Below are 57,671 nucleotides of genomic sequence, written 5' to 3'. Positions count from 1 at the left end.
TTAAGTCGGTGAGTGGAACGTGGAAAGCGTCAGCCGCCGCAATCGTATTAGGATTGGGCGACATAACGTTGCCGGCCTTCCCGCCGCCAATCATCGCCAGCAGTATAGCCATTTTCGAAATATCGGCCCGGTGGGCAATCGCCAGGGCAATAGGAGAGACCGTGATAACGGCAACATCAATAAATACGCCGACGGCAGTCAGCAACATGGTCGCCACTGCCAAAGCGAACAGCGCCCTTTTCTCACCCACCTTACGAACAATGGTTTCGGCAATTGTGTTGGCTGCCCCGGACTCAATCAGCACGCCCGCCAGTATGCCTGCCCCGAGAATGCGCAGTACCGCATTGGTAATCCCCTGCGCCCCGGTAATCATAAGCGAAAGCGTCTGCACTAAATCAGCCCCGCCAACTAACCCGCCAGCCAGAGCGCCAGCAATCATGCCGTAGGCCGGAGGAACCTTGCGTAAAATAAGGACAATAGAAACAACCAGCGCCACCAGGGCGCCCAGAGCCGAAACCGTGGTCATGAATCACTCCTGTTTTGATTTTTTTAGGGAGATCGAAAGGTACGGCGGGACATTACCCTGAGCGGGCTGCGAATAGCTTGAGAGAAAACGCCAGAAAATAGGCGGTGAAAGAAACGTTTTCTTGTAGATTACTACAAATCAGTCGCTGAGCTGCATACCAATAAATAGCTGAAGAATCGAATCTAACTTATTAATATCTAAAGCCGTTATCGACTCAATTTTACTTAGCCGATAGCGCAATGTATTGACGTGAATATGCAGCAATTTTGTCGTTTGAGACAGATCACAATTCTGTTCAAAATAGCAGCGCAGCGTGCGGCGAAGCACGCCTTTCGGATCGGCTTCACAAAGCGTTTTCCATGCTCGCCCCATTTCCTCGGCCTGCCAGCTGCCGGAAAGCCCGTTGAGCAGCACAGGCAATAAAAGATCCTGATAGTACAAAATCGACCGGCTAATTTTTTGCCGCGAAGCCATCTCATGCAGCGCCACGGCACTAAGCCAGGAGCGTCGTAACGCGTCGTCGCCGTCGAAGCACCCCCCAACTGAAAGGGTTACCTCAAAATGCGCCAGTAGCTGAGAATGAAGTTTGCGCAGCGTTTTTTTCAGCAATGCCTGCCACTCCTCAGGCCGGCCACCGCCCAGGGGTAGTAGCATTGCGATTTGTTCAAAACCGAATGGCGTGACTAATGCCTGGCTGTCGTAGCCGCCCAGTCGCTCGAGCAGCTCCCGCTGACGCAAAACATCCCGAGAGGGAAAATGAATCATCAGCGCAACCCGTGGCAATTCAAGGTCTACGCCAAGGCCGCTGGCCATAGGGCGCAGTTCCGCCAGACTTTGCTGGCCTGAAATAATCTGCGCGGCGAGCTGCTCCCGGTAGCGCTTTTCCCACTGATTTTGCTCAAGCATTTCCGCCTGCTCAAGGATCAGCTCGGCCGCCATTTTGACCAGTTCGGCATAAGCCTGCACTTTCTCTGGCTCACCAGAAATCCCCACCACGCCAACGATTTTCTGGCGAAAGACGATGGGCAAATTAATACCGGGTTTAACCCCTTTCAGCCGCCGGGCAGAAGCTTCATCAATAATCACGGTCCGGTTTTCCGTCAGCGCCAGGACAGCACCTTCATGACGCTGATACAGACGGCGTGGATCGCCAGAGGCAATAATCACACCCTGCTCGCTCATCACATTCACCGAGTGATCGATGATGTTCATGGTGCGCTGGACAATTTGCCGGGCGGTATCTTCTTTCAGGCAAGAGGTCATCATAGCGTTTACCTTGTCGTGGAGAGCGCGCGAGTGCGTTGGATGCGGCTTATTTTAAATTGTGCTGCTCAAGGAACGACTCTCCGCCCAGCTGGCGCATCTGTCGCAAAATCCACTGCTGGCGCTGGCGAATATAGCCTGAAGGCGCATTAGCCTTAAAACGAATTGGGTTAGGCAGGACAGCGGCGAGCAGCGCTGCTTCGGCAGGTGTCAGGCGGCTGGCTGGCTTGTTGAAGTAACGACGGGAGGCTTCTTCCACGCCGAAAACGCCTTCACCAAATTCGGCAATATTGAGATACACCGTCAGAATACGTCGCTTGCTCCACGCGGTTTCGAGCCCCACAGTGAGGCCGGCTTCCAGCCCTTTACGTAGCCAGCTCCGTCCATCCCACAGGAACAAATTTTTTGCGGTTTGCTGGGAAAGCGTCGACGCGCCTCGTACCCTATTTTCGTTGCGTTCATTATGGGCCAGCGCCTTTTCGATGGCATCAGTATCAAAGCCCCAGTGCTCGGGAAACTTTTGATCCTCAGAGGCGATCACTGCCAGCCCCATCCACGGCGAAATATCATCCATGGAAACCCAGTCAGAATGGGCAACGTAACCGAAGTTACCGCTGAACCACGCGCTGAACTGCCGCTCCACCATCACGGCGGAAAACGGCACCGGGAGGAAGCGGAAGACCAGGATACCCATGAACCAAACCGCCAAAACCGCCAGAACAGCTTTTAGCAGCCAGCGTTTAACCCACTGCCACGGCGCGAAACGCCCTTTACTCATGCGCTAAGTTCCAGCACGCGGGCAACCAACTTGTCGATCCCGGCAGCGGCCTCAGCGATATTTTGCGCGAGCATGTAAGCAGGAGTGGTGACAACCTTCTGTTCTTCGTCCACCACGATATCATCCACCGGGCAAGGGATGTGTTCTGCCCCCATGGCTTCCAGTAACTCTGCGGTATCGATGTCGGTGCCGATGGTCAGACGCACAGGCATATCCAGAATCTTTGGCAACATCGCCGGGGCAATGCACATAAAACCAAGCGGCTTACCCTGCTCGTGGCATTCCCGTGCAACGCGACGGAGATCGGCATCAACCTCACAATCTGCCCCCTTTGAAGCAAAAGTGCTTAGATTTTTCGCCGCGCCAAAACCGCCGGGCACAATCAATGCGTCAAGGTTTTCAGACAAAGCTTCACGCAACGGCTGAATATTGCCACGAGTAATACGCGCAGCCTCCACCAGCACGTCGCGAGTTTCTGCTGCAGCTTCGCCGGTTAAATGATCGATCACGTCAGACTGAGGTTTATCCGGCGCGAAGCAAACGGCTTCCGCACCAGCGCGAGAAATGGCCAACAGCGTTAATACGGCCTCATGAATCTCACTGCCGTCATAAACCCCACAGCCGCTCAGCACTACGCCTATTTTTTTCATCCGTCAGTTCCTTTTCGTTCCGGGTGAATCAGTATCAGCCACGTTAATTTGATCGCTATGCTTCACATATTTTACTGATTCACGTAACAAATATTTTAAGGTTTGCTATCTTATATGGCTGACAGCCCGCGAATTGCTGGTTGTGCCGTTCAATAATTCAACGCTAAAAAAGGCGCAACCCTGTTTTCCCTGGTGTTGGCGCAGTATTCGCGCACCCCGGCCTGGCCGGGGTCATTTTTTTCCAGCTTCCGCAACCCACGCTTTTAATACGCTAACGTCATGTTGCCACTCTTGTTTCAGCTCTTCGATCCATTCACCGACATTATCAGACCACGCAGGCAAGTCCGGGGACTGAATTTGCTGGGCAACCTGCTGTAAATGCCGCAAACCAACGGAGCCTGCCGCACCTTTAATTTTATGCCCCTCTTCCACCACGCCTTTGTTATCCCGCGCGGTCATATTGGAATCGAGCACCTCTAAATAACCCGGCATCATTTTTTCAAACATCGCCAGGCCATCGGTAATGAGTTTTGGGCCCACCAGCTCGATATATTGTTCGAGCATCGGAATATCGAGTAATGCTTGCTGTTTTTCACTATCGACTTTTGTCACCACAGGCTCCTTATCCGTTATCTGCTTATCCCAGAATTTTTGGATCATCGACATCAAGGCCGGCACGGCGAGCGGCTTACTCAGCACGTCATCCATCCCGGCCTCAAGATACTCAGTCTTGTTTTTCAGCACGTTGGCCGTTAGCGCCACCAGCGGCGGCAGTTCCTCTTTGCTAAAGCGTTTATTCAGCTCGCGAGAAATATCAAGCCCGGTCATATCCGGCAACTGGATATCCAGCAGCACAAGGTCATATTCGCCCGGTATAAACATCTCCAGCGCGTCTTTCCCGGTCATTGCTACGTCAACGCTATTGCCAAGCTTCTCGAGTACAGAACGCGCCACGATGACGTTAAGCTCAATATCCTCCACCAGCAGCACATGCAGGGCAGGCAGCGGCATATCGTCATCTTCCAGCGTGTCTTCCACTTCCTCGGCCACGCTCGGCGCCTGAACGGTCAGCGTGAACAGCGAACCTTCGCCCGGCTTGCTGGTCACGGTAATATCCCCGCCCATGCTTTTTGCCAGACGGCGAGAAACCGCCAGCCCAATCCCCGTTCCTGTCGCGGGCTTGCCGCCGTGACTGTCTTTAACCTGATAGTACATAGCAAAGATTTTGTCCTGCTCGTCCACCGGAATGCCAATCCCGGAGTCCTGAACCTCAAAGCGCAGGCAGCTCTCTTCTTCGTAACGAACGCGTACCGTGACTAATCCCCCTTTCGGCGTGAACTTCACGGCATTGCTGATCAGGTTCCAGAGGATCTGGCGCAGACGCGTCCCGTCCGTCACCACCTTGTGCGGCAGCGGCAGCGCTGGGTCCATCACAAATGACAGCCCTTTCTGCTGAGCCTGCAGGCCTGAGAGGTTTTCCAGATCGGCAAGGAAGCTGGTGAAATCCACCGGCTGGTTATCAAGCTGCACTTTGCGGCGCTCGAGCTTATCCATATCGATGATATCGTTGAAAATATTTCCCAGCGTGATGGCCGACACGTGGATCGTTTTCAGGTAATTGGTCTGCTCGGCGGTGAGATCGGTGTCCAGCAGAATACGGCTCAGGCCGACAATGCCATTCAGCGGCGTACGCAGCTCGTGGCTAATGGTGGAGATGAAGGTGGTTTTATCCCGGCTCGCACGTTCCAGCGCATCCTGATAGCGTTTACGCTCGGTAATATCGCGGCCAAAGCCCATCAGCCCGTGGCGTTTACCGACGCGGTCGTAATAAGGCACTTTACGAATTTCAAAGCAGGCTTTGCGGCCATCCGGGTAATCCAGCCACTGCTCATAGGTCAGAGAGACATTATGACGAAACACTTTTTCGTCTGTTTCCAGCACTTTCTCAGCGGCTTCGGCAGAGTACACATCCTGCGGCTTGAGATGGATAAGCTGTTTCTCGCTCTTGCCGGTCAGCAGCTCCATCGCCCGGTTGCAGCCTGAAAACTCCCGGTCTTCGTTGCGATAGAAGACCAGATCGGGCGAAGCATCAAGGAAAGAGCGCAGGAAAGAGGATTGTTGCTCAAGCCGGATTTGCGTCTCTTCACGCTCCTGCATCTCAACTTTGAGCTGCTCCAGCATGGTCTGGCGCTCGGCCTCCGCTTTGACACGGTCGGCGATTTCCTGGTTTAGCTGGGCGATATTGTCCTTAAGCTGCACGTTCAGAATGAGATCACGCTCGCGCATCTCCTCCAGCTTTTCCACCAGCTTCGACAGCCGCTGCCTGGACTCCTCAAGCTGTTCAACCACAACCGACAGGAAGTAAACCGCCCAGGGCGTAATCAATAAACCAAAGAAGATAGAGCGGACAACGTCGATACTTTCAACCTGGCCGCTCAGCAGCATGGTGACGGCCATTTGCACCACCATCGCCAGCACGACCAGCGCGGAGGCCAGCAGCAGGGAGAAGCGCACCAGCCCCAGCTTCACCATAAGATCAACGTAATACTGCGCCAATAACCGAATTTGCTTCATGGAACGATTCCTTCGCCTTGGATGCGCTAAATATACCGCAAAAAGGAACCGGGCTCAGGATTTACGAAAGAACTGAGAGATCCCACGGCGTACCCAGCGCTGATCCCTGCGCCCCGTGCGTCAGCAAATACCTGTTGATATCCACCATCGCGGCCCAGCGGTTCTCACACCATAAAGGCGCAAGCAAGGTTGGGCGCCGGGCATTAGCCGAAATACGATGGAACACGACATCAAGCGGTGTATGGCGAATCATTTCTCCCGCGGTGACGACATACTCAGCCAGCGCGATCCCCTCAAGGCGACCAGCCCGCCAGCTTTTGGCCATTATGCTGCCGTCAACGATATGCAAAGGATGCAGCTTCAGGCCGTCCACACCGGTTTCAACCACTTTCTCCAGCGTGTCCATACATTGCTGCTGGCCTTCACCCGGTAAACCGACAATCAGATGGCTGCAAACTTTTAAACCTCTCGCTCGGGCCCGGCGGGTAGTTTCCTGATAACAGGCAAAATCGTGCCCCCGGTTGATACGGCGCAGCGTTTTGTCATTCGCCGTCTGTAACCCCAGCTCCAGCCATACCTCATAGCCCTGTGCATGATAATCGCTTAGCAAATCCAGCACGCTGTCGGGCACGCAGTCAGGCCGGGTACCGACGCACAGCCCCACGATGCTGGTCTGGCTCACCGCCTGCTGGTACATCGACCGCAACACCTGCACTTCAGCCCAGGTGCTGGTATAGGCCTGGAAATAGGCCAGATAACGCTGAGCGCGGTTCACACGGCTGGCCTGGTGTGCGAGCTGCTCAGCGATGGAATTGTGCTGCTGCGCTTCGTCAGCGAAAGAGGCCACGTTGCAAAAAGTACAGCCGCCTCGCCCGATAGTCCCATCGCGATTGGGGCAACTGAAACCACCATGCAGCGTGAGTTTATGGACTTTTTGCCCATAGCGACGAGAGAGATCGCCGCCAAACATATTGACTAATTTCTGTAACTGCATAATCTGATGGGCCGTCCCGAAAAAGGGACCTAGCCTGCCATTTTCTTCTCGCACCGGCGATGACCTGGATCAATCGCTTCGGCGCAGCCTTATCCATTGCATATAAACTCAAAATAAGTGCAACTCTATTCACATAGTACTTAATTACTTTTCCTTATGACGCCGCCCTTTATTTAAAGAATATGACGAACGGTGAAAAACAGTGTCATGCTGCACTCCGCGGGGGTTAAGCAGCATATCATGCTGGCAATATCATTCATGCCAGCATGGTCTGGAGTTTCACGGCCTTTCGGATAGTGAGGACGATCACATAACACTCGGCGTTCACCGCCGTCCCCCCAGAGCAAAAAAAGCAAAAAAAACCATTAAATTCATTTGATTAAGCCATTCTTAGTACGATTCCGTATAAATAAGAATGCCATTTGACCTGTGTGCTCTTTCCCGATAAGTTGGAAATCCGCTGGAAGCTTTCTGGATGGGTTCTGTGCCCATCATATTTATGCAGTAATTGAGATTCCCTCTAAAGCAAGTCCTCAACACTTGTGACACCGGATGCGTTGGACATTAAGAGGGCGACACGCGAGGCAAGCGTATGATGCGCAAACCCCGTCGCCATGCCCTTGCTGCGTCCACGCGCAAACGGTTGGGAGTAACGTAGAGCCTGGGGAGGTTCACTGATATGTTGTACGATAAATCCCTTGAGAAGGATAACTGTGGTTTCGGCCTGATCGCCCACATAGAAGGCGAACCTAGCCACAAGGTAGTGCGTACCGCTATTCACGCGCTAGCCCGTATGCAGCACCGTGGTGCCATCCTTGCCGACGGTAAAACCGGCGACGGTTGTGGCCTGCTGCTGCAAAAACCCGATCGTTTCTTCCGCATTGTTGCAGAAGAGCGCCAATGGCGTTTGGCCAAGAACTATGCCGTTGGCATGATTTTCTTGAACCAGGATGACGCGCTTGCCCGCGCCAGCCGCCGCATTGTTGAAGAAGAGCTGCAAAACGAAACCCTGTCTATTGTTGGCTGGCGTGAAGTGCCGGTGAACAAAGACGTGCTCGGTGAAATCGCCCTCTCCTCTCTGCCACGTATTGAACAAATTTTCGTTAACGCCCCGGCGGGCTGGCGCCCTCGTGATATGGAACGCCGCCTGTTTATCGCCCGTCGCCGTATCGAAAAACGCATCCAGGAAGATAAAGACTTCTATATCTGCAGCCTGTCTAACCTGGTGAACATTTATAAAGGTCTGTGTATGCCGGCTGACCTGCCGCGCTTCTACCTGGACCTGGCGGACCTGCGTCTGGAATCGGCCATTTGCCTGTTCCACCAGCGCTTCTCCACCAACACCGTGCCTCGCTGGCCGCTGGCTCAGCCATTCCGCTATCTGGCGCACAATGGTGAAATCAACACCATTACCGGTAACCGCCAGTGGGCGCGCGCCCGTACCTATAAATTCCAGACGCCGCTGATCCCCGATCTGCACGACGCTGCGCCGTTCGTGAACGAAACCGGCTCCGACTCCAGCTCCATGGATAACATGCTTGAGCTGCTGCTGGCCGGCGGGATGGATATCGTGCGCGCCATGCGTCTGCTGGTTCCGCCTGCATGGCAGAACAACCCTAACATGGATCCTGAGCTGCGAGCCTTCTTCGACTTTAACTCCATGCATATGGAGCCGTGGGATGGCCCGGCCGGGATCGTGATGTCTGACGGACGTTTCGCCGCCTGTAACCTGGACCGTAACGGCCTGCGTCCGGCGCGCTACGTGATCACCAAAGACAAGCTCATCACCTGCGCCTCTGAAGTCGGGATCTGGGACTACCAGCCGGATGAAGTGGTTGAGAAAGGCCGCGTTGGCCCGGGTGAGCTGATGGTTATCGACACCCGTGTCGGGCGCATTCTGCATTCCGCTGAAACCGATGCCGAGCTGAAAAGCCGCCATCCGTATAAAGAGTGGATGGAGAACAACGTTCGCCGCCTGGTGCCGTTTGAAGATCTGCCGGACGAAAAAGTGGGTGCGCGTGAGCTGGACGACGACACGCTTGCCAGCTACCAGAAACAGTTTAACTACAGCAGCGAAGAGCTGGATTCAGTGATCCGCGTGCTGGGCGAGAATGGCCAGGAAGCCGTGGGTTCAATGGGCGATGACACCCCATTTGCCGTGCTTTCCAGTCAGCCACGCATTATTTACGACTATTTCCGTCAGCAGTTTGCGCAGGTGACCAACCCGCCAATCGATCCGCTGCGTGAAGCTCACGTCATGTCCCTGGCCACCAGCATTGGCCGTGAAATGAACGTCTTCTGCGAGGCAGAAGGCCAGGCGCACCGCCTGAGCTTCAAATCACCAATTCTGCTGTGGTCTGATTTCCAGCAGCTCACCACGCTGGAAGAGGAACACTATCGCGCCGATACGCTCGACATCACCTATGACGTGACCGAGAAGTCGCTGCACGAAACGGTGATGGCGCTGTGCGACGAAGCTGAACGCATGGTTCGCAATGGCACCGTCTTGCTGGTGTTGTCCGACCGTAATATTGCGAAAAATCGCCTGCCGGTTCCGGCCCCGATGGCCGTGGGCGCCATCCAGACTCGCCTCGTTGAGAAGAGCCTGCGCTGCGATGCCAACATCATTGTTGAAACCGCCAGCGCCCGCGATCCGCATCACTTCGCCGTGCTGCTGGGCTTCGGTGCGACCGCTATCTACCCGTATCTCGCCTATGAAACCCTGGCGAAGCTGGTCGACAACGGCGCCATCGATAAAAACTACCGCACCGTGATGCAAAACTACCGTAACGGCATCAACAAAGGGCTGTACAAGATCATGTCCAAAATGGGCATCTCGACTATCGCCTCTTACCGGTGCTCTAAGCTGTTCGAAGCGGTGGGTCTGCATAAAGAAGTGTCCGAACTTTGCTTCCAGGGTGCGGTCAGCCGCATCGGCGGAGCAGGCTTCGGCGACTTCCAGCAGGATCTGCTGAACCTGTCCAAACGCGCCTGGCTGGTACGTAAGCCGTTGGATCAGGGCGGCCAGCTGAAATTCGTTCACGGCGGGGAATACCACGCCTATAACCCGGACGTGGTACAAACGCTGCAAAAAGCGGTGCAGAGCGGCGAGTACAGCGACTATCAGCAATACGCGAAAATGGTTAACGAGCGCCCGGTCGCCACGCTGCGCGATATGCTTGCGCTGAATCCGCAGGACGAGTCCGTCAAAATTGAAGACGTTGAGCCAGCGACCGAGCTGTTCAAACGCTTCGATACCGCGGCAATGTCCATCGGCGCTCTGAGCCCGGAAGCACACGAATCCCTGGCTGAAGCGATGAACAGCATCGGCGGGAACTCTAACTCCGGCGAAGGCGGCGAAGATCCGGCGCGCTACGGCACCAATAAAGTGTCCCGTATCAAGCAGGTTGCTTCCGGCCGCTTCGGGGTGACGCCTGCCTACCTGGTCAACGCCGACGTTATCCAGATTAAAGTTGCGCAAGGCGCGAAGCCGGGCGAAGGCGGTCAGCTACCGGGCGATAAAGTGACGCCTTATATCGCCAAGCTGCGCTACTCCGTGCCGGGCGTGACGCTGATTTCACCTCCGCCTCACCACGATATTTACTCTATCGAGGATCTGGCGCAGCTGATTTTCGACCTGAAGCAGGTTAACCCGAAGGCGATGATTTCCGTGAAGCTGGTTTCCGAACCGGGCGTCGGCACCATCGCAACGGGCGTAGCCAAAGCCTATGCAGACCTGATTACTATTGCCGGCTACGACGGCGGCACTGGGGCAAGTCCACTGTCATCCGTGAAATACGCGGGCTGCCCATGGGAACTTGGTCTGGTGGAAACCCAGCAGGCACTGGTGGCTAACGGCCTGCGCCATAAGATTCGTCTGCAGGTGGACGGTGGCCTGAAAACCGGCCTCGACATCATCAAGGCAGCAATTCTTGGGGCAGAAAGCTTCGGCTTCGGTACCGGGCCAATGGTTGCGCTGGGCTGTAAATACCTACGAATTTGTCACCTGAACAACTGCGCTACCGGCGTGGCAACTCAGGATGACAAACTGCGTAAAAATCATTACCACGGCCTGCCGTTCAAAGTGACCAACTACTTTGAATTTATCGCCCGTGAAACCCGAGAACTGATGGCGCTGCTGGGCGTGAAACGTCTGGTTGATTTGATTGGCCGTACCGACCTGCTGAAAGAGCTGGACGGGTTTACGGCGAAGCAGCAGAAGCTGGATCTCTCCGCCCTGCTGAAAACGGCTGAACCGATGCCGGGCAAAGCGGTGTACTGCACCGAGCATAACCCGCCGTTCGATAAGGGCGACCTTAACGCACAGCTGCTGAATCAGGCACAGGCGTATGTGGACGACAAGCAGAGTAAAACGTTCTGGTTTGATATTCGCAACACCGACCGTTCGATTGGAGCTTCGCTCTCCGGCTACATTGCCCAGCAACATGGCGATCAAGGCCTGGCGTCTGACCCAATCAAGGCGCACTTTAACGGCACCGCAGGCCAGAGCTTCGGCGTCTGGAACGCGGGCGGCGTTGAGCTGCACCTGACCGGCGATGCCAACGACTATGTCGGCAAAGGTATGGCGGGCGGGCTGATTTCTCTGCGTCCACCGGTAGGCTCAGCCTTCCGCAGCCACGAAGCGACCATTATCGGCAACACCTGCCTGTATGGCGCCACCGGCGGGAAGATGTATGCCGCAGGCCGTGCAGGCGAGCGTTTCGCGGTGCGTAACTCCGGGGCGATTACCGTGGTTGAAGGCATCGGCGATAACGGCTGTGAATACATGACCGGCGGTATCGTCTGTATTCTGGGCAAAACGGGGGTTAACTTCGGGGCTGGTATGACGGGCGGTTTCGCCTACGTACTGGACGAAGACGGTGAATTCCGCAAACGCGTGAACCCGGAACTGGTTGAATTACTGAATGTGGAAGAGCTGGCGATTCATGAAGAGCACCTGCGAGGCATGATCACCGAACACGTTCAGCTGACCGGCTCCCAGCGCGGCGAAGAAATCCTGGCCAACTGGCCGGCATTCGCCTCGAAATTCACCCTGGTTAAACCGAAGTCCAGTGATGTTAAAGCATTGTTGGGTCACCGCAGTCGTTCCGCAGCTGAGCTGCGGGTGCAGGCGCAGTAAGAGGTCACGATGAGTCAAAACGTTTATCAATTTATCGACTTGCAGCGCGTTGATCCGCCGAAGAAGCCGCTGAAGATCCGCAAAATTGAATTTGTGGAAATCTACGAGCCGTTCTCTGAGGGGCAGGCCAAGGCTCAGGCCGACCGCTGCCTCTCCTGCGGCAACCCGTACTGCGAGTGGAAGTGCCCGGTTCATAACTATATTCCAAACTGGCTGAAACTGGCCAATGAGGGGCGCATTATTGAGGCAGCCGAGCTGTCTCACCAGACCAACAGCCTGCCGGAAGTCTGCGGCCGCGTTTGCCCGCAGGATCGTCTTTGCGAAGGCTCCTGTACGCTGAACGACGAGTTCGGGGCGGTAACCATCGGCAACATCGAGCGCTATATCAACGATAAAGCGATTGAGATGGGCTGGAAGCCGGATCTGACCGGCGTCAAGCAAACCGGTAAGCGCGTGGCTATCATCGGGGCAGGCCCTGCCGGGCTTGCCTGCGCTGACGTTCTGGCACGTAACGGCGTGAAGGCGGTGGTTTACGACCGACACCCAGAAATCGGCGGTCTGCTGACCTTCGGTATTCCAGCCTTTAAGCTGGAAAAAGAGGTGATGACCAAGCGTCGCGAAATCTTCAGCGGGATGGGGATTGAATTCAAACTCAATACCGAAGTGGGACGCGATGTGCAGATGGACGAGCTGCTGAGCGAATACGATTCCGTGTTCCTGGGCGTCGGCACCTATCAGTCGATGCGCGGTGGTCTCGAAAATGAAGACGCGCCTGGCGTGTATGACGCCCTGCCGTTCCTCATCGCCAATACCAAGCAGATCATGGGCTTCGGCGAAACAGCTGAAGAGCCGTATGTCAGCATGGAAGGTAAACGCGTTGTTGTGCTGGGCGGCGGGGACACCGCTATGGACTGCGTGCGTACTTCAGTGCGCCAGGGTGCAACCCACGTGACCTGTGCCTACCGCCGTGACGAAGAAAATATGCCGGGCTCTAAACGCGAAGTGAAAAACGCGCGCGAAGAAGGCGTGGAGTTCCAGTTCAATCTGCAGCCACTGGGCGTGGAAATTAACGCAAATGGCCGGGTGTGCGGTGTGAAAGTGGCTCGTACCGAGCTGGGTGCGCCGGATGCGAATGGCCGTCGTCGCCCGGAGATCGTCGCCGGCTCCGAGCACGTATTGCCTGCAGATGCGGTGGTAATGGCCTTTGGTTTCCGTCCTCACAGCATGGCGTGGCTGGAGCAGCACAGCGTTGAGCTGGACAGCCAGGGGCGCATTCTCGCTCCAGAAGCTAGCGAGAACGCTTTCCAGACCAGCAACCCGAAAATCTTCGCCGGTGGCGATGCGGTTCGCGGTTCCGATCTGGTGGTCACCGCAATTGCTGAAGGGCGTAAAGCCGCAGACGGGATCCTGAACTTCCTCGAAGTATAAGCGTTAAAATCTGGCAGCTCAGGCTGCCAGATTGCGCCGAATCCTCCATAAAAAAAGCCAGTCTTTCGACTGGCTTTTTGTTATTTCACCACGCGCAGTGCGGGGCGACCACCGCGAGGCGGCGGAGGATCGTCATCCGGGTTATTGTCATCATCGCCGTGATCCGGGCGATCGCCGTCAATAACCTGCATAACTGTTTCAGTCTCACCGATAACGGGCTGGTCATCGTTGTGGCTTTCAGCGTCTTCATCATAGCCCGCTTCCGGCTCAAACATGGTGCCCGCGCCATTTTCACGTGCATAGATAGCCAGCACGGCAGCCATAGGTACGTTAACCTGGCGAGGTACGCCGCCGAAACGCGCGTTAAAGCGCACTTCGTCATTGGCCAGCTCCAGATTCCCTACGGCTCGTGGGGCGATGTTCAGCACAATTTGCCCGTCACGCGCATACTCCATCGGAACCTGTACGCCCGGTAGTGTGATATCTACCACCAGATGCGGCGTGAGCTGGTTATCCAGCAGCCACTCATAAAAGGCCCGCAGCAGATAAGGACGGCGCGGCGACAGCTGCGACATATCCATCAATTAGCCTCGGGTCTGCAGACGCATTTCGCGCTCAGGTTCGGTCAAAGAGGCCAGGAAGGAGTCACGCTCGAAGACGCGGGTCATGTACCCTTTCATCTCTTTGGAGCCCGCACCTGTCAGCTCAATGCCCATCTGCGGCAAGCGCCACAGCAGCGGAGCCAGATAGCAGTCGACCAGGCTGAACTCGTCGCTCAGGAAGAAAGGCTTCTGGGTAAAGACCGGGGCGATACTCAACAGCTCTTCACGCAGCTGCTTACGAGCGGCTTCCGCTTCCTGCGCTGAGCCGTTCATCACCACGTTCATCAACGAATACCAGTCTTTCTCAATGCGGTGCATGTACAGACGGCTTTCACCACGCGCAACCGGATAAACCGGCATCAAAGGTGGGTGCGGGAAACGCTCATCAAGGTATTCCATGATGATGCGGGATTCCCACAGCGTCAGCTCGCGGTCAACCAGGGTCGGTACGCTGTGATTGGGGTTGAGGTCAATCAGATCCTGAGGCAGGTTATCCGTTTCCACATGCTCAATTTCAACGCTAACACCTTTCTCAGCCAGGACGATACGGACCTGGTGGCTGTAGATGTCAGTAGGACCGGAAAACAGCGTCATCACCGAACGTTTGTTGGCAGCGACAGCCATGAAAACCTCCAAGTTTATCCAGAAAATTACTGCTAATAGCCGCAAGCGGCGACTAACCTGACCGTTATTACCCAATGCTTCGCCGAAACATCGCTGACGCCTTATCAGGGGCGAAAACAACTGGATGCCGACATTTGGGCAGAAAATTGGATGATAGTTTACCAGATTTTACTGGTTTTGTGGTGGTCGTATATCGAATTTGCCTGAAAGGCAAATAATTTCAAAATGTTAGAAGCAATAATATAAATTACAGGCATAAAAAAACCCGGTACCAGGACCGGGCTTTTTGCCAACTGTCTTGCTGCCTGAACAGGCAGAGAACAATTAACGTTTGGAGAACTGAGGACGACGACGTGCTTTACGCAGACCGACTTTCTTACGTTCAACCTGACGAGCATCACGGGTAACGAAGCCAGCTTTACGCAGCTCGGAACGCAGGGACTCATCGTACTCCATCAGAGCGCGGGTGATACCGTGACGGATCGCACCAGCCTGACCAGAGATACCACCACCTTTAACGGTGATGTACAGATCCAGTTTCTCAACCATGTCGACCAGTTCCAGCGGCTGACGAACTACCATGCGGGCAGTTTCACGACCGAAGTACTGTTCCAGAGAACGTTGGTTGATAACGATTTTGCCGTTGCCCGGTTTGATAAACACGCGAGCTGCGGAACTTTTGCGGCGACCAGTGCCGTAGTATTGATTTTCAGCCATTGCCTATAATCCCGATTAAATGTCCAGAACTTGCGGTTGCTGTGCCGCGTGGTTGTGCTCGGTGCCCGCGTAAACTTTCAGTTTACGGAACATTGCACGACCCAGCGGGCCCTTTGGCAGCATGCCTTTAACCGCGATTTCAATCACACGCTCAGGACGGCGGGCAATCATCTCTTCAAAGGTCGCTTGTTTGATACCACCGATGTGGCCGGTGTGGTGGTAGTACACTTTGTCAGTACGCTTGTTGCCGGTTACAGCAACTTTGTCAGCGTTCAGAACGATGATGTAATCACCAGTATCAACGTGCGGAGTGTATTCCGCTTTGTGCTTACCGCGCAGACGGCGAGCCAGTTCAGTAGCCAGACGACCTAAGGTCTTACCTTCAGCATCAACGACATACCAGTCGCGCTGTACAGTTTCTGGTTTAGCTGTAAAAGTTTTCATTAAAAGCTTACCCAATATATAGTTACACGTTGGTGAACACCCAAACGTTTAAAATCAGTCGAGGTTCACGCGACATTGTCCAGCAAACCTACCCCTTCGAATAGCCTATGCCGGCACGACAAAAGTTTTGGGAAAAAAACTTTGGTTGTAACGTGGGGTCGCAAGATTATAGAGAAGTCGACCTCAAAGATCGACCACAATTTGTCGTTGATATCACATATTCATCGTCACGGCAGATGAGGCCGGCGTAAATACTCTTCACTTTGCATTTCCTGCAGCCTGGAAAGACAACGCTGGAACTCAAACTTAAGCCTTTCCCCTTGATAAATATTGAATAGCTCGGTCTCAGCAGACACCACCAGCTTGACGTGGCGCTCATAGAATTCGTCCACCATAGCGATGAAACGGCGTGCCTCACTCTCCATCAACGTTGTCATCACCGTTACATTAAACAGCAGGACAGTGTGGAACTGGCGCGAAAGCGCGATGTAATCATGTTGGCTGCGCGCGTCCACGCATAGCGTACTGAAATCGATAGCCAGCGTCTGGTTTGCGGCCCCCATCGTCACCATTGGCCGATGGTTGATTTCCAGTACCGGCGCCCCTTCGCGCTTTGCCCCTGCCAGAGCGACATAAAGCTTTTCCATTTGCAGCGAGGAGTCTGCATCCAGCGGTGACAGCCAGAGGTGCGCCTGAGTCAGCGTTCTCAGGCGGTAATCAATCCCGGCATCCACGTTCATCACGTCGCAATAGCGTTTGATTGCTTCGATGGCGGGTAAGAACCGCGCGCGCTGCAGCCCATTGCGGTACAAATCATCCGGCGGGATGTTCGAGGTGGCCACCAGCGTGATGCCTCGCGCAAAAAGCGCTTTCATTAATGTACCCAGCAGCATGGCATCGGTGATATCAGAGACAAAAAATTCGTCGAAGCACAGCACATCCGTTTCGGCCTTAAAGCCGTCAGCAATAATTTCCAGCGGATCCGTGTGGCCCTGCTGCTGCGCCAGCTCTTCGTGAACCCGAAGCATAAAGCGGTGAAAGTGCAGCCTGAGTTTGCGCTCTCCCGGCAAACTCTGAAAAAACATATCCATCAGCCAGGTTTTACCTCGCCCCACGCCTCCCCACATATACAAACCCCGGGCGGGCTCCTGACCGGCCTGAACCTCTTTTTTACCGAACAGCTTGCCGAACTTAGTCAGCAACCCACCGGCAGGCGCAGGCGTAGGTGCAACGGACAATGCTTGCCAGATAGCGTCCAGGCGCATAATCGCTTCGCGCTGCACATCATCAGGTTGAAAACTGCCTTCTGCCAGGACCTGCTGGTAGCGCGATGCAGGAGAGAGATTTTGCATGGTATTATTATCTTCCCTTTATAATCGGATAGCCGTTCACTGCCTTTTTCGAACCGGTTGTCCAAAAAAAGGCCGTTCTACCCTAAGCGATGCAGCGTCAGGATTCCACTTCTCTTAGGTTAACGGTTATAGTGGCTACATTACCCTACGGAATCACAAGATAACGGGAGAAGTTCATGACTTGGGAATATGCGCTTATTGGGTTAGTAGTGGGCCTTATTATCGGTGCCGTAGCCATGCGTTTCGGCAATCGTAAGCTGCGCCAACAGCAAGCTCTGCAGTATGAGCTGGAAAAAAACAAAGCGGAGCTTGAAGAGTACCGCGAAGAGTTAGTCAGCCATTTTGCCCGCAGCGCCGAGCTGCTGGATAACATGGCGCACGATTATCGCCAGCTGTATCAGCACATGGCAAAAAGCTCCAGCAGCCTGCTGCCGGAGATGACAGCGGAAGCCAATCCGTTCCGTAACCGTCTTGCCGAGTCTGAAGCCGGGAACGATCAGGCACCGGTTCAGATGCCGCGTGATTATTCAGACGGTGCTTCCGGCCTGCTTCGCGCCGGTGCAAAACGCGATTAATCCCTGTTTTAGCTTTTCCGGGGCACAGTTCAGGTGCCCCATCCTTTCCTGACCCAGCTATCATTTAATTATCTTGTGCTTTCTTATTACGCCATTGTGAGTCGATTGATCTTTCAATAACATCAATTGCGTGAGTGGGCATTCCTTTTTCCAGGTGACGAGAGCCAGCATCCAATGAAGAAACAAACACGGCTGTTGAATGCATTAGCGTTAAGCGTCGCTCTGACGCTCGGCGTATCCCCTCTGGCAAGCGCGTCACTGCCTTCCCAGGTTCCAGGACAGCCGGCTTTGCCAAGCCTTGCGCCGATGCTGGAAAAAGTCTTGCCGGCGGTCGTCAGCGTACAGGTTGAAGGCACCGCCTCAGCGTCCAGCCAGAAAGTGCCGGAAGAGTTCAAAAAATTCTACGGCGATGAAGCCCCCTCCGACACACCTCAGCAGTTTGAAGGCTTGGGTTCCGGCGTCATCATCAACGCCGCAAAAGGCTATGTCCTGACCAACAATCATGTGATTAATCAGGCACAGAAAATCAGCGTGCAGCTGAATGACGGGCGCGAATTTGATGCCAAACTGATTGGCGGGGACGATCAGAGCGACATCGCGCTACTTCAGTTGCAAAACGCGACCGGGCTTACCGAAATCAAAGTGGCCGACTCTGACAAGCTCAAAGTGGGTGATTTTGCGGTTGCGGTGGGTAACCCATTTGGCCTCGGTCAAACAGCGACTTCCGGCATCGTTTCCGCTCTGGGCCGCAGCGGCCTGAACCTTGAAGGTCTGGAAAACTTTATTCAAACAGATGCTTCAATCAACCGTGGTAACTCCGGCGGCGCGCTGCTCAACCTGAACGGCGAACTGATTGGCATCAACACTGCGATTCTTGCTCCCGCAGGCGGCAGCGTAGGAATTGGTTTTGCTATCCCGAGCAATATGGCCCAAACCCTCGCCAAACAGCTGATGGAATTTGGTGAAATCAAACGTGGCCTGCTGGGAATCAAAGGCATGGAGATGAACGCCGACATCGCCAAAGCGTTTAACCTTTCCACCCAGCGCGGTGCCTTTGTCAGTGAAGTTCTGCCTCAGTCAGGGTCGGCAAAAGCGGGCGTTAAAGCCGGGGATATCATCACCAGCCTGAACGGTAACCCGCTGAGCAGTTTCGCCGAATTACGAGCGAAAATTGCCACAACCGAGCCCGGCACCGTGGTGAAACTGGGCTTGCTGCGCGACGGCAAACCACTGGAAGTGAGCGTGACGCTGGACAAGAGCACCGCCTCTTCCGCAAGCGCAGAAATGATCCTGCCAGCGCTGCAGGGCGCCACGCTAAGCGATGGGCAACTGAAGGACGGTGGCAAGGGCATTCGTCTGGATAACGTGGATAAAGGCACGCCTGCGGCTCAGGTTGGTCTGCACAAAGACGATATCATCGTCGGCATTAACCGTGAGCGAATTCATACCATCGCCGAAATGCGCAAAGTGCTGGAAACCAAGCCTGCGGTCATTGCGCTGCATGTTGTTCGCGGCGAACAGAGCCTCTATTTGCTGTTGCGTTAACGGAAGCAGAGAAACGGACATCGTCTGTACGATGTCCGTCCAACTCATGCTATTCTGCGGTCGATCTCTCACTTATTAACTCAAACTCATGTTTCTAAAGATCTTACGTTCGGTGATCATTGGGCTGATTGTTGCGGGGCTGCTGCTGCTCGCGATGCCGTCGTTACGCAAAGCCGTTGGCCCACTTGCGCCTGCACAATATGACAGCACCGACGAAACGCCGATGAGCTTTAATCCGGCCGTGCGCCGCGCTGCCCCGGCGGTAGTGAACGTATACAATCGCAGCGTCGGCAATAACGGCCAAAACCAGCTTCAAATCAAGACGCTCGGCTCCGGCGTTATCATGGACGGACGCGGCTACATCATTACCAATAAACACGTGATCAACGATGCCGAGCAGATCATCGTTGCGCTCCAGGACGGGCGAGTGTTTGAAGCCCTGCTTATTGGGTCCGATAGCCTGACCGACCTGGCTGTGCTGAAAATCAACGCCACCAACCTGCCGATCATTCCTATTAACGGCAAGCGCCAGCCCCATATTGGCGATGTGGTCATGGCCATCGGTAACCCTTACAACCTTGGGCAGACGGTCACGCAGGGCATTATCAGCGCGACCGGCCGCATCGGCCTGAGCCCTTCGGGCCGACAGTCGTTCCTGCAAACTGACGCCTCAATTAACCGCGGTAACTCCGGCGGGGCGCTGGTGAATTCGCTCGGGGAACTGATGGGCATCAACACCCTGTCGTTTGACAAGAGCAATGACGGCGAAACGCCGGAAGGGATTGGTTTTGCGATACCAACCCAACTGGCGACCAAAATAATGGATAAGCTCATCCGCGATGGCCGGGTTATTCGAGGCTACATCGGCATTGGCGGCAGAGAAATCACCCCGCTGCACGGCCCTTCTACCGGCATCGATCAGCTGCAAGGGATTATCGTTAATGCTGTATCCCCGGATGGCCCGGCAGCTCAGGCTGGTATTCAGGTTAACGACGTGATTATCTCAGTTAACCACAAACCGGCTATCTCGGCTCTGGAAACCATGGACCAGGTGGCGGAAATTCGCCCGGGCTCGGTGATTCCGGTCGAAGTCATGCGTGAAGACAAGAAACTCACGCTGCAGGTCACCGTGCAGGAATACCCCGCCGGAAGCTAAAAGGCAGACATAAAAAAACCGGAACCTGAGTTCCGGTTTTTTTTATCCAGGCGTCGATTACTTAACGAATTCTTCGCCCAGTTGGATATCTTTCTTCAGGGTATCCAGCATGCCTTCCATCGCGTTTTTCTCAAATGCGCTGAGGGTGCCGATAGCTTTACGCTCAACGATACCGTTTTTACCCAGCAGCAGCGGCTGGGAGAAGAAACGTGCGTGCTCGCCGTCGCCTTCAACGTAAGCGCATTCCACAACGTTGCTTTCGCCTTTCAAAGCGCGAACCAGAGACAGACCGAAACGAGCCGCAGCCTGGCCCATAGACAGCGTTGCGGACCCGCCACCGGCTTTCGCTTCAACCACTTCAGTACCCGCGTTCTGGATACGTTTGGTCAAGTCAGCGACTTCCTGCTCGGTGAAGCTCACGCCAGGGATCTGGGACAGCAGCGGCAGAATGGTTACGCCAGAGTGGCCGCCAATCACCGGGACTTCGATATCCGTTGGCTGCTTGCCTTTCAGCTCAGCAACAAAGGTGTTGGAGCGGATGATATCCAGCGTAGTGACGCCGAACAGTTTGTTCTTATCGTAAACACCCGCTTTTTTCAGCACTTCTGCGGCAATCGCCACGGTGGTGTTTACCGGGTTGGTAATAATACCGATGCAAGCTTTCGGGGCAGTTTTCGCCACTTGCTCGATCAGGTTTTTCACAATACCCGCGTTCACGTTGAACAGGTCGGAACGATCCATACCTGGTTTACGTGCAACACCTGCGGAGATCAGCACCACATCTGCACCCACCAGCGCAGGGGTAGCATCTTCGCCGGAGAAACCTTTGATTTTCACGTCAGTCGGGATATGACTCAGATCCACCGCAACCCCTGGGGTTACTGGCGCAATGTCATACAGAGAGAGTTCTGAGCCTGAAGGCAGTTGGGTCTTAAGTAGAAGGGCAAGCGCCTGGCCGATACCGCCAGCTGCGCCGAGGACTGCAACTTTCATCCTAAACTCCTTATTATGGTTAGCAAAATCGTGCCGTAACTCCATGCGGTGGCGACCATAATCCAGAGAGGAGATAATTACAATCTTCCCACCGCCAGATTGCGATATAAAGCAATCACCGACCGCGTTGCTGCTGCATTTACTCGCCGGGAGGAACGACGCCATAGCGCCCGGTCACGACCTGATGTGGTTACATCAACGGCGGTTACATTACCCCTCCGCGCACACCAAAACAACATCATTTTGATAACATTTAATTTACTTTGAAGCTTATTTGCGAGTCGTGACACAGGCATGTTCGCCGATAACGAAATTTGATAAAATCGCCCGCTTTCATAACATTATTTCAGGCTGATCTCCGCCGGATGATTCTCCCACTCTATTCAGGCCGCCGTAAAACCAGGCACCTGAAGGAAGATGAACAATTTGCATAAAAATTCATTTAAATGCATAATAATGTTATCTCTTTTACCCAGGATAGGTTATTTATGCGTAACTCCTCAAAACAAGAAGAATTAGTAAAGGCTTTCAAAGCATTACTTAAAGAAGAGAAATTCAGCTCACAGGGCGAGATAGTTCAGGCGTTACAAAACGACGGCTTCGAAAACATCAACCAATCCAAAGTTTCCCGCATGCTGACCAAATTCGGCGCGGTAAGAACGCGTAATGCAAAAATGGAAATGGTCTACTGCCTGCCTGCCGAGCTGGGCGTCCCGACGACCTCCAGCCCGCTAAAAAACCTGGTTCTGGATATCGACTATAACGACGCCGTCGTAGTGATCCATACCAGCCCTGGTGCCGCACAGCTCATTGCTCGCCTGCTGGACTCACTGGGAAAAGCGGAAGGTATTCTGGGCACCATTGCCGGGGACGACACTATTTTCACCACGCCAGCCAATAACTTCACGGTGAAAGAGCTGTACGAAGCCATCCTGGTGCTGTTCGAACAAGAGCTGTAATCACTCCCCCTCTTCTCAGCCCGCCGTCATGATGCGGCGGGCCTCTCATTCGGTAATCTTCCGTAAATAAACCTCAATCCAGCGTATGGAATTGCTTCAATACCATTCCACAGGGCATTGTTCTGCGTGTTACCGCACAAATAGTCAAATTCACCCATATCTATGATTTTACTTATATTTAACAAAAAAGCCGTGATAAAAACGTCTTTTTAATAACTATCAGGAATAAAAAATCATTTCGTTAATTTAAAGTTGCATAGGCAACAATTAGCATGGTATTAATTTTTCCCGTAACTAGTGTATACTTGATTTCGTGATGAGGGTCACAGAACGATGACCCAACCAAAAGAATACGACGAGGAAAAAACCATGAACATGAAAGCCACTTTAGTTACCGCCAGCCTGCTCTCCGCTCTGTCATTCGGCGTTTTCGCCGCTGACTCTATCGACGCTCAGCAAGCGCAGAATCGCCAGTCACTGGGTACCGTTTCCGTTGATGACATCGGCAGTTCTCCGATGGATATGCACGAAATGCTGAACCAAAAAGCTGAGCAAAATGGTGCTTCCGCTTATCGCGTGATCGAAGCACGCACCGGTGGACACTGGCACGCAACGGCAGAACTGTACAAATAAGCATTCTTAGCCCTAAGCCAGTTGAATAGAGTTGAGTAGATACGTTAAGCCTCGGCGGCCCCAAGTAGAAAAATCGCGATTAAGCCCTTCCGGCCGCCACGTTAAACCTTCAGGAGTAAAGACTATGAAAACCAAATTAACTATCGCCGCACTGAGCCTGCTGTCCGTTATCTCTTTAGGCGCTAACGCTGCCGCACACCAGATCAACAGCGAACAAGCTCAAGGCCTGCAATCCATGGGTTCCATTTCTGTAAGCCAGGTCGGCAGCGCGCCAATGGATATGCGTCAGGAATTGTCCCAGAAAGCCACAGAACAAGGTGCCTCTGCTTACCGCGTGATTGAAGCCCGTACCGGTGATAACTGGCACGCAACCGCAGAGCTGTACAAATAAACCCTCGTCGTACTTGTCCTACGACTTTGCCCCCGCTCGCCGGGGGCTTTTTTTATGGCCGCCGATCAAGCGCTAACCGTGAATGTTAAAACGGAGCTGGCCTTCCAGTTCTTCTTCTGCCTCGTCAAAAAGCAGAATGAGCGCGCCGAACCTGCGCCGTTTGCTCTCCGGCAAATGCGCAAACTCGATCTCCACGGGCAGCGGTAACATTGACGCCGTGACCACGTCCCACAGGCTATCCAGATCGTGAACCTGCTCTTTGCGTAGCGCGAGTTGCTCCGCAAACTGGCGATAGAAAGCCAGGTTGTCGTCGATGTGGTTAAAATCAAAAGTAAATTTTTTCATCGCTGCCGCCCCGACTCTTTTAAGCAAGCGCTGAGCTAAAGCCCGCCGATATGTAGCGTTTTCACTTCAAGGAACTCGTCCAGCCCCAGCACGGAGCCTTCACGCCCTAATCCCGACTCTTTCACGCCGCCGAAGGGCCCCAGTTCCGTAGAAACAGCACATTCATTGATCCCAACCATGCCACTTTCCAGAGCCTGCGAGACGCGGAAAACGCGCTGTAAATTCTGGGTATAGAAATAGGCCGCCAGCCCAAATGGCGTATTGTTGGCTCTTTCGATGACCTCTTCTTCCGTTTCAAAGCGGAAGCAGGCCGCAAGGGGGCCAAACGTCTCTTCCCTGGCCAGTTTCATATCATCGTTAGCGTTGATGATGACGGTGGGCTGCCAGAAATTGCCGCCCAACGCATGGGGCTTGCCACCGACAAGCGCTTTCCCACCTTTCGCCAGCGCGTCATCAACATGCTCTCGTACTTTTTCGACCGCAGATTGCTCAATCAGCGGCCCGACAATCACGCCCTCTTCCAGGCCGTTGCCTACTTTCAGCTTCCGGACTTCTTCAGCAAGCTTATTCACAAAACTGTCGTACACATTTTGCTGGATGAAGAAACGGTTAACGCTGACGCAAACCTGGCCAGCATTACGGAATTTGTTAGCAATGGCACCTTTTACCGCCGCATCAATATCCGCGTCATCAAACACGATATAAGGCGCATTGCCCCCCAGCTCCATCGACACTTTTTTCATCGTTTCTGCGGCATTACGCATCAGCGTTTTGCCCACCGCCGTTGAACCCGTGAAGGAGATTTTGCGCACCTGATGGCTGGCCATAATGGCATCGCTAATTTCCTGGGTTTTCCCGGCCACGGCATTCAATACGCCGTCCGGCACGCCGGCCTGCTTCGCCAGTTCAAGCAAAGCAAAAGCGGAAAGAGGCGTGTTATTCGCGGGCTTTATCACTCCGGTACAGCCAGCGGCCAGAGCAGGCCCGAGCTTGCGGGTCAGCATCGCCATGGGGAAATTCCACGGCGTGATTGCCGCGACTACGCCGAGGGGTTCACGCGTGGCCAGAATGCGAGAACCGGGCTTAACCGGAGGAATAATCTCGCCGTTGGCGCGTTTGCCCTGTTCAGCAAACCACTGAATGAAGCTGGCGGCGTAATCCACTTCACCCTCAGCCTCGTTGAGCGGCTTCCCCTGCTCAAGGGTCATTAACCGGGCGAGCCAGCTTTTGTTCGCCAGCATCAGTTCAAACCAACGGTAGAGAATTTTAGATCGCTGTTTGGCGGTTTTCGCCCGCCAGGCGGGGAAAGCTTTGCTGGCGGCCTCAATCGCGGCTTCGGTTTCTCGTTTGCCGGCTCTTGCCACTCTGGCCACTATTTCTCCCGTAGCAGGATTCAGCACATCAAAAGTGTCTTCGAGCGAATGCCACTTGCCTGCGACCAGATAGCCGGTTTTAAAGAGCTCACTTTGCGGGAGTGTCTGATTCGTCATAATAGCTCCTGTTCGTAAGTGTTCATCCCATGGACCGCAGTTAAGTATAGATAGAAAAAAGCCGACGCAGGCGTCGGCTCAGAGTTGCTGACAAAGAGGGAAAAAACGTGGTTTTTCCCTCTTTGTCATTATCAGCCGAAAATCAACGCATTGATTTTCCTTTTTGTTTAAACGTGCTATCTGATATTTCTTCTATCGCCAGGTGCTTGTTAACTGTCTAAAGCCGACGCAGGCGTCGGCTCTTCAGGCTAAGGTTGGGCTCAGGCGTTAATCAGCGTGTGCCGGTAGCGATGTAAAATGTCCGCCAGCCGCTTCACCGGCTCGGTGACCTGCCGCGGCGCTTCCCACAGGCGAAGCTTCTCTTGATAGATTTCCAGCTCGCCTAAAAGGCTTTCGTAATAGCGCTCTCGCTTATCATCACTGCTGGCAGAAATCACCTTATCCGCCGTTCTACGCAACTGCCGGTGGAAGGCAGAGAGATCGTCATTGACCGGGATAGGCGCATCGCGCAGGCGTTGATGCGCGATGATTAGCGTCAGCGCAAGGCGATAACGATCTATGTCGCCAGGGAACATGTTCAACAGTAAAAACAGCTGCTGATACAGCGCCGGAAGGTGATTCTCTTTCCGCCGGGCATTATTGGTCGTCAGCGCCGATACCGCAGCGGAGACAAACTGGTTCAGTAGCGTGCGGCCCGTGCGCTCTTTCGAATTATCTCGGATCAGCAGGATCACCATCATGGCCAGGAAACAGCCGACGATCTGCCCCAGCGCGCTGTCGAGGAAGCTGCTGAAATGGAAAGTCATCGGGTTATCCAGCACGATAATATTTATCGTCCCGGCCAGCGCGCCCATAGAACCCAGCCGCCGCTTCTGCACCTCAATGCCCATAAAGAAGCCCAGCAGGGCAAGGCTGATACACAGCAGCAGCATACTCTGCTGCGTGGACGGCAGCACCACAAGGAAGTAGAACGCGCCGAGCGGCAGCGCCACCAGCATGCCATACAGGAAGTCGAGCGAAACCATGCGCGGGTTAGGCAGGCGCATTGCCAGCGCCGTCACCACCGCAATCATCACCATCGCGCCGCTGCCGGATGTCCAGCCGGTCCAGAGCCAGAACAGGCTTCCAAGCACGCAGGAAATCGTCGTGCGCCAGAAGTTAATCATCGCGTGATGGCCCTCGGCGGATTCCACCTTCACCACCGCTTCACCGTTCAGCACTTCTTCTTCAATCGCGCTCACGCGGCTATTCCCAATAAATCCGCGCTTCAGCAACAGATAGCGGGTCGAGGCGGAAACCCAGGATCCGATGGTTATCGGCGTGGCCTTTTCGCCCATCGCAGATATCGCTCGGCGCAGCACTTTCATCCGCTTATAAACGTCGTCGGCGGTTTCCACTTCGACGGCAAAAAGCTGGCGGAATTCTGGCGTGACGTATTCGGGCCGGGTGTTTTGAATCAGGAAAGTTTCACAGGCCTGGGTGATCAGCGTCAGCGAAAGGGTGTTGATCGCTTTCAGGCGTCGGTTGGCCTTCGCCCAGCGGGCGGATTCCATATTCAGGTTGGCACGCATGCCGTTCAGCGCGGTGACTTTACGCACCAGCCCGCTCCAGGCTTTATCCACCTCTTCTTTGTCGCCGTGGGCAATACAAAGCTGCATCAGGCGGTATTGGTCCACCAGCAGGTTATCCAGCTCCCGGTCAATCTCCTGCTTGATGGAACGCGGAGAAAACAGCAGATCGGCGACGATGGCACACACAATCCCGATAACGATTTCGCTACAGCGTTCAACGGCAAACTGCGGCGTAGTCAGCGGAGCAACCTGAATAGTGACCACAATAATCAGCGCAGTGTAGCCCGCGAGGCCCCAGGCGTAGGAGTTTTCGACACGAACAAGCGACGAGATCCAGGTACAGAATCCGGCCCAGATACAGCACACCAGCAGCATGACAACCGGGGCACGTATCAGCGTGATGATGATAACCAGTGCGGCCGCACAGCCAATAAATGTCCCGATAATACGCAGCATCCCGCGGTAGCGTATGGCCCCGGAATAAGGCTCTCCTCCAGCGGCAAAGGCTGGCCCGGCGGCCACAATCGCGGCGGTCAGCACCGCCCAGCGCGGTGTTTCCAGCTCAAAATGAAAACCGACAAACACCGCCAGAACAATGGCGAAAGCGAGCTTTATCGCAAAGCGGACGTGCAGCCTGGAAATGTTATACATAGCGGCCTGCTTAACCGAACTCGCGCAGACGATGCATCAGCTTAATAAAGGCTGAGTCATTCTCCGCTTTGCGGTCTTTTTCTCCCGTCACAACGACGGTGGCCGTTGTCCCGGCGGGATACAGATTCCCCATCTGTTCATCAAGGCGGATTCTTACCGGCACACGCTGAGCAAGGCGCACCCACTCAAGGTTGGAGTCGACCGTTGCCATCCCTTTTGAATCACTGGTACTGCTGGCGTTCGTCACCCCGGCAGAGATACTGTCGACGCTGCCGCGCAGCACGCGGTTACTGCCGAGCGGCGTGATTTGTACGCGATAGCCCGGACGAATTCCTTCCAGTTTAGTCTCTTCCATGTAGGCCAGAATGTAGAACGAATTCTGTTTCACCAGCGCTACGGACGCCGCGCCGCGGTTAATAAATTCCCCGGTGTGCACGTTAAGGTTGGTTACCCAGCCGTCCGCTGGGGCACGAATGACCGTGCGCTGCAGGTCTAGTTTGGCCAGATCGCGCGTCGCCTGGGCTTTATCCAGCTGATGAAGAACGGTTTGCAGCGAGTTGTTGGACTGATCAATCTCTTCGCGCGACATGGCCTGAATGCCAAGGGAGTTACGCCGCCCGGCTTCACGACGTTTTTCAGAGGACAGCGCCTGGTAATAAGCCACGTCAGCTTCGGCCTGCTCGAGCGCTTTCTGGTAGCGCGGCTGGTCGATGGTGAACAGCACCTGGTCTTTTTTCACCAGTTGGTTGTCCTGAACGTTGACGCTGGTGATAAGCCCGGACACGTCCGGCGCAATGGCAACAACGTCAGCGGTGAAACGCGCGTCTCGTGTCCACGGGGATTCGGTGTAAAACACCCACGCACGGAAGATAGCGATGAAGGCCAGCAGCACCAGCAAAAGCGTGATAGCGGTACGGGTTATGTTTCTTGTTAGTATTTTCACATCAACCTCAAACGAACAAACGCGAAATCAGATAAAAAAGGCAGCAATAGAGCGCTGTATTGAATAATGCAGGGTGCCAGACAAAATCATAAATGCCGGTTGGGGTCAGCAGCCGACGCGCCAGCCAGAACGCGGCGAGCGACAGAATTAATTCGAAGAATATCGGCGGAAAGGAAAGACCGAATATTACGATAACCGGAAATAGACTCATTTTGACCTTGATAAGATAATGCAGGCGATACATAACTCGACGACAAACCGCGACGGAGAGGCCAGAAAAGGCGGGTGAGCGTGCGGTATGAGCTATGTTAATAATAATATATTAACGTAACTGTTACCCTGTTATCTATAATGTGTGATCTAAATCACTTTTCACTCAGAGTGAACAATGGAACGACTGAAACGTATGTCGGTGTTTGCCAAAGTCGTTGAACTTGGCTCCTACACCGCTGCCGCAAGGCAGCTACAAATGAGCGTCTCTTCCATCAGCCAGATCGTGTCCAAGCTGGAAGATGAGCTACAGGTTAAGCTGCTTAACCGCAGCACCCGCAGCATTGGCCTGACCGAAGCCGGCAAAATTTATTATCAAGGCTGCCGCAAAATGCTGCACGAAGCACAGGAAGTCCACGAGCAGCTTTACGCCTTTAACAACACGCCTATCGGCACGCTGCGCATCGGTAGCTCTTCAACTATGGCACAGAATGTTCTCGCCGACATGACCGCCGAAATGCTGCGTGAACATCCCGGCCTGACCGTCAACCTGGTCACCGGCATACCGGCACCTGACCTGATTGCCGATGGTCTTGATTTGGTCATTCGCGTCGGCGCTTTGCAGGATTCGAGCCTGTTTTCCCGCAGACTGGGGTCAATGCCAATGGTGGTTTGTGCCGCCAAAAGCTATCTGCACATTCACGGTACGCCGGAAAAACCGGCTGATTTGGCTAACCATTCATGGCTGGAATACAGCATCCGGCCGGATAATGAATTTGAGCTGATTGCACCCGAAGGGATCTCGACCCGCCTGTTGCCGCAGGGCCGCTTTGTCACCAACGATCCGATGACGCTCAGCCGGTGGCTGAAAGCCGGGGCAGGTATTGGCTATGCGCCGCTGATGTGGGTGATCGACGAGATCAATAGCGGACAGCTGGAGATCCTGTTCCCTCGCTATCAGTCCGATCCCCGTCCGGTGTACGCGCTGTATACCGAAAAAGACAAACTGCCGCTGAAGGTGCAGGTATGTATTAACTATCTGACGAACTATTTTGTGAAGGTAGCGGAGCTTTATCAGGGCGTACAGGGCAGGAACGGGAAGGCAAAACAAACGGGCCGGAGCTAGTCCGGCCTCATATTAACTCAGGCAGTGCCGCCCACGGTCAGGTTATCAACCTTCAGGGTTGGCTGGCCGACGCCAACCGGCAGGCTTTGGCCTTCTTTACCGCAGACGCCGACGCCGTTATCCAGCGCCAGATCGTTCCCAACCATCGAAATTTGCTGCATGGTTTCGATGCCGGACCCAATCAGCGTGGCGCCTTTCACTGCCCTGGTTACCTTCCCTTTTTCGATCAGGTAGGCTTCCGAGGTGGAGAACACAAACTTACCGGAGGTGATGTCTACCTGACCACCGCCAAAGTTTGGCGCGAAGATGCCGTAATCCACGGACTCGATAATCTCCTGCGGCGTGGATTTCCCGGCCAGCATGTAGGTGTTGGTCATGCGCGGCATCGGCAGGTGGGCATAGGACTCACGGCGACCGTTCCCGGTAGGCGCAACGCCCATCAGGCGGGCATTGAGCTTGTCCTGCATATAGCCTTTAAGAATGCCGTTTTCGATCAGCACGTTGTACTGACCCGGCACGCCTTCGTCATCAATAGAGACGGAACCACGGCGGTTAGCCATCGTGCCATCATCCACCACGGTACAGAGTTCGGAGGCCACCAACTGCCCCATCTGGCCGCTGAAGACCGAAGTCCCGCGGCGGTTAAAGTCGCCTTCCAGACCGTGCCCGACCGCTTCGTGCAGCAGCACGCCTGGCCAGCCTGCACCTAATACAACAGGCAGCATGCCAGCAGGAGCCGCCACGGCGGACAAATTCACCATCGCCATACGTACGGCTTCTTTCGCCCAGGCATCAGCCCGCACTTCGCCGTTCACGCTTTCCAGGAAATACTCATAGCCAAAACGACCGCCGCCGCCGCTTGCACCGCGTTCGCGCTTACCGTCTTCTTCAACCTGAACGCTAACCGACAGGCGCACCAGAGGGCGAACATCTGCCGCCAGCGTCCCGTCCGTGGCCGCAACCAGAATCAATTCATACACGCCGGTCAGGCTGGCGCTAACTTCCTGCACTCGGGCATCCGCGGCGCGCGCAACGCTGTCCACGCGTCTCAGGATGTCGAGCTTCTCTTCACGCGTCATGCTTAGCAGCGGATCGGCGCTGGTATAAAGCGCACTATGCGGAACGTTACCCAGCGTACGGGCACGCCCGTCGCCCTGCTCACGAACGATGCTGCGAGCCGCATGAGCGCTTTGCTCCAGCGCTTGCAAAGTAATTTGATCGGCATAGGCAAACCCGGTTTTCTCACCGCTAACCGCACGAACGCCAACGCCCTGATCGATATTCCATGAACCGTCTTTAATAATGCGGTCTTCCAGCACCCAGGATTCATGATAGCTGGACTGGAAATAGAGATCGCCGTAGTCAAGACGGCGCTCGGACAGCTGCCCGAGAATGGAAAACAGATCTTGATGGGTTAAGCCATTCGCAGACAGCAACTGCTCACTTACCAGGTTAAGACTCATCGTTTCGCTACTCTTATTGCTTATCGCCCGTTTGGCGAGGAATGGTTTATTTATGGAGCTTGCGGCAATTAACCGCTAACGTCAAATCAGTGAGCTTCGCTGGTGCGCGGCTGCCGCAGCACTTCATCAATTTTTGGTTTATCTACCGGGCCGGTAATGCTGTAGCGCAGCACCGAGATTTTGCTCCACAGCGGGCCAAGCACTTTACTGGCGGCAAACACCGCGGCACCGACTATCGGGTTAACCGCGAAAGCTGTGGCCACACCTACCGTCGCGGAGATTTCAGGGGCGACAACCGCTTCCATATTTAGCTCGCGACGGACTAAGTCTACCGAACCTTTCATCGCGATATCCGCCTCAAGCCCGTCAACCAGCGTGTCGTCAGTATGCAATACGCCATCTTTTATCCAGGCGGTGCTGCGAATCGAGTCGTAGTAGAATCCGCTGCCAAAGGTATCGCTAAAATCGAAACGGAGTTTGCGAAGCAGCGCGTCAAAGCTGACCAGACGCAGAAGCTGGCCCGCATGGCCCGTGCTGACGTCGGTAATTTGCCCTTTCCCCAGCCTGGTATGCAGAATACCGTTCAGCGAAGCTTCATCCGGCTTCCAGGGCACCGCCCGCCAGTGCAGGTCATAATCAACGTCGAAAGAAGAGCCCTGCAGCGGCGTTTTCACGCCAAAGAAGTTCGCGGCCGCGTCGAGCTTCTCGCCCTTCAGCTTGCCTTTCAGTGAAGTACGTTCGCTGCCGGGCTTATTCACCCACTCACCGTCGGCGGTGAGGCGAGCAAAGCCGGTATCAATCAGCCCATTGGCCAGCTGCAGCGTGTCGCCATTAATGGTCACATCCCCATCGATACGGCCATATTTCTGTCCCCACAGCCAGCACTCCGCGCAGCGCAACTGCACATTTGGCCAGCCACGGAAGCTAAGCGTATCGCCGCTTTCCGGGACCTGCAGCGTCTCCGTTCCGTTTGCACCACTCGGGAGAACGCTCCAGTTCGGGTTGAAATAAAGATACTTAACGCTGGCCTGCCAGGGCGCGTTGTTCTTCATGCTCAGCGAGGCATTAATTTCACGCCCCTGGGCCTCAACCTGCGTGCCGTTCATCTCCGGGCGAGAAACCAGACTCAGGTTATGCCATTGCTGGCCCGCCAGCGTTAATGCCGGGGTCCGCAGCGTCACTGCGGACGGGAAGACGGCAGATCCCCCAACGCTGTCCGCCGCGCCTTCACTGAAGAGCGCCAGCCACTGAGCGCCGTCCATTGCAGGGAGATCGAGCTCCACGCCCGGTTGCTCTGGCAGAGGCGGCACAGTTTTACTGTCTGTCGCCCAAATAGCCCGGTCGAGGGTGAGTTTCTTACTCAGCAGCCAGCGGCTGGAGAAGTGATTGAGCGCGCCTGCATTGCCCGTGAGATCGAAGCTCTTTAAATCGCCCTTAACGGCGATATTCAGCGGCAGCGCTGCCCCGGATTTTTTATCTACAGGCGCAGGTAAGTGACTACTCACATTCTTCAGATCGCCCGCCAGATTGACCTTGTAACTGGCGCTGCCGTGATAAGGCAGCGTAATACCCACGTCGCCTTTCCACGCGATGTTCCCGCTGAGCGCGTCGTTGACCTGCTTCGGCAACACACCGGTTTTATTGGGCTGCCAGTCGCCGCTCAGGTTGACGCCAATCTGATAGTCTTTATCGCCAGTTTTGGTGTTGAAGTTCAGGCTCAACGGCTGATTAAACCAGTTCGCGCTCATCGCTTCACTCTGCAGGTCACCGTTGGTAAAGCTGAATTTGCCGCTCAGATTATGCAGCGTACTGTTCAGCGGTTTGATCAGCAGCGTGTTGTTGTTCAGCCGCACATCGCCTTTGGCCGTTGTCATTTCACCAGTGAGAGGAATATCCAGATGTAAGCGGGCATTCACATCGCCGCCAATCTGGAGTTCATCCAGCGCGGCAGCCAGGGAATCCTCCAGCGGCGTATCTTTGAAATAAGGCCCTACCGCATTGCCCGGGCCATTGATGTCGGCATCTATCAGCAGCTTTTCTTTGGCATAATCGGGGATGTTTGCCGTCAAGTTAGTGGCCGTTACACCGCCCAGCTTGACCGACTTGCTGTTCATCCACAGCCCGTTATTGATGAAATCTAGCGTGATATCGAGGTTTTCCAGCGCAGGCCAGTCCGGCTGGAAAGCAAATTTTGCGTTACGAAGCGGGACGTAAACCTCAAACTGGCCTTCATTGTGCTCGTAGGGGAAAAGATGTGGGTTGCCGCCGTACACCAGCGTGGCGTTATCGGCCTGACCACCCTGAATCGCCGAGCTGAGATAATCCGTCAGCTCTTTGCCCATCAGGTTTTCCGGGAAGTAGCGCCAGGCGTCCGCACCGTTATCGGTGCTAATGCCCGCCAAAATGCCCAGCCACGGATCGCCGCTGGCGGGCTGGAAGTAGCGGAAATCGCCACGCGCCCAAACGGAGCGAGCCTTAACGTCGATATTCTTGCCGTCTAGCTGGAAGCCGTCTGCGTTTTTCTGCCAGGCAAGCGTCGCTACGCCTTTCTCAATCTCAAGCGGCGCGCGGAAGACGGTTTCATAAGGCATTTTTGCGTCGGTTATTTCGGCATTAAGCTGCCCGTTTGCGACACTGCCGGTCACCGATCCAGAGAAGTGCTCCGCGCCAGGCAACAGTTTCCACTGCTTCCAGCTCACATCTTTCCACCGGGCCTGCAGACGAGTCAGCTCGGTTTGCTGGAGCGGAATGTCCAGCGCCAGCACGTCAATGTGGCCCTGAGGCTGCAGCGAAGTCCAGATATCCCCCAGCTGCGGCGAAATTTTGGCGGCAATCGGCAACAGGCCATTAAACCTGTCCAGTTCCATATTGCTGGCGCGTACGCGAAGTTCATCGCTGCGCTGGCTTTGTTTCCCGCCTACATCCTGCGGGGCTACCCAGGCCACAGAGAGCGAGCCTTTCGGCCACGCCTGGTCATCCAGCGTGATATTGGTAGAAGGGACGGAGATCTGCCAGCTGGATTTCTCCCGGCTGACCTGAGCGGTAAGATTATCGACCGAAAGCGAGTGCGTCACGCTGCCGGAACCCGGCCAGCTTGCCCCGCCTTTTTTCAGCCAGATGCTGCCGCCGCTGATATCCCCTTCTTTCACGTCCATCCAGGCTTCGAGGCTAAAACGGGCGCTTTTCAGGTCGACATTGTCTTCCATCCAGCGGCCCAGCCAGGGCTTCACGTCTACGTCATCTGCCTGCAGCCAGACCTTGCCGTTGTTCAGAATCCCGTTTTCGTCCCGCAGATCCATACGAACGTTGGCCACGCCGTGCTGGCCGTTAAAGCTGGACAGGCTGACCTGGCCTTCCGCGCGGTGGCGGTTTTTACCGTTAAGCCAGGTAAGCTGAGGAATAGAAAGTTCGGCCCGCTGGCCGGAGAGCGTCAGGAAGCTAAGGGAGCTGTCGCGGAGATCGAAGTGATCGAACTGGCGGAGGAAAAGATCGCTGATTTTATCCGCTTCCAGCGTACTATCGCCGCCATTCTGGCTGAGCGGCGTGTTGGTACGCATTTGCAGCTGATAGAAGGTCAAATCGCGAAACTGCCAGCGGGCGTGAAGCAGGCTTTGCCAGACATCCAGCGCCAGCGTAACGCGTTTGATACTCAGCGTGCCGCCGTCTTTGAGGCCGGCCTTAACGTCGCGAACATCAAGCGTGGGGCCAAAATTCTCCCAGCTTGCCTGTAAATTACTGACTTCCACCGGCACGCCGGTGGCGGCTTCAATTTTATCCAGCAGCGCGGGCCGCCAGGCATCCAGGTGCGGCAAAACGAGCCGCAGGCCACTCACCAGTAGCGCGACGATAACAACCAACGTTACGCCTGTGAGCAGCAGAATGCCGGGCAGTCGCCTCACCTTTCTCTCCTTGTCAGCCTTACGGGCAAAATGCGCATCCGCACATTTGAGGTTGCTGACAAAGAGGGAAAAACCACGCTTTTTCCCTCTTTGTGATTATCAGCCGAAAATCAACGAATTGATTTTCATGTTTTTTTGACTAAACGCCCGGTATTTCTTCTATCACCAGAGGTTTGTCAGTCGTCTGCAATGCGCATTCGCGCATTTACATCATCACGACGTCGAACTGTTCCTGATTGTAGAGCGGTTCAATCTGAACTTTGACCTGTTTACCCACAAAGATTTCTACTTCAGCCAGCGCGTGAGACTCTTCGCTTTTCAACGCCTCGCCCACCGCAGGAGAAGCATAGACCAGGAAACGGTCGGAATCGTAGGCATGATGCACACGAACGATTTCACGCATAATTTCGTAGCAAACCGTTTCCACCGTCTTTACGGTGCCGCGACCGTGGCAGGTCGGGCATTCGTTGCACAGCACATGCTCTACGCTTTCGCGCGTGCGCTTGCGGGTCATCTCGACCAGGCCGAGCTGGGAGAAGCCGTTAATGCTGGTCTTCACGCGATCTTTGCTCAGCGCCTGCTCGAGAGAATGCAGGACGCGGCGGCGGTGATCTTCATTACTCATATCGATGAAGTCGATGATGATAATGCCGCCCAGATTACGCAGCCGGAGCTGGCGCGCGATGGCCTGAGTCGCTTCGATATTTGTATTAAAAATTGTGTCGTCGAGATTGCGGTGGCCCACAAACGCGCCGGTATTAATATCCACCGTTGTCATCGCTTCGGTCTGGTCAATCACCAGATAGCCGCCGGACTTCAGTTCCACCTTACGCTCCAGCGCACGCTGGATTTCATTCTCAACGTCGTAGAGATCGAAAATCGGCTGGCGGCCGCTGTAATGCTCGATTTTGCTGGTCATCTCCGGCATGTACTCGGCGGTAAATTCCAGCAGCATTTCGTAAGTCAGGCGGGAATCAACGCGAATTCTGTCCAACGCCGCGTCGGCAAAATCACGCAATACGCGCTGGGCCAGCGCCAGTTCACCGTACATCTGGTAGCGGGTTTGATTGCGTTTTTTACGCTCGCTGACCTTGGTCCATACGCGCTTCAGGTAAGCCGCATCAGAGGCTAAGTCTTCTTCACACACGCCTTCCGCAGCGGTACGAATAATGAAGCCACCATGCTCATCGCAATACTCATTCACGATACGCTTCAGGCGGTCGCGCTCGGCTTCGCTTTCGATACGTTGGGAAACACCCACGTGAGAAGCGCCGGGCATGAAAACGAGGTAACGGGAAGGAAGCGTGATGTCGGTGGTCAGGCGCGCGCCTTTGGTGCCCAGCGGATCTTTGACCACCTGCACCATTAAATCCTGCCCCTGGCGAACCAGTTCGGCGATGTCGCGCACGCTAAAGTTCTTTTGCTCCTCACCGGCGACGCACTCGGTATGCGGCATAATGTCAGAAGCATGAAGGAATGCCGCCTTGTCCAGGCCAATATCTACAAACGCCGCCTGCATTCCAGGCAACACCCGGCTAACGCGACCTTTGTAGATATTCCCTACTATTCCGCGGCGCGCTTCGCGCTCAATATGAATTTCTTGCAGTATGCCACCGTCAATATAGGCCACCCGCGTCTCTGATGGGGTAACGTTGACTAATAGTTCAGCCGTCATCTTTTCCTCGTCCGTCACGCAGCGCGTGAAAATTGCTCAGCAACTCACCAGTTTCCACCAGCGGTAATCCCACCACTGCATGATAACTGCCATTAATCCTTTTAACGAAACAGCCACCAAGCCCCTGAATGCCGTAAGCTCCGGCTTTGTCCATAGGTTCACCGCTGGCAATATAGTCGGCAATATCCTGTTCCGATAAGCGGCGGAACGTCACATCGGTCGCCACCAACGCTTCCAGCACCTGACTGGCGTCGGCTATAGCAACTGCCGTCATCACCTGATGCTGATTGCCTGAGAGCAAACGTAGCATCTGTGCGGCATGCTCTGTATCCCGTGGTTTTTCCAGCACTTCGCCGTTAAAGATAACGATTGTATCCGCACCCAGTACAGGCAAATCTTCGGCGGCCATCGCCACCCCGGCCTGCGCTTTTTCGCGCGCCAGACGGCGAACATACTGTTCCGCGCTTTCGTGCGGCTGCCGCTGTTCTTCAATGCCAGGCACGAGGCGCTCGAAAGAAACGCCCAGCAGGGTCAGAAGCTCCTGACGGCGAGGCGAACCGGATGCCAGATACAACGTAGTCATGTTTACCTTTTATTGCACAGCGAATTGCTGGCGAACTTTGCGCATTAACAGGAAAATCCAGGGCCACAGGATACCGTTAACTACACTACTCCAGAACACTTCCGGTCTGAAAGAGACGTTGATCACTAAAAATTCTGACCAGAAAACAATGATGTCTGTGACCAGCGAGAGCAGCATGACAACCAGCGCCTGCTGCCAAAGGGCGAGGTTACGGAAAAGCTGGTATTTCAGCGCCACCAAGTAAGCCACAATACTCAATGATAGAGCACGCACGCCGAGCGTGGAGCCGCTAATCAAATCCAGTATGGCGCCCACAATAAAACCCGTCCCGACGTTAACGCGGTGCGGCAGGGCTAAAATCCAGTAAAGCAGAATCAACAATACCCAATCCGGCCGGTAAAACTTGAGGTCATCCGGCCAGGGCATGACCTGCAGTAGCAGGGCAATCAAAAATGAAAGCCAGATAACCCAACGGCCCTGGCTGCGATAACTTCCCACTACTGTGCTCCCGTAGCAGGCTGTGTGATACCGGTTGCTGGCGCTGGAACCGGCGCAGGAGGGCCCATTGAACCCGGCGGCGGCAGAACCTGAGGCATCATCTGCATCAGGCGCTCATTGGCCACGCGGTGGACTTCCTCTGGCGGCATTGGCGACGAACCGTTTTTATCCGCGCCCCAAAGCAGCAACAGATAGCGCAGACGCTGCAGGCCGGCGGTAGGACGAGCCTGAATCACGGTATAGGCGCGCTGGGTATCCAGCTTAACGGATGACACAACGCCAACCGGGTAGCCTTCAGGGAAACGACCGCCAAGACCAGAAGTCACCAGTACATCGCCGACACGAATATCGGTATTGGCCGGCAGATGCTCCAGCTGCAAATCGTCCGTGCAGCCGTTACCGGCGGCGATCACGCGGATATCGTTACGCAATACCTGAATCGGCAGCGCGTGAGTGGCATCGCAAATCAGCAGCACCCGGCTGGTCAGCTTCGCGACTGCGACAACCTGGCCGACAACGCCTTTATCACTGATAACCGGCTGACCTTCGTACACGCCGTTCACGCTGCCCTTGTCGATCACCACCTGATCGCTGTACGGATCGTTAACGGTGGAGATGACCTGAGTCACCATTTTTTGTTCATCCTGACGCAGCGGGGAACCGAGCAGCTCGCGCAGGCGCGCGTTCTCCTGCCGGTATTGACCCAGCATCAGCAATTCACTGTTTTTCAGGATTAACTCCTGACGCAGAACCCGATTTTCAAGTTCAAGCTGGTCGCGCGAGGCCAGCGTTTGAGACACGCTGTCGAGTAATTCACGGGGACCATTAGAGACAAAATAGAAAGGACTGACGGCTGTATCCATGTATGTTCGAATCTGGCTGAACATACCGAGGCGACTGTCGGCGATAATGACACCAAGCGCCACCAGCACCGCCAAAATAAGGCGAATCTGTAGCGACGGGCCACGGCTAAAAATTGGCTTCATAGGCTATGCGTATTCCCAAACCAGCAAGCAGGGGCAGCGCAAAGCTCCCCCTGGCCTGTGGCTGTTACTCTTCGCTAAACAAGTCGCCGCCGTGCATGTCGATCATTTCCAGTGCCTTGCCGCCGCCGCGGGCAACACAGGTCAGTGGATCTTCTGCAACTACTACCGGGATACCCGTCTCTTCCATCAGCAGGCGATCGAGGTTACGCAGCAATGCGCCACCGCCGGTCAGAACCATACCGCGCTCGGAGATATCGGATGCCAGCTCTGGCGGGCACTGTTCCAGCGCAACCATCACCGCGCTAACAATACCGGTCAGTGGCTCCTGCAGTGCTTCGAGGATTTCGTTAGAGTTCAGGGTGAAGCCGCGTGGCACACCTTCAGCCAGATTACGGCCGCGAACTTCGATCTCACGCACTTCATCGCCCGGGTAGGCAGAACCGATTTCGTGTTTGATACGTTCCGCGGTCGCTTCACCAATCAGTGAACCGTAGTTACGGCGCACATAGTTAATGATAGCTTCATCGAAGCGGTCACCGCCGATACGTACGGAAGAGGAGTAAACCACGCCGTTCAGGGAGATAACGGCCACTTCGGTGGTACCGCCACCGATATCCACAACCATGGAGCCGGTTGCTTCAGATACCGGCAAGCCTGCGCCAATTGCCGCAGCCATAGGTTCTTCAATCAGGAACACTTCACGTGCGCCTGCACCCTGTGCGGATTCACGAATAGCACGGCGTTCAACCTGGGTAGCACCTACCGGCACACACACCAGCACGCGCGGGCTTGGGCGCATGAAACTGTTGCTGTGAACCTGTTTGATAAAGTGCTGCAGCATTTTCTCAGTCACGAAGAAGTCAGCGATAACGCCGTCTTTCATCGGACGAATAGCCGCGATGTTGCCCGGGGTACGGCCCAGCATCTGTTTAGCATCATGGCCTACGGCCGCAACGCTTTTTGGCGAGCCGGCGCGGTCCTGGCGAATGGCCACAACGGAGGGCTCATTCAGTACGATGCCTTGTCCTTTCACATAAATCAGGGTATTCGCAGTACCCAGGTCAATGGACAGGTCATTGGAAAACATGCCACGAAATTTTTTCAACATACTAAGGGATAATCCTGAAAGCTGGGGCGGATACAAAATCCGCTTACTTTACCAACCACACGCTACAGCGACAAGGCGCAAAAATGTTCTGCAACGGTGAAAAATAGTGCAGTTCACTACGGCTGTAACACTTTTGAAACGTCTTCCTACATGGCGTTCAGAAATGCGTCAAACGCGGTAGAATAAACGAACAGCTAACAGCAGCAAACCGGTTCATAACGGCTGCGACAATCTGGCCGGCAGGCTGACTAGCCCCCTTGAGATGCAGCGCGCGTTATTCTACGTGAAATAATGGCAAACGGCAGGTTAAACCGAGTATCTTTGTGAATATTTTTTCACATTACTGTCAAGCGGCTGAGATGCGGCGATAAAATCGCCCTGCGCCCCCGCAACCCCGTTATCAATCAGCGTCTGCCACTCACCGCGGGTCCTCACTCCTGTGGCAAAAACATGAATTCGCGTCCCGTTACAGGCTTCAACCAGGCTCTTCACAAAAAGCTGGTTTTCGGTACGCTTGCCGATGTTTCTGACCAGACCCGGATGCAGCTTGATTAACTCCACATCCAGCTCTTTTATATAAGTTGTGCTGACGACCGTTAATCCCGCCTGGATAATCACAACCCTTGCCCCTAACGCAGTGATCAACCTTACAACATGTTGTAATCGGCTGATGTGTTGACAGACATCTGCCTCAGCAAGTTCAAAAATAATCCGTGCGCGCTTCGATTTTTCGCACTGCATCAGCGAATCACGCAGCCAGCGCTGGAATGGGGCGCGGATCAGCGAGTCAACGGTAATTTGAATGGCAAGGGTTTCTTCCGGCCAGAAGTTTAGCAGCGGCAACAGCCTGGACACGATCTGCCGATCATATTGTTCGGATAAACCAAATTGCCTGACCATCGGCATGTATTCAGCCGACAAAACTTCCTGCTCACCGTCGAAGATACGGCACATGATTTCACGGTGGTGAACCACCCCATGCTTATCAACCGCGGGTTTCTGGTAAAAGCGCGGGCCGCCCTGCTTGAGTACCTGCTCAAGCAAAGTGCGCCATTTCACGTTGCCCCGCCCCTGTTCCGGGAGCTTGTCGTCGTAAACGGACCAGCTATTGGCACCCTGGAAAGCGGCGTTGCGGGTCGCGATTTCCGCATGCTCCATAACCTGCTCTTTTGTTTGCCCGCTGCGCCATGCGCAAATGCCAATGTGCAGCATATCGCTACGATCAACCATACGGGTTGACGGCAGTGCATCCACGGAATTCAGCAGTTGGCTGGCAATACCATCCGCTTCTTTCAGCGTTCGGTGCGGCAGCAATACGGCAAAATCACTGCGGAAATAACGCGCTAATAACGCGCCAGGATAGCGCATCACGAAGGTCGAGAGCAGGTTAACCAAAGTGAATAAGTATTCTTCAACCGGGCCGTTGCCCCAGGTCTCTTTTAATAGCTCGAAATCAGGCAGGCGAATCATCATCACCACGCCGTGAGCACCGACCTGCTCCTGTCCTTCCAATAGCGTGGCAAGTTGGTTATCAAAGAACAAACGGTTATTAAGGCCAGTTTTAATGTCCTGGGCGGCAAATGCCCGGATCAAGGTATCCACGCGGCTTCGCTGTTCGCTGGCGCTTTGCAGGTCGGAAAGCAGGGTATCCATTGCGCTGCTCACCAGCGGCGGCCATTCATGCACAGAACCACGCACTTCCGCCCCTCGTTCCCCGCCGATGATTTTTCCGGCTCTGATTTCCAGCAGTTCTTGCCCGGAAAGCTGGCGTTTCAGCCAGCGCCCGGCCAGGAAGAGCACCACCAGCATAAAAGCGACCGCCGCAGTCAATGGCGTCGTGGTAAACATGGCGTGATAGTAGACAGCAATCGGGTCGAGATAAGTCAGCCGCAGCGTCATGCCTGGGTGCTTCATCAAGGCGACGCTGATGGTGCGGTAGGTATATTGCGTCCCTACCGGGCGGTAGCCTTCGGGCAAAGTATGCTGAAAGAGGTAAGTTTTATCCGCCATCAGGCGAATTTCGGTGATATCCACCGGTATCATCAGCTCGCTAAAGTGATCCACCAGATCCTGGGGCGAGCGTGAGACCAGTTGGTTATCAACGATCGTGGCAACCGCCATAATGCGCTGCTGAGTTTTGTCGTGAACAGAGTTATAGAAACTTAGCAGGCACCCAAAGAGCGTAACGAAAATCGCAAGCCCGGTTAAAAGGGTAATAAAGGCTGAAAGTTTCGTCGTTAATCGCATCCCTGTGTTAACTCCGGTTAGTGAAAATTAACCACACTCATCATGGGCCCCAAACGAGGAAGCATTAAATAGCAAAGGCCGACCTCAGGCAAACGAAACCCCTCGGGAATTTCTGAGCATTTATTGCGTCAGGTCGGCTCTTCACATCAGTATCGGAGTATAGTCTGCTAAGATTTTTTTCCCATTGCTACCGACCGAGGAACGCCCATGCAGGCATTAATCCTGGAACAGTCCGAAGGCCAAACCCTGGCCGCGGTAAAAACGATCGACCACGACGCGTTGCCAGAAGGCAACGTCACCGTGGAGATTGATTACTCCAGCCTGAATTACAAAGACGCGCTGGCCATCACCGGCAAAGGCAAAATCATCCGTAATTTCCCGATGGTGCCGGGCATCGACTTTGCTGGCAAAGTGCTCACCAGTGAGGACACTCGTTTTCAGCCGGGCCAGGCGGTGCTGCTCACCGGCTGGGGCGTTGGAGAAAACCACTGGGGTGGCCTGGCGGAAGCCGCGCGGGTAAAAGGTGACTGGCTGGTTGCAATGCCCGAAGGTTTAGATGCGCGCAAGGCGATGATTATCGGCACGGCCGGTTTTACCGCGATGCTCTGCGTGATGGCACTTGAAGACGCAGGTGTGAGGCCAGAAAGCGGCGAAATCGTCGTCACTGGCGCAAGCGGCGGCGTAGGCAGCACTGCCATCGCGCTGCTGCACAAACTGGGCTATAAGGTGGCCGCTGTATCCGGCCGCGAAAGTACGCATGATTACCTTCGCAGCCTCGGTGCCGACCGTATTCTTGGCCGCGATGAGTTCGCCGAAACCCGTCCGCTGGAAAAACAGGTCTGGGCCGGCGCCATTGATACCGTCGGCGATAAAGTGCTGGCGAAAGTTCTGGCGCAAATGAACTACGGCGGCTGCGTGGCGGCCTGTGGCTTAGCCGGTGGCTTCACGCTACCAACCACCGTCATGCCGTTTATTCTGCGTAATGTTCGCCTGCAGGGTGTGGATTCCGTCATGACGCCGCCGAATCGCCGCGCGGCCGCCTGGGCACGCCTCGTGAAAGACTTGCCGGATGCCTTCTACCAGCAAGCGACGACCGAAATCGGCCTGGCAGAAGCGCCAAAGTACGCCAGCGATATCATTAATAACGCAGCTCAGGGCAGAACCCTGGTAAAAGTGCGTTAAACCTTGCCCGAGGAGCGACGCCCTGTCGCTCCTCAAATTTCAATTTTTCGTGACATATTCGCCGGAACGCTTTCTCTCGGTCATGCTTAGGCTATCGCTACGAGGAGAACGTCATGAAAAAGGTCACCCGGCTCACCGAAGCCGACGTTACGCCAGAATCCGTGTTTATGATGAAGCGCCGCCAGGTACTGAAAGCTCTGGGCATCAGCGCGGCCGCACTGTCACTCCCTCAGGCAGCCAACGCCGATATTCTGTCCTGGTTCAAAGGTAACGATCGCCCCCCGGCACCTGCCGGAAAACCGCTGACGTTCACCAAACCAGAAGAGTACCAGGCCAAACTGGCCCTGACCCCGGAAGACAAAGTCACGGGCTACAACAACTTCTATGAATTTGGCCTGGATAAGGCCGACCCTGCCGCTAACGCCGGCGGGCTAAAAACCGATCCCTGGCAGATTAAAATCAGCGGCGAAGTGGCTAAACCCATGACGCTCGATCACGATGACCTTTATAAGCGCTTCCCGCTGGAAGAGCGCATTTACCGCATGCGCTGCGTTGAGGCATGGTCGATGGCCGTCCCCTGGATTGGCTTCCCGCTTCACAAGCTGCTCGCTATGGTTGAGCCCACCAGCAACGCAAAATACGTTGCCTTTGAAACGCTTTATGACCCGGAGCAGATGCCGGGCCAAAAGGACCGGTTTATCGGGGGTGGGCTGCAATACCCTTATGTAGAAGGATTGCGGCTGGATGAAGCAATGCATCCGCTCACGCTGTTAACCGTGGGCGTTTATGGTAAAGCTCTGCCGCCGCAAAACGGCGCACCGATTCGCCTTACGGTGCCGTGGAAATATGGTTTTAAAGGCATTAAATCGATTGTCAGCATAAAACTGGTGCGCGAGCTGCCGCCTACGACATGGAACCTTGCCGCACCGAATGAATATGGTTTCTACGCCAACGTAAACCCGCACGTTGATCACCCTCGCTGGTCACAGGCTTCAGAACGCTTTATTGGCTCGGGCGGCGTGCTGGACGTTAAGCGCCAGCCTACCCTGCTGTTCAACGGCTACGCAGACCAGGTCGCCTCGCTGTATCGCGGCCTGAACCTGAAGGAGAACTTCTGAGTGCGCCTGACGGTAAAACAGATTACCTGGCTGAAAGTGGGGCTTCATCTGGCCGCTTTCCTGCCCTTCGTCTGGCTGTTTTACGCGGCAAGCCAGGGACTTTTCAGCGCCGACCCGGCAAAAGACATTCAGCATTTTACCGGCAGAATGGCGCTCAAACTGCTGCTGGCGACGTTACTTATCACGCCACTCGCGCGTTACGCTAAACAGCCGCTATTGATTCGTACCCGCCGCCTGTTGGGCGTGTGGTGCTTCGTCTGGGCGACGCTGCACCTCACCAGCTATTCCCTGCTGGAGCTGGGGATCAGCAATCTTGGCCTGCTTGGCCAGGAACTGGTGTCCCGCCCCTATCTTACGCTGGGCATCATTTGCTGGATTATCCTGCTGGCCCTGGCCGTGACGTCGACCCAGCGAGCACAGCGTTTTTTGGGTGCCCGCTGGCAGAAACTGCATAACTTCGTCTATCTGGTCGCGATCCTCGCGCCAATTCATTTCCTCTGGTCGGTTAAGATTTTGTCCCCTCAGCCCTTGCTTTATGCGCTGGGCGCGATCATTCTTCTTGCACTTCGCTACAAGAAGTTTCGCCAGTGGTGGCGCTAGCCGCAAAGCGTGTGCTTCTCCGCAGAATAAACATCGATCGGTATCCTTAACTGGATATCGGTTGATCATCTTCCCTGATAAGACCAGTATTTAGCTGCCAAATGCTACGAAATCGTTATAATGTGCGACTTCGGTTTTTTCTGACGACCATTTTCGGTTCGAAAAGGTGACAACCGGAAAACTTAGGTATATTTTGTAAATTGCCTACTAATCGCAGGAGATGGCAGCACGATGTCGGGTGAATTTCACATTTTGCTTTTGAATGGCCCTAATCTAAACATGCTGGGCACCCGGGAGCCGGAGAAGTACGGCCACCAGACGTTAGCAGAAATTGTTAACACGCTTGAGGCGGAGGCAACCAGCCTTGGCGTGACGCTCAGTCACCTGCAATCTAACGCCGAATATGCGTTGATTGACCGAATTCATCAGGCCAAAGACACTGTCGACTTTATCCTGATTAATCCGGCCGCGTTCACGCATACCAGCGTCGCGCTGCGCGATGCGTTACTGGCGGTGGATATCCCGTTTATCGAGATTCACCTCAGCAATGTGCACGCGCGTGAACCGTTCCGCCATCATTCCTATCTATCAGATAAGGCCATCGGCGTGATCTGCGGATTAGGCGCTGACGGCTATTCATATGCTTTACAGACGGCGGTAAAACGCCTGTCAAAATCCATCTAAACAAAGAGTACGGAACCCACTCATGGATATTCGTAAGATTAAAAAACTGATCGAGCTGGTTGAAGAATCAGGCATCGCTGAACTGGAAATTTCTGAAGGCGAAGAGTCTGTACGCATCAGCCGCTCCCCGGCAAACGCTGGTTTCCCAATGATGCAACAGGCTTACGCTGCACCAATGTACCAGCCGCAGCCACAGCCGGGTCTGGCTCAGGCCGTTGCACCAGCCGCAACCCCAGCAATGGAAGCCCCTGCAGCTGCTGAAGTCAGTGGTCACATCGTACGTTCCCCAATGGTCGGTACCTTCTACCGTACCCCTAGCCCGGATGCCAAAGCGTTTGTGGAAGTGGGCCAGAAAGTTAACGTGGGCGACACCCTGTGCATCGTTGAAGCAATGAAAATGATGAACCAGATCGAATCAGATAAAGCCGGTGTGGTGAAAGCAATTCTGATTGAGAATGGTCAGCCGGTAGAATTTGACGAGCCGCTGGTCGTCATCGAGTAACGAGGCGAACATGCTGGATAAAATTGTCATCGCCAACCGCGGCGAGATTGCACTGCGTATTCTTCGTGCCTGTAAAGAACTGGGCATCAAGACTGTCGCTGTGCACTCAAGCGCGGACCGCGATCTGAAACACGTATTACTGGCGGATGAGACGGTCTGTATCGGCCCGGCTCCGTCCGTAAAAAGCTACCTGAACATCCCGGCAATCATCTCTGCGGCGGAAATCACCGGCGCGGTAGCGATTCACCCGGGTTACGGCTTCCTGTCAGAAAACGCCAACTTTGCCGAGCAGGTTGAGCGTTCCGGCTTTATCTTCATCGGCCCGAAAGCTGAAACTATCCGCCTGATGGGCGACAAAGTTTCCGCGATCACCGCGATGAAAAAAGCGGGCGTACCGACGGTACCAGGTTCTGACGGCCCACTGGACGGCGACATGGATAAAAACCGTGCCCATGCAAAACGCATCGGCTACCCGGTGATTATCAAAGCCTCCGGCGGCGGCGGCGGTCGTGGTATGCGCGTAGTGCGCAGCGACGCGGAACTCGAGCAATCCATCAACATGACCCGTGCGGAAGCCAAAGCGGCTTTCAACAACGACATGGTTTACATGGAAAAATACCTCGAGAACCCACGCCATATCGAGATTCAGGTTCTGGCCGACGGCCAGGGGCACGCTATCTATCTGGCTGAACGTGACTGCTCCATGCAGCGCCGCCACCAGAAAGTCGTTGAAGAAGCACCTGCCCCGGGCATCACGCCTGAGCTGCGTAAATTCATCGGCGACCGCTGCGCCAAAGCCTGTATCGACATTAACTATCGCGGCGCAGGTACCTTTGAGTTCCTGTTCGAAAACGGCGAGTTCTATTTCATCGAAATGAACACCCGTATTCAGGTAGAACACCCGGTTACCGAAATGATCACCGGCGTTGACCTGATCAAAGAGCAGCTGCGCATTGCGGCCGGTCAGCCGCTGTCCATCAAACAGGAAGACGTTCACGTTACCGGCCACGCGGTGGAATGCCGTATTAACGCCGAAGACCCGAACACCTTCCTGCCAAGCCCGGGCAAAATCACGCGCTTCCACGCGCCTGGTGGTTTTGGCGTGCGTTGGGAATCGCATATCTACGCCGGTTACACAGTACCGCCGTACTACGATTCAATGATAGGGAAGCTCATCTGCTACGGCGAAACGCGTGAAGTGGCTATTGCCCGCATGAAAAACGCCCTGGCAGAACTGATTATCGATGGCATCAAAACCAATATCGATCTGCAGACCAAAATCATGAACGACGAAAACTTCCAGCACGGTGGAACCAACATCCACTATCTGGAGAAGAAACTCGGTCTTCAGCACTAAGTTTCCGTTGAACATGTCGACAAAAGGCCGGATTTCCGGCCTTTTTCTTTTTTTATCCTCCGACAGTATGGATGCGTTACAATCCCCGCTTTCTGCGAACTCAAGGGACAAAAATGGACAACCGTTTTGTTCAGGCCCATAAAGAAGCGCGCTGGGCGCTCTGGCTGACCTTGCTCTATCTTGCCGCATGGTTAGTGGCTGCTTACTTACCTGACAATACACAGGGGATCACCGGCTTGCCGCACTGGTTCGAGATGGCCTGCCTGCTGGTGCCGCTACTGTTTATCCTGCTTTGCTGGCTGATGGTGAAATACTTATTCCGCGATATTCCTCTGGGGGATGACCATGCAAAATGAAGTGATTGCCGTGCTGGTTATCTACCTGATCGCGGTCTTTGGTCTTTCCGTTTACGCCATGCGCCAGCGCACATCCGGCACCTTCCTGAGTGAATATTTCCTCGGCAGCCGTTCGATGGGCGGCTTCGTCCTGGCCATGACGCTCACCACCACCTACATCAGCGCCAGTTCGTTTATCGGCGGCCCGGGTGCAGCCTATAAGTTCGGTTTGGGTTGGGTGCTGCTGGCCATGATTCAGATCCCGACGATCTGGCTTTCTCTGGGGATCCTCGGGAAGAAATTCGCTATCCTGGCGCGCCGCTATAACGCCATCACGCTGAATGACATGCTCCAGGCTCGCTATCAGAATCGGGCCGTTGTCTGGATTGCCAGCATTAGCCTGTTGGTCGCGTTTGTTGGCGCGATTGCCGTCCAGTTCATCGGTGGCGCGCGGCTGCTGGAAACCGCCGCAGGTATAAAGTATGAAACTGGCCTGCTGATTTTCGGGATCACCATCGCGCTCTATACGTCCTTCGGCGGCTTCCGCGCCAGCGTGCTCAATGACACCATGCAGGGCATGGTAATGCTCATAGGCACCATCGTGCTGCTGGTCGGCGTGGTTCATGCCGCTGGCGGGCTGGGCAACGCGGTACAAACGTTAGAACACATCGATCCGAAACTCGTCAGCCCTCAGGGCGCGGGTGACATTCTGACGCCAACCTTTATGGCTTCCTTCTGGGTACTGGTCTGTTTTGGCGTGATCGGCCTGCCCCACACGGCGGTACGCTGCATCTCTTATAAAGACAGCAAAGCCGTGCACCGCGGCATCATCATAGGCACCATTGTGGTAGCAATCCTGATGCTGGGTATGCACCTTGCTGGCGCGCTGGGCAGAGCGGTACTCCCGGGCCTGACGGTGCCGGATCTGGTTATCCCTACGCTGATGATGAAGGTTCTGCCGCCCTGGGCCGCTGGGTTGTTCCTGGCCGCGCCAATGGCCGCCATTATGTCCAACGTGAACGCCCACTTGCTGCAAGCCTCCGCGACGATCGTGAAAGACCTGTGGCTTAGCGCAAGTCCGGCTAAAATTCATCAGGAACGCCGTCTGAAGCGCATTTCCACCACCACGACGCTGGTGCTGGGTATTCTGATGATGCTGGCCGCCTGGCGACCGCCAGAGATGATTATCTGGCTTAATCTGCTGGCCTTCGGAGGCCTGGAGGCCGTTTTCCTGTGGCCTCTGGTGTTGGGCCTCTATTGGGAGAAAGCGAACGCAGCAGGCGCGCTGAGCGGCATGATTGTCGGCGGCGGACTATACGCGGTACTCGCCAGTTTTAGCCTGCAGCTCCTGGGCTTCCACCCGATTGTGCCTTCGCTCCTGTTCAGCTTGCTGGCGTTCCTGATAGGTAACCGTTTTGGTCGCCACGTTCCGGAACCCCTTCTTGTTTCCACTACTGATAAATAAAGAGTTTCGCCATGCCATGGATCCAACTGAAAATTAACACCACCGGCGGCAACGCTGAAAGCTTAGGCGATGCGCTGATTGAAAGCGGGGCGGTTTCCGTCACCTTCCAGGACACCCACGACACGCCGGTCTTTGAACCGCTGCCGGGTGAAACTCGCCTTTGGGGCGATACCGACGTTATCGGCCTGTATGACGCGGAAACCGACATGGAAGAAGTTGTCGCTATCCTCGAGGACTGCCCTTTGTTAGGCCAGGGTTTCCACCACAAAGTGGAACAGCTGGAAGATAAAGACTGGGAGCGCGAATGGATGGACAACTTCCACCCAATGCGCTTCGGCAACCGCCTGTGGATCTGCCCAAGCTGGCGCGATGTGCCGGATGAAACTGCCGTGAACGTGATGCTCGACCCGGGTCTGGCGTTTGGCACCGGAACCCATCCAACCACCTCGCTGTGCCTCGAATGGCTCGACGGCCTGGACCTGGCGGGCAAAACTGTGATCGACTTCGGTTGCGGCTCCGGGATCCTGGCGATTGCCGCTCTTAAACTGGGGGCCGCAAAAGCTATCGGCATCGATATCGATCCGCAGGCAATTCAGGCGAGCCGCGATAACGCTGAGCGTAACGGTGTTTCCGACCGGCTAGAGCTTTACCTGCCGAAAGACCAGCCAGAAGTCATGAGCGCCGACGTGGTGGTCGCTAACATCCTGGCAGGCCCTTTGCGTGAGTTAGCGCCGTTAATCAGCGTGCTGCCGGTTGAGGGCGGTTTACTTGGCCTTTCCGGCGTTCTGGCAAGCCAGGCCGAAGGGGTATGTGAAGCTTATGCCGATAAGTTCACGCTTGACCCGGTTGCGGAAAAAGAAGAGTGGTGCCGTATCACCGGCCGCAAGCACGGCTGATGAAAATAACGGCATACGGACATCACGCCGTGTGCCGTTTTCAGCCAGTTTTAGTGAACAAGCCACATGTAAAAATGAGAGCTTGTTCGCATAAAAACCCCAAAACCGACCACAAAAACAGCGGTTTATCTGGTAAAAATAGCCTGTTGGACAGCATATTTCTGCTAACTTTCAGGAAAATTTAAAACAGCATGAAATAAACGAAAAATCCTAACCATCTGATTAATTGAATGAATTACGTATTCTGGCTGCGTTTGTTGCCGCTTCATTGATCTGTGACAGAGGATTGTTCAAAGTTTGGCCTTTCATCTCGTGTGAAAAATGCGTAATATACGCCGCCTTGCAGGCACAGTATGGTCATTTCTTAACTCATGCGCATCGGACACCACCAGCTCAGAAATCGCCTGATCGCAGCACCTATGGCTGGCATTACTGACAGACCATTCAGGACGCTGTGCTACGAGATGGGAGCCGGGTTAACCGTTTCCGAGATGATGTCCTCTAACCCAGAAGTTTGGGCGAGCGATAAATCCCGTTTACGCATGGTTCATGTGGATGAACCGGGTATTCGCACCGTGCAGATTGCCGGCAGCGTACCGGAAGAGATGGCAGAAGCCGCGCGAATTAACGTGGCTAATGGCGCCCAGATTATTGATATCAATATGGGTTGTCCGGCAAAAAAGGTGAATCGTAAGCTGGCAGGTTCAGCCCTTCTACAGTACCCGAGTCTGGTAAAGGACATCGTGACGACGGTAGTGAAGGCAGTGGATGTTCCTGTGACGTTGAAAATTCGTACCGGCTGGGAGCCCGCGCACCGTAACTGTGTAGAGATTGCCCAACTGGCTGAAGACTGTGGGATTCAGGCTCTGACAATTCATGGACGCACACGCGCCTGTTTATTCCAGGGCGATGCTGAATACGACAGCATTCGGGCAGTTAAGCAGAAAGTTTCCATTCCGATTATCGCGAATGGTGACATTACTGACCCGCTTAAAGCCAGAGCTGTACTTGACTATACGGGGGCTGATGCCCTGATGATAGGCCGTGCGGCTCAGGGAAGACCCTGGATCTTTCGGGAAATCCAGCATTATCTGGACACTGGAGAGCTGCTGCCCCCCTTGCCTCTGGCAGAGGTGAAGCGCTTACTTTGCTCGCACGTTCGGGAACTGCATAGCTTTTATGGCGATGTAAAAGGTTACCGAATTGCTCGTAAACACGTCTCCTGGTATCTCCAGGAGCACGCTCCAAATGACCAGTTTCGGCGCACATTCAACGCCATTGAGGATACCAGCGAACAGCTGGAGGCGTTGGAGGCATACTTCGAAAATCTTGCGTAATGAAATAAAGAGCTGACAGAACTATGTTCGAACAACGCGTAAATTCTGACGTACTGACCGTTTCCACCGTTAACTCTCAGGATCAGGTAACTCAAAAGCCCCTGCGTGACTCGGTTAAACAGGCACTGAAGAACTATTTTGCTCAACTGAATGGTCAGGATGTGAATGACCTGTATGAGCTGGTACTGGCTGAAGTTGAACAGCCACTGTTGGACATGGTGATGCAATACACCCGCGGCAACCAGACCCGCGCTGCCCTGATGATGGGTATCAACCGCGGTACGCTGCGTAAGAAACTGAAAAAATACGGCATGAACTGATACTAATCAGTTAGTGTTGTGAAAAGGCGCGACTCGGCATGGGAAAGCGCCTTTTCTCTTTTCTACACCCCGAATCTGACGTTTTTCCTCATCATTCATCGCTGCATCGCCCTTTCCTTCACTTTGTTTACACTTCACACGCTTTGCAATTATTCCCCGATCCTGTGGTCTGAGTCGCAGTGGTAAAATAGCCACATTCACACCGGTGCAGCATCCGTGAAAGCTTCGTACCTTTATGGGCACCTACGAGAGCAATCCCTGTTCCGGCGTTTGGTAAAACCGAGGTTCAAAATGACTAAATTCATCGCTGTCGCGTTGCTCACTACTTTTCTGGCTGGCTGTGCGACCGACTCCCCTTGCGTACCGGTCTATGATGACCAGGGGCGCCTGGTGCACACCAATACCTGTATGAAAGGCACCACTCAGGATAACTGGGAAACCGCTGGTGCGATTGCCGCCGGTACCGCTGCAGTGGCAGGCGTAGCCCTGGGTATCGTGGCACTCACCAAATAAGTTATCCCCTCGACCAAAGCGCGAGGCTCTCGCGCTTTTTTGTTTCTTCTTCCTGCAACACCTGAATCATTTTGCTCTGAAATGCGCCGTTAGTTGCAGGCCTGCACTATTTCGGCGCATTTTCTTGCCCATACCTTCATGGCTGCCTGCCTTCTTCTTCATAAGACGCCCCCGCAAAAACCTGGCATCCCCTTTGCTTTAAAGACTATGACTCGGGCATTTGCCACGAATACGGATCTGGCACCTCCCGGATGCCATTTCGCCAATAACGATAATTTTGCCACTCAGGATGCATTTATGAAGAAGATGATGATCGCCACTCTGGTCGCTACCGGCACGCTGTTTGCGATGGCTAATCAGGCTCATGCAGGCACCACGCTGGATGCCGTCAAAAAGAAAGGCTTCGTGCAATGTGGAATCAGCGATGGTCTGCCGGGCTTTTCTTACGCTGACGGCAGCGGCAAGTTTACCGGTATCGATGTGGATGTTTGCCGTGGCGTGGCGGCGGCAGTCTTCGGCGATGCTTCTAAAGTCAAATACACGCCTCTGACCGCAAAAGAGCGCTTTACGGCGCTGCAGTCCGGCGAGGTAGATATTCTTTCCCGTAACACCACCTGGACTTCTTCCCGCGACGCGGGCATGGGGATGGTGTTCACCGGCGTCACTTACTACGACGGTATCGGCTTCCTGACCCACAATAAAGCCGGCCTCAAAAGCGCGAAAGAGCTCGACGGCGCCACGGTTTGTATTCAGGCCGGGACCGACACCGAGCTGAACGTCGCCGACTACTTCAAAGCCAATAAGATGAAGTACACGCCGGTCACCTTTGACCGTTCAGACGAGTCGGCCAAAGCGCTGGAGTCCGGGCGCTGCGATACTCTGGCCTCAGATCAGTCTCAGCTGTACGCCCTGCGCATCAAGCTCAGCAATCCGGCAGAATGGCTTGTGCTGCCAGAAGTCATCTCTAAAGAACCCCTGGGACCCGTTGTACGCCGCGGGGATGATGACTGGTTCTCCATCGTGCGCTGGACGCTGTTCGCCATGCTGAATGCCGAAGAGATGGGCATTAATTCTAAAAACGTCGACCAGATGGCCGCCAACCCGACCACGCCGGATATGGCGCACCTGTTAGGGAAAGAAGGTGATTTCGGCAAAGACCTGAAGCTGGACAACAAGTGGGCCTACAACATCGTGAAGCAGGTCGGTAACTACGCTGAGATTTTCGAGAGTAACGTCGGTGCCCAAAGCCCGCTGAAAATCAAACGCGGCCAGAACAACCTGTGGAACAACGGCGGGATTCAGTACGCCCCACCAGTTCGCTAAGCGACATACCAGAACAGGGCACTGCCGATTGTGGTGCCCCAGATTTATGTTCCTGTTACTGAGGTTTGCTTATGCGTCATCACCGCCCAGCCGTGAAGGCCGACTTATCTTTTTCTAACCCCTCGGTTCGCGCCTGGCTGTATCAGATCATCGCCATCGCCTTTGTTATTGGCGTGGCGGTTTATTTGATTCACAACACCATTACCAACCTGGACAGCCGCGGTATTACCTCCGGTTTTGCCTTTCTCGATCGCGCCGCCGGGTTCGGCATTGTCCAGCATCTGATCGACTACGATCAGGGAGATACCTACGGCAAAGTCTTTGTTGTTGGGCTGCTGAATACCCTGCTGGTGTCTGTTCTCTGTATTGTATTCGCGACATTTATCGGCTTCTTTGTGGGCCTGGCACGCCTCTCTGATAACTGGCTGGTACGTAAACTCTCCACCTTCTATATAGAGACGTTCCGCAACATCCCCCCGCTGCTGCAAATTTTCTTCTGGTACTTTGCCGTACTGCGTAATCTGCCGGGCCCACGCCAGGCTCTGGATGCCTTTGGCCTGATGTACCTGAGCAATCGCGGGCTGTCTCTTCCGGCTCCGATGATGGGGGAAGGTCTGCTGGCATTTGCGGTTGCCATTCTGTGCGCACTGATCGTTTCTGCGGGCCTGTACCGCTATAACAAAATGCACCAAATGAGAACCGGGCAGATTCGTCGCACCTGGCCCGTGACGATCGCGTTGATCGTTGTGCTTCCGCTGCTGGCGCATTTGATCTTCGGGGCAGCCCTTCACTGGGATATTCCAGCTCTGCACGGTTTCAACTTCAGCGGTGGGATTGTACTTATCCCTGAACTGGCGGCTTTAACGCTGGCGCTGTCGGTGTACACCTCGGTCTTTATCGCGGAAATCATTCGCTCAGGTATTCAGTCCGTCCCCTTTGGCCAGCATGAGGCGGCTTTGTCCCTGGGTCTGCCTAAGCAGGTGACGCTTCGCCAGGTGATTGTGCCCCAGGCGTTGAGAGTCATCATTCCGCCGTTGACCAGCCAGTACCTGAACATCGTCAAAAACTCTTCCCTGGCAGCAGCCATTGGTTATCCGGATATGGTGTCTTTGTTTGCCGGCAGCGTGCTTAACCAAACGGGCCAGGCTATCGAAACCATTGCTATCACGATGTCCGTTTATTTGCTTATCAGCCTGGTTATTTCGCTGCTGATGAACGTCTATAACCGCCGTATCGCCCTCGTCGAGCGTTAAGGAATGTCGATGACTAAAGTTTTAACGGCGCACGACGCCCGCCAGGCAGGTAACCACCCGGAACGAATCTGGCGCTGGATGCGTAAAAATCTCTTCTCCAGCTGGCTGAATACTCTGCTCACGCTGCTTTGTCTCGGGCTGATGTGGACGCTTATCCCTCCACTTCTGAACTGGGCGATTTTCCAGGCTAACTGGGTAGGAGAGACAAGAACCGACTGTACCAGGGGAGGGGCATGTTGGGTCTTTATCCACGACCGCTTCGGGCAGTTTATGTATGGACTTTACCCTCACGAATTGCGCTGGCGCATCAATGCTGCACTGACCATTGGGTTACTTTCCGTAGCCGCAATGTTCTGGAAGTCGCTTCCTCACCGTGGTCGCTATATCGCCGCCTGGGCCGTGGCCTATCCGCTCCTCGTTTGGGTCTTGATGTACGGTGGATTCCTGGGGCTGGACCGCGTGGAGACTCGTCTTTGGGGCGGATTAACCCTCACGCTGATCATTGCTTCCGTCGGCATCGCAGGCGCCCTACCGCTGGGTATTGTGCTGGCACTAGGCAGACGATCGCGCATGCCGGTTGTGAGAATCCTTTCAATAATGTTTATCGAATTTTGGCGGGGCGTACCGCTGATCACGGTGCTGTTCATGTCTTCCGTGATGCTGCCGCTGTTTCTACCGGAAGGCACCACCATCGATAAACTGATTCGGGCATTGGTCGGGGTGATTTTATTCCAGTCAGCCTATGTGGCCGAGGTGGTTCGTGGCGGGCTGCAGGCTCTGCCCAAAGGGCAATATGAGGCAGCAGAGTCATTGGCGCTAGGTTACTGGAGAATGCAAGGGTTGGTGATTTTACCTCAGGCCCTGAAGCTGGTGATCCCGGGGCTGGTGAACACGATTATTGCGCTGTTTAAAGACACCAGTCTGGTGATCATCATCGGCCTGTTCGATCTGTTTAGTAGCGTACAGCAAGCCACTGTCGATCCGGCCTGGCTGGGGATGTCGACAGAAGGCTATGTCTTTGCCGCTATCGTCTATTGGATTTTCTGTTTCAGTATGTCGCGCTACAGCCAACATCTGGAGAAGCGCTTCCACACCGGCCGCACGCCGCACTAAGGATTATGATGAGTAAAATGACACTGCAGGCTGCCGACACGATGATCACGTTGGAAAATGTGAACAAATGGTACGGGCAATTCCATGTTTTAAAAGATATTAATCTTAATGTGAAGCAGGGTGAGCGTATAGTGCTGTGTGGGCCATCGGGCTCCGGGAAATCAACGACTATTCGCTGTATTAACCATCTTGAAGAGCATCAGCAGGGACGTATTGTCGTTGACGGCACAGAGTTGAATGACGATCTCCGCAATATAGAAAAAGTCCGTACCGAAGTCGGCATGGTCTTTCAACACTTTAACCTGTTCCCGCATTTAACGGTCTTGCAGAACTGCACCCTGGCTCCGATTTGGGTGCGTAAGATGCCGAAGAAAGAAGCCGAAGCGCTGGCGATGCATTATCTCGAACGAGTGCGAATCGCTGAACATGCGCATAAATTCCCGGGGCAAATATCCGGTGGCCAGCAGCAGCGTGTGGCCATTGCTCGCTCGCTATGCATGAAGCCTAAAATCATGCTCTTCGATGAACCGACGTCTGCACTTGACCCGGAAATGGTAAAGGAAGTGCTGGATACCATGATTGGACTGGCCGAATCCGGGATGACGATGCTGTGCGTGACTCACGAAATGGGGTTTGCGCGTACCGTTGCCGACAGGGTTATCTTTATGGACCGTGGAGAGATCGTAGAACAGGCACCGCCTGAAGAGTTTTTTGCTCATCCGAAATCGGAAAGAACGCGAGCTTTCTTGTCTCAGGTTATCCATTAAACGACAAAGGCCGCTGACGCGGCCTTTTTTATGCTGTTTTGCACATCTCTGAAAGCAAAAAACCCCGGCCTTTCGGTCGGGGTTTTTTGCTTTATTTGATGCCTGACAGTTGTATGCCGGGCTGTCCTGCCCGCCACCTTTCAGGCAGACTGAGGCTGTGCAAATCCGTTCCCGACGGATTTGTCCTACTCAGGAGAAGTAGCTTACCGGTAAACAGCAAATAAAAAAAAAGGCCCAGTTTTTGACTGAGCCTTTTCTTTTATTTGATGCCTGACAGTTCCCTACTCTCGCATGGGGAGACCCCACACTACCATCGGCGCTACGGCGTTTCACTTCTGAGTTCGGCATGGGGTCAGGTGGGACCACCGCGCTACGGCCGTCAGGCAAATTCTTTTCTACGTGCCGAACTTTAACCTAAAAAGTGGTGCTGATACCCAGAGTCGAACTGGGGACCTCACCCTTACCAAGGGTGCGCTCTACCAACTGAGCCATATCAGCACGCTTAATTTGATGCCTGTCAGTTGATGAACTTCCGTTCACCCTACGGGCCGCTGCTTCGCAGCGTTCAGACTCACCTTTCGGTTCGTCAGTCCTACTCTCTGAGAGTAGCGAACTGCCTCGTATTACTGACCATTACTGCTAATTTGATGCCTGGCAGTTCCCTACTCTCGCATGGGGAGACCCCACACTACCATCGGCGCTACGGCGTTTCACTTCTGAGTTCGGCATGGGGTCAGGTGGGACCACCGCGCTACGGCCGCCAGGCA

The 57,671-nt window shown here is 54.5% G+C and carries 50 protein-coding genes, 1 tRNA gene and 2 rRNA genes (1 of these 53 running past the window's edge); 25 read left to right on the top strand and 28 right to left on the bottom strand.

Translation table 11 applies throughout. The features are described from left to right. From F3J28_RS16090 to mnmL, 6 genes are all read right to left on the bottom strand, one after another. Positions 1-526, bottom strand: partial view of a GntP family permease gene (locus tag F3J28_RS16090; RefSeq protein ID WP_166877755.1) — the beginning only. It extends 743 nt beyond the left edge of the window; the window shows 526 of its 1,269 coding nt (coding positions 1-526); its start codon is at positions 524-526; the stop codon falls past the left edge of the window. Positions 527-664: 138 nt separating this feature from the next. Beyond that, a complete protein-coding gene (locus tag F3J28_RS16085) occupies positions 665-1,792 on the bottom strand; it encodes a sugar diacid recognition domain-containing protein (protein ID WP_166877752.1) in 1,128 nt (375 codons plus the stop codon). A 46-nt stretch (positions 1,793-1,838) separates the two neighbouring features. Further along, positions 1,839-2,567, bottom strand: a complete 729-nt coding sequence (gene mtgA, locus F3J28_RS16080) for a monofunctional biosynthetic peptidoglycan transglycosylase (RefSeq protein WP_166877750.1) — start codon at positions 2,565-2,567, stop codon at positions 1,839-1,841. Then, entirely contained in the window at positions 2,564-3,217 is a 654-nt protein-coding gene (elbB, locus tag F3J28_RS16075; protein WP_166877747.1) for an isoprenoid biosynthesis glyoxalase ElbB, read from the bottom strand. Before elbB ends, mtgA begins: the two co-directional genes overlap by 4 nt. Positions 3,218-3,448: 231 nt before the next feature. Continuing rightward, positions 3,449-5,791 (bottom strand): aerobic respiration two-component sensor histidine kinase ArcB, encoded by a 2,343-nt coding sequence (gene arcB / locus F3J28_RS16070; protein WP_166877745.1) that lies wholly within the window; start codon positions 5,789-5,791, stop codon positions 3,449-3,451. A gap of 61 nt (positions 5,792-5,852) precedes the next feature. Continuing rightward, a complete protein-coding gene (mnmL, locus tag F3J28_RS16065) occupies positions 5,853-6,785 on the bottom strand; it encodes a tRNA modification radical SAM protein MnmL/YtqA (protein ID WP_166877742.1) in 933 nt (310 codons plus the stop codon). A gap of 679 nt (positions 6,786-7,464) precedes the next feature. Between mnmL and gltB the strand changes: the two genes are divergently transcribed. Continuing rightward, positions 7,465-11,925, top strand: coding sequence for a glutamate synthase large subunit (gltB, locus tag F3J28_RS16060; protein WP_166877739.1), 4,461 nt, complete (start codon positions 7,465-7,467; stop codon positions 11,923-11,925). A 9-nt stretch (positions 11,926-11,934) separates the two neighbouring features. Continuing rightward, positions 11,935-13,353 carry a glutamate synthase small subunit gene (locus F3J28_RS16055; RefSeq protein WP_166877737.1) on the top strand — a complete coding sequence of 473 codons (1,419 nt, stop codon included), beginning with the start codon at positions 11,935-11,937 and terminating at the stop codon, positions 13,351-13,353. An 80-nt stretch (positions 13,354-13,433) separates the two neighbouring features. Here F3J28_RS16055 and sspB read toward each other — a convergent pair whose 3' ends face one another. From sspB to zapE, 5 genes are all read right to left on the bottom strand, one after another. After that, complete coding sequence (sspB, locus tag F3J28_RS16050; RefSeq protein ID WP_166877734.1) at positions 13,434-13,934, bottom strand: ClpXP protease specificity-enhancing factor; 501 nt, start codon at positions 13,932-13,934, stop codon at positions 13,434-13,436. A 3-nt stretch (positions 13,935-13,937) separates the two neighbouring features. Further along, positions 13,938-14,579 carry a stringent starvation protein SspA gene (gene sspA, locus F3J28_RS16045; protein WP_008454872.1) on the bottom strand — a complete coding sequence of 214 codons (642 nt, stop codon included), beginning with the start codon at positions 14,577-14,579 and terminating at the stop codon, positions 13,938-13,940. Positions 14,580-14,903: 324 nt separating this feature from the next. Further along, the gene (gene rpsI, locus F3J28_RS16040; protein ID WP_000829818.1) at positions 14,904-15,296 is read right to left on the bottom strand and encodes a 30S ribosomal protein S9; all 393 of its coding nucleotides are present in this window, start codon (positions 15,294-15,296) and stop codon (positions 14,904-14,906) included. Positions 15,297-15,311: 15 nt separating this feature from the next. Beyond that, complete coding sequence (gene rplM, locus F3J28_RS16035; RefSeq protein ID WP_008454874.1) at positions 15,312-15,740, bottom strand: 50S ribosomal protein L13; 429 nt, start codon at positions 15,738-15,740, stop codon at positions 15,312-15,314. 227 nt (positions 15,741-15,967) lie between these two features. Next, the gene (gene zapE, locus F3J28_RS16030) at positions 15,968-17,092 is read right to left on the bottom strand and encodes a cell division protein ZapE (RefSeq protein WP_166877731.1); all 1,125 of its coding nucleotides are present in this window, start codon (positions 17,090-17,092) and stop codon (positions 15,968-15,970) included. Positions 17,093-17,268: 176 nt separating this feature from the next. Between zapE and zapG the strand changes: the two genes are divergently transcribed. The 3 genes from zapG to degS all read left to right on the top strand — a co-directional run bounded on the left by zapG (position 17,269) and on the right by degS (position 20,368). Continuing rightward, a complete protein-coding gene (gene zapG, locus F3J28_RS16025; RefSeq protein WP_008454880.1) occupies positions 17,269-17,667 on the top strand; it encodes a Z-ring associated protein ZapG in 399 nt (132 codons plus the stop codon). Positions 17,668-17,841: 174 nt separating this feature from the next. Next, positions 17,842-19,212, top strand: coding sequence for a serine endoprotease DegQ (degQ, locus tag F3J28_RS16020; RefSeq protein WP_166877728.1), 1,371 nt, complete (start codon positions 17,842-17,844; stop codon positions 19,210-19,212). Positions 19,213-19,300: 88 nt separating this feature from the next. Beyond that, positions 19,301-20,368, top strand: a complete 1,068-nt coding sequence (degS, locus tag F3J28_RS16015) for an outer membrane-stress sensor serine endopeptidase DegS (RefSeq protein WP_008454882.1) — start codon at positions 19,301-19,303, stop codon at positions 20,366-20,368. 57 nt (positions 20,369-20,425) lie between these two features. Here degS and mdh read toward each other — a convergent pair whose 3' ends face one another. Further along, the gene (mdh, locus tag F3J28_RS16010; protein ID WP_008454883.1) at positions 20,426-21,361 is read right to left on the bottom strand and encodes a malate dehydrogenase; all 936 of its coding nucleotides are present in this window, start codon (positions 21,359-21,361) and stop codon (positions 20,426-20,428) included. A gap of 488 nt (positions 21,362-21,849) precedes the next feature. Between mdh and argR the strand changes: the two genes are divergently transcribed. The 3 genes from argR to yhcN (F3J28_RS15995) all read left to right on the top strand — a co-directional run bounded on the left by argR (position 21,850) and on the right by yhcN (F3J28_RS15995) (position 23,344). Beyond that, the gene (gene argR / locus F3J28_RS16005; RefSeq protein WP_008454885.1) at positions 21,850-22,320 is read left to right on the top strand and encodes a transcriptional regulator ArgR; all 471 of its coding nucleotides are present in this window, start codon (positions 21,850-21,852) and stop codon (positions 22,318-22,320) included. A gap of 369 nt (positions 22,321-22,689) precedes the next feature. Then, positions 22,690-22,953, top strand: a complete 264-nt coding sequence (gene yhcN / locus F3J28_RS16000; protein ID WP_008454886.1) for a peroxide/acid stress response protein YhcN — start codon at positions 22,690-22,692, stop codon at positions 22,951-22,953. A 124-nt stretch (positions 22,954-23,077) separates the two neighbouring features. Further along, entirely contained in the window at positions 23,078-23,344 is a 267-nt protein-coding gene (gene yhcN, locus F3J28_RS15995; RefSeq protein ID WP_039298220.1) for a peroxide/acid stress response protein YhcN, read from the top strand. Between the two features lie 72 nt (positions 23,345-23,416). On the opposite strand, the gene F3J28_RS15990 is transcribed toward yhcN (F3J28_RS15995), so the two are convergent. The 5 genes from F3J28_RS15990 to aaeX all read right to left on the bottom strand — a co-directional run bounded on the left by F3J28_RS15990 (position 23,417) and on the right by aaeX (position 28,555). Next, entirely contained in the window at positions 23,417-23,689 is a 273-nt protein-coding gene (locus F3J28_RS15990) for a barstar family protein (RefSeq protein ID WP_039288194.1), read from the bottom strand. Positions 23,690-23,724: 35 nt separating this feature from the next. After that, the gene (locus F3J28_RS15985) at positions 23,725-25,179 is read right to left on the bottom strand and encodes an NAD-dependent succinate-semialdehyde dehydrogenase (protein ID WP_166877725.1); all 1,455 of its coding nucleotides are present in this window, start codon (positions 25,177-25,179) and stop codon (positions 23,725-23,727) included. 260 nt (positions 25,180-25,439) lie between these two features. After that, positions 25,440-27,401 (bottom strand): p-hydroxybenzoic acid efflux pump subunit AaeB, encoded by a 1,962-nt coding sequence (aaeB, locus tag F3J28_RS15980; protein ID WP_166877722.1) that lies wholly within the window; start codon positions 27,399-27,401, stop codon positions 25,440-25,442. Positions 27,402-27,411: 10 nt separating this feature from the next. Further along, positions 27,412-28,344 (bottom strand): p-hydroxybenzoic acid efflux pump subunit AaeA, encoded by a 933-nt coding sequence (gene aaeA, locus F3J28_RS15975; protein ID WP_008454891.1) that lies wholly within the window; start codon positions 28,342-28,344, stop codon positions 27,412-27,414. Between the two features lie 7 nt (positions 28,345-28,351). After that, positions 28,352-28,555, bottom strand: a complete 204-nt coding sequence (aaeX, locus tag F3J28_RS15970; RefSeq protein ID WP_008454892.1) for a p-hydroxybenzoic acid efflux pump operon protein AaeX — start codon at positions 28,553-28,555, stop codon at positions 28,352-28,354. A 177-nt stretch (positions 28,556-28,732) separates the two neighbouring features. Here aaeX and aaeR point away from each other — a divergent pair, with 177 nt between their 5' ends. Continuing rightward, a complete protein-coding gene (aaeR, locus tag F3J28_RS15965) occupies positions 28,733-29,680 on the top strand; it encodes an HTH-type transcriptional activator AaeR (protein WP_034807694.1) in 948 nt (315 codons plus the stop codon). Between the two features lie 17 nt (positions 29,681-29,697). On the opposite strand, the gene tldD is transcribed toward aaeR, so the two are convergent. The 8 genes from tldD to csrD all read right to left on the bottom strand — a co-directional run bounded on the left by tldD (position 29,698) and on the right by csrD (position 42,139). After that, positions 29,698-31,143 carry a metalloprotease TldD gene (gene tldD, locus F3J28_RS15960; protein WP_166877719.1) on the bottom strand — a complete coding sequence of 482 codons (1,446 nt, stop codon included), beginning with the start codon at positions 31,141-31,143 and terminating at the stop codon, positions 29,698-29,700. 86 nt (positions 31,144-31,229) lie between these two features. Then, positions 31,230-35,042 carry an AsmA2 domain-containing protein YhdP gene (gene yhdP, locus F3J28_RS15955; protein ID WP_166877716.1) on the bottom strand — a complete coding sequence of 1,271 codons (3,813 nt, stop codon included), beginning with the start codon at positions 35,040-35,042 and terminating at the stop codon, positions 31,230-31,232. Positions 35,043-35,247: 205 nt separating this feature from the next. After that, positions 35,248-36,717 (bottom strand): ribonuclease G, encoded by a 1,470-nt coding sequence (rng, locus tag F3J28_RS15950; protein WP_039288211.1) that lies wholly within the window; start codon positions 36,715-36,717, stop codon positions 35,248-35,250. Beyond that, positions 36,707-37,300: a Maf family protein gene (locus tag F3J28_RS15945; RefSeq protein ID WP_166877714.1), complete on the bottom strand. Its 594-nt coding sequence runs from the start codon at positions 37,298-37,300 to the stop codon at positions 36,707-36,709. The genes rng and F3J28_RS15945 overlap by 11 nt, the downstream gene beginning before the upstream one ends. A gap of 9 nt (positions 37,301-37,309) precedes the next feature. Beyond that, the gene (gene mreD / locus F3J28_RS15940; protein WP_008454899.1) at positions 37,310-37,798 is read right to left on the bottom strand and encodes a rod shape-determining protein MreD; all 489 of its coding nucleotides are present in this window, start codon (positions 37,796-37,798) and stop codon (positions 37,310-37,312) included. After that, the gene (mreC, locus tag F3J28_RS15935) at positions 37,798-38,784 is read right to left on the bottom strand and encodes a rod shape-determining protein MreC (RefSeq protein WP_008454901.1); all 987 of its coding nucleotides are present in this window, start codon (positions 38,782-38,784) and stop codon (positions 37,798-37,800) included. Before mreC ends, mreD begins: the two co-directional genes overlap by 1 nt. Before the next feature lie 64 nt (positions 38,785-38,848). Continuing rightward, the gene (gene mreB / locus F3J28_RS15930) at positions 38,849-39,892 is read right to left on the bottom strand and encodes a rod shape-determining protein MreB (RefSeq protein WP_000913396.1); all 1,044 of its coding nucleotides are present in this window, start codon (positions 39,890-39,892) and stop codon (positions 38,849-38,851) included. Between the two features lie 306 nt (positions 39,893-40,198). Then, entirely contained in the window at positions 40,199-42,139 is a 1,941-nt protein-coding gene (gene csrD / locus F3J28_RS15925; RefSeq protein ID WP_166877711.1) for an RNase E specificity factor CsrD, read from the bottom strand. Between the two features lie 207 nt (positions 42,140-42,346). On the opposite strand from csrD, the gene acuI reads away from it, so the two are divergent. From acuI to F3J28_RS15845, 16 genes are all read left to right on the top strand, one after another. After that, the gene (gene acuI, locus F3J28_RS15920; protein WP_166877709.1) at positions 42,347-43,321 is read left to right on the top strand and encodes an acrylyl-CoA reductase (NADPH); all 975 of its coding nucleotides are present in this window, start codon (positions 42,347-42,349) and stop codon (positions 43,319-43,321) included. Positions 43,322-43,434: 113 nt separating this feature from the next. Then, positions 43,435-44,439, top strand: a complete 1,005-nt coding sequence (gene msrP / locus F3J28_RS15915) for a protein-methionine-sulfoxide reductase catalytic subunit MsrP (RefSeq protein ID WP_166877706.1) — start codon at positions 43,435-43,437, stop codon at positions 44,437-44,439. Then, positions 44,440-45,039, top strand: coding sequence for a protein-methionine-sulfoxide reductase heme-binding subunit MsrQ (gene msrQ, locus F3J28_RS15910; RefSeq protein ID WP_045784150.1), 600 nt, complete (start codon positions 44,440-44,442; stop codon positions 45,037-45,039). A 231-nt stretch (positions 45,040-45,270) separates the two neighbouring features. After that, a complete protein-coding gene (gene aroQ / locus F3J28_RS15905; protein WP_008454912.1) occupies positions 45,271-45,723 on the top strand; it encodes a type II 3-dehydroquinate dehydratase in 453 nt (150 codons plus the stop codon). Between the two features lie 22 nt (positions 45,724-45,745). Further along, on the top strand, positions 45,746-46,225 hold the full coding sequence (accB, locus tag F3J28_RS15900) for an acetyl-CoA carboxylase biotin carboxyl carrier protein (protein WP_008454913.1): 480 nt from the start codon (positions 45,746-45,748) through the stop codon (positions 46,223-46,225). Between the two features lie 10 nt (positions 46,226-46,235). Further along, positions 46,236-47,582 (top strand): acetyl-CoA carboxylase biotin carboxylase subunit, encoded by a 1,347-nt coding sequence (gene accC, locus F3J28_RS15895; protein ID WP_008454915.1) that lies wholly within the window; start codon positions 46,236-46,238, stop codon positions 47,580-47,582. 113 nt (positions 47,583-47,695) lie between these two features. Continuing rightward, positions 47,696-47,938 carry a YhdT family protein gene (locus F3J28_RS15890; protein ID WP_008454917.1) on the top strand — a complete coding sequence of 81 codons (243 nt, stop codon included), beginning with the start codon at positions 47,696-47,698 and terminating at the stop codon, positions 47,936-47,938. Next, positions 47,928-49,382, top strand: a complete 1,455-nt coding sequence (gene panF / locus F3J28_RS15885; RefSeq protein WP_166877703.1) for a sodium/pantothenate symporter — start codon at positions 47,928-47,930, stop codon at positions 49,380-49,382. The genes F3J28_RS15890 and panF overlap by 11 nt, the downstream gene beginning before the upstream one ends. Before the next feature lie 11 nt (positions 49,383-49,393). Next, on the top strand, positions 49,394-50,278 hold the full coding sequence (gene prmA / locus F3J28_RS15880; protein ID WP_166877700.1) for a 50S ribosomal protein L11 methyltransferase: 885 nt from the start codon (positions 49,394-49,396) through the stop codon (positions 50,276-50,278). A gap of 371 nt (positions 50,279-50,649) precedes the next feature. Continuing rightward, a complete protein-coding gene (dusB, locus tag F3J28_RS15875) occupies positions 50,650-51,615 on the top strand; it encodes a tRNA dihydrouridine synthase DusB (protein ID WP_166868850.1) in 966 nt (321 codons plus the stop codon). Positions 51,616-51,638: 23 nt separating this feature from the next. Continuing rightward, the gene (gene fis, locus F3J28_RS15870; RefSeq protein ID WP_000462905.1) at positions 51,639-51,935 is read left to right on the top strand and encodes a DNA-binding transcriptional regulator Fis; all 297 of its coding nucleotides are present in this window, start codon (positions 51,639-51,641) and stop codon (positions 51,933-51,935) included. Positions 51,936-52,226: 291 nt separating this feature from the next. Beyond that, the gene (locus tag F3J28_RS15865) at positions 52,227-52,448 is read left to right on the top strand and encodes a putative periplasmic lipoprotein (protein WP_039288243.1); all 222 of its coding nucleotides are present in this window, start codon (positions 52,227-52,229) and stop codon (positions 52,446-52,448) included. A gap of 297 nt (positions 52,449-52,745) precedes the next feature. Further along, on the top strand, positions 52,746-53,771 hold the full coding sequence (locus F3J28_RS15860; protein WP_008454925.1) for an amino acid ABC transporter substrate-binding protein: 1,026 nt from the start codon (positions 52,746-52,748) through the stop codon (positions 53,769-53,771). Between the two features lie 71 nt (positions 53,772-53,842). Further along, positions 53,843-55,024 carry an amino acid ABC transporter permease gene (locus F3J28_RS15855; RefSeq protein WP_166877697.1) on the top strand — a complete coding sequence of 394 codons (1,182 nt, stop codon included), beginning with the start codon at positions 53,843-53,845 and terminating at the stop codon, positions 55,022-55,024. A 9-nt stretch (positions 55,025-55,033) separates the two neighbouring features. Next, the gene (locus F3J28_RS15850) at positions 55,034-56,137 is read left to right on the top strand and encodes an amino acid ABC transporter permease (protein ID WP_166877694.1); all 1,104 of its coding nucleotides are present in this window, start codon (positions 55,034-55,036) and stop codon (positions 56,135-56,137) included. An 8-nt stretch (positions 56,138-56,145) separates the two neighbouring features. Then, complete coding sequence (locus tag F3J28_RS15845) at positions 56,146-56,904, top strand: amino acid ABC transporter ATP-binding protein (protein ID WP_039298264.1); 759 nt, start codon at positions 56,146-56,148, stop codon at positions 56,902-56,904. A gap of 268 nt (positions 56,905-57,172) precedes the next feature. Here the strand turns inward: F3J28_RS15845 and rrf (F3J28_RS15840) are convergent. From rrf (F3J28_RS15840) to rrf (F3J28_RS15830), 3 genes are all read right to left on the bottom strand, one after another. After that, positions 57,173-57,288 (bottom strand): 5S ribosomal RNA (gene rrf, locus F3J28_RS15840). A 38-nt stretch (positions 57,289-57,326) separates the two neighbouring features. Beyond that, positions 57,327-57,402: transfer RNA gene (locus F3J28_RS15835), tRNA-Thr, on the bottom strand. A 151-nt stretch (positions 57,403-57,553) separates the two neighbouring features. After that, a 5S ribosomal RNA gene (gene rrf / locus F3J28_RS15830) occupies positions 57,554-57,669 on the bottom strand. Positions 57,670-57,671: the final 2 nt, after the last annotated feature.

It is taken from the genome of Enterobacter sp. Ap-1006 (assembly GCF_011752835.1).
Lineage (GTDB): Bacteria > Pseudomonadota > Gammaproteobacteria > Enterobacterales > Enterobacteriaceae > Cedecea.
The sequence above is the reverse complement of the archived record's forward strand: the minus strand, read 5'-3'. Positions and strand labels throughout refer to the sequence as shown.

Excerpts from the sequence above, each read along its gene's own strand:
- F3J28_RS16085 (WP_166877752.1), bottom strand. The coding sequence starts at position 1,792 with ATGATGACCTCTTGCCTGAAAGAAGATACCGCCCGGCAAATTGTCCAG.
- mtgA (WP_166877750.1), bottom strand. The coding sequence starts at position 2,567 with ATGAGTAAAGGGCGTTTCGCGCCGTGGCAGTGGGTTAAACGCTGGCTG.
- elbB (WP_166877747.1), bottom strand. The coding sequence starts at position 3,217 with ATGAAAAAAATAGGCGTAGTGCTGAGCGGCTGTGGGGTTTATGACGGC.
- arcB (WP_166877745.1), bottom strand. The coding sequence starts at position 5,791 with ATGAAGCAAATTCGGTTATTGGCGCAGTATTACGTTGATCTTATGGTG.
- mnmL (WP_166877742.1), bottom strand. The coding sequence starts at position 6,785 with ATGCAGTTACAGAAATTAGTCAATATGTTTGGCGGCGATCTCTCTCGT.
- gltB (WP_166877739.1), top strand. The coding sequence starts at position 7,465 with ATGTTGTACGATAAATCCCTTGAGAAGGATAACTGTGGTTTCGGCCTG.
- F3J28_RS16055 (WP_166877737.1), top strand. The coding sequence starts at position 11,935 with ATGAGTCAAAACGTTTATCAATTTATCGACTTGCAGCGCGTTGATCCG.
- sspB (WP_166877734.1), bottom strand. The coding sequence starts at position 13,934 with ATGGATATGTCGCAGCTGTCGCCGCGCCGTCCTTATCTGCTGCGGGCC.
- sspA (WP_008454872.1), bottom strand. The coding sequence starts at position 14,579 with ATGGCTGTCGCTGCCAACAAACGTTCGGTGATGACGCTGTTTTCCGGT.
- rpsI (WP_000829818.1), bottom strand. The coding sequence starts at position 15,296 with ATGGCTGAAAATCAATACTACGGCACTGGTCGCCGCAAAAGTTCCGCA.
- rplM (WP_008454874.1), bottom strand. The coding sequence starts at position 15,740 with ATGAAAACTTTTACAGCTAAACCAGAAACTGTACAGCGCGACTGGTAT.
- zapE (WP_166877731.1), bottom strand. The coding sequence starts at position 17,092 with ATGCAAAATCTCTCTCCTGCATCGCGCTACCAGCAGGTCCTGGCAGAA.
- zapG (WP_008454880.1), top strand. The coding sequence starts at position 17,269 with ATGACTTGGGAATATGCGCTTATTGGGTTAGTAGTGGGCCTTATTATC.
- degQ (WP_166877728.1), top strand. The coding sequence starts at position 17,842 with ATGAAGAAACAAACACGGCTGTTGAATGCATTAGCGTTAAGCGTCGCT.
- degS (WP_008454882.1), top strand. The coding sequence starts at position 19,301 with ATGTTTCTAAAGATCTTACGTTCGGTGATCATTGGGCTGATTGTTGCG.
- mdh (WP_008454883.1), bottom strand. The coding sequence starts at position 21,361 with ATGAAAGTTGCAGTCCTCGGCGCAGCTGGCGGTATCGGCCAGGCGCTT.
- argR (WP_008454885.1), top strand. The coding sequence starts at position 21,850 with ATGCGTAACTCCTCAAAACAAGAAGAATTAGTAAAGGCTTTCAAAGCA.
- yhcN (WP_008454886.1), top strand. The coding sequence starts at position 22,690 with ATGAACATGAAAGCCACTTTAGTTACCGCCAGCCTGCTCTCCGCTCTG.
- yhcN (WP_039298220.1), top strand. The coding sequence starts at position 23,078 with ATGAAAACCAAATTAACTATCGCCGCACTGAGCCTGCTGTCCGTTATC.
- F3J28_RS15990 (WP_039288194.1), bottom strand. The coding sequence starts at position 23,689 with ATGAAAAAATTTACTTTTGATTTTAACCACATCGACGACAACCTGGCT.
- F3J28_RS15985 (WP_166877725.1), bottom strand. The coding sequence starts at position 25,179 with ATGACGAATCAGACACTCCCGCAAAGTGAGCTCTTTAAAACCGGCTAT.
- aaeB (WP_166877722.1), bottom strand. The coding sequence starts at position 27,401 with ATGTATAACATTTCCAGGCTGCACGTCCGCTTTGCGATAAAGCTCGCT.
- aaeX (WP_008454892.1), bottom strand. The coding sequence starts at position 28,555 with ATGAGTCTATTTCCGGTTATCGTAATATTCGGTCTTTCCTTTCCGCCG.
- aaeR (WP_034807694.1), top strand. The coding sequence starts at position 28,733 with ATGGAACGACTGAAACGTATGTCGGTGTTTGCCAAAGTCGTTGAACTT.
- tldD (WP_166877719.1), bottom strand. The coding sequence starts at position 31,143 with ATGAGTCTTAACCTGGTAAGTGAGCAGTTGCTGTCTGCGAATGGCTTA.
- rng (WP_039288211.1), bottom strand. The coding sequence starts at position 36,717 with ATGACGGCTGAACTATTAGTCAACGTTACCCCATCAGAGACGCGGGTG.
- F3J28_RS15945 (WP_166877714.1), bottom strand. The coding sequence starts at position 37,300 with ATGACTACGTTGTATCTGGCATCCGGTTCGCCTCGCCGTCAGGAGCTT.
- mreC (WP_008454901.1), bottom strand. The coding sequence starts at position 38,784 with ATGAAGCCAATTTTTAGCCGTGGCCCGTCGCTACAGATTCGCCTTATT.
- mreB (WP_000913396.1), bottom strand. The coding sequence starts at position 39,892 with ATGTTGAAAAAATTTCGTGGCATGTTTTCCAATGACCTGTCCATTGAC.
- csrD (WP_166877711.1), bottom strand. The coding sequence starts at position 42,139 with ATGCGATTAACGACGAAACTTTCAGCCTTTATTACCCTTTTAACCGGG.
- acuI (WP_166877709.1), top strand. The coding sequence starts at position 42,347 with ATGCAGGCATTAATCCTGGAACAGTCCGAAGGCCAAACCCTGGCCGCG.
- msrP (WP_166877706.1), top strand. The coding sequence starts at position 43,435 with ATGAAAAAGGTCACCCGGCTCACCGAAGCCGACGTTACGCCAGAATCC.
- aroQ (WP_008454912.1), top strand. The coding sequence starts at position 45,271 with ATGTCGGGTGAATTTCACATTTTGCTTTTGAATGGCCCTAATCTAAAC.
- accB (WP_008454913.1), top strand. The coding sequence starts at position 45,746 with ATGGATATTCGTAAGATTAAAAAACTGATCGAGCTGGTTGAAGAATCA.
- accC (WP_008454915.1), top strand. The coding sequence starts at position 46,236 with ATGCTGGATAAAATTGTCATCGCCAACCGCGGCGAGATTGCACTGCGT.
- F3J28_RS15890 (WP_008454917.1), top strand. The coding sequence starts at position 47,696 with ATGGACAACCGTTTTGTTCAGGCCCATAAAGAAGCGCGCTGGGCGCTC.
- panF (WP_166877703.1), top strand. The coding sequence starts at position 47,928 with ATGCAAAATGAAGTGATTGCCGTGCTGGTTATCTACCTGATCGCGGTC.
- prmA (WP_166877700.1), top strand. The coding sequence starts at position 49,394 with ATGCCATGGATCCAACTGAAAATTAACACCACCGGCGGCAACGCTGAA.
- dusB (WP_166868850.1), top strand. The coding sequence starts at position 50,650 with ATGCGCATCGGACACCACCAGCTCAGAAATCGCCTGATCGCAGCACCT.
- fis (WP_000462905.1), top strand. The coding sequence starts at position 51,639 with ATGTTCGAACAACGCGTAAATTCTGACGTACTGACCGTTTCCACCGTT.
- F3J28_RS15865 (WP_039288243.1), top strand. The coding sequence starts at position 52,227 with ATGACTAAATTCATCGCTGTCGCGTTGCTCACTACTTTTCTGGCTGGC.
- F3J28_RS15860 (WP_008454925.1), top strand. The coding sequence starts at position 52,746 with ATGAAGAAGATGATGATCGCCACTCTGGTCGCTACCGGCACGCTGTTT.
- F3J28_RS15855 (WP_166877697.1), top strand. The coding sequence starts at position 53,843 with ATGCGTCATCACCGCCCAGCCGTGAAGGCCGACTTATCTTTTTCTAAC.
- F3J28_RS15850 (WP_166877694.1), top strand. The coding sequence starts at position 55,034 with ATGACTAAAGTTTTAACGGCGCACGACGCCCGCCAGGCAGGTAACCAC.
- F3J28_RS15845 (WP_039298264.1), top strand. The coding sequence starts at position 56,146 with ATGAGTAAAATGACACTGCAGGCTGCCGACACGATGATCACGTTGGAA.